This window comes from Streptomyces sp. JNUCC 63, assembly GCF_054366325.1.
Genome location: NZ_CM135963.1, coordinates 4497929 through 4553680 on the forward strand (window position 1 = coordinate 4497929; position 55752 = coordinate 4553680).

A 55752-nucleotide genomic window follows, 5' to 3' on the forward strand; every position below is an offset into this window, starting at 1 on the left:
CGTGCCCGTCGGCGGCGTCGGCGCGCCGTCCGGGTTGGAAGAGTTCGGGCGTGAAAGCCGCAGGCACGCCGGGGCCGTCGTCGGTGACGTCGATGTGTACGGCCCCCTGTGCCCGATGCGCGCGGACGGTGACGCCGGAGTGCGCGTACCGGGTGGCGTTGGCCAGCAGCGGACTGACGATCCGTTCGAGCAGGGCGGGTGCGATCCCCGCCTTCAGGTCCGGATCGGCCGCCTCCACGACGGTCTTCACCTGTTGGGGGGTTTCGAGGTACTCGGTCAGGCGGCGCAGAACGGGCACGACATCGGCGGTGCCGGGGGCCGTCGACGGGTTTACGGCGTTTTCGCGGGCGTCGTGCAGCAACGTGTCGCAGATCGTGCGCATGGACTGCGCCGCCTCGGCGATCACCTCGTGAGTGGCCCGGGTCTCGGCGGCGGAGCGCGGCCGGGACCGCCACCAGTCGAGCTCGATGATGACGCGGCTGAGCGGGGTGCGCAGCTCGTGGGACAGCTCGCCGGTCAGCTGCCGCTCGTGGCGCAGCACCGCGCGTATGCGGTCCAGCAGTGCGTCGAGCGAGGCGCCGAGGCGGGCCAGCTCGGCGGGGTGTTCCGCGGAGCCGAAGCGCTCGGCGGAAGCGACCGCACGCCACTGGGTGGCCTGGTCGGTCATCGTCCGCACCGGGCGCAGGGCTCTGCCGACGGCCAGGCGTGTCAGTGCGTAGGTGCAGCCGAGCATGACGGCGTCCAGCACCAGTGACCCCATGAGCAGGGTGTTCGCCGAACTCCGGTAGGGGGCGAGGTCGAGGGCCGCGACCACGGTGGCGACGGCGTGGTGGCCGGGTACGGGCTGGGAGCACAGGCGGACGTCCTGGTGGCCGTCGGCGTGGACGGTCGTGCAGGCACGCTTCACCTCGGCGGCGAGCCGTACTGCGGCTTGAGTCAGGGGGCTGCGGACCGTGGTGGAGGGCGGCTCTTCGAGCAGCCGTGCCCCGGCGTAGATCCACACGTTCGCGTCGAGGAGCTGGTCGTCGGCGGTTTCCACGATGCGTACCCGGGGGCCGCTGGTGTCGACGGTCGTGGCGACGGCGGCTGCCCGGGTTTGCAGCTCGTCGTCCGCCTGGTGCTGCAGGTGCCGGTCCGTCACGGCGTTGAAGGCCACGGTCAGGACGGTCATCAGGAGCGCGGCGGTGGTCAGGGCCACGAGCGAGAGCCGGCCGCGCAGGGTACGCGGAGCCAGGCGGCGCAGAAGCCGGTTCATGACAGCCGGTGTCCGATCCCGCGGGCCGTACCGATGGTCAGGACGCTGCCGGCCGTCCGCAGCTTGCGGCGCAACCGGGTCAGATACTGGTCCAGGGTGTTGTCACTGACCTGTGCGCCTTCCGGCCAGGCCGCCCTGACCAGGTCACGACGGCGAACGAGCCGGCCGCCCGCGGCGACGAGGACGGCCAGCAGCCGGAATTCGGTCGGGGACATGGCTACGGGGACGCCCCGCACGGTCACGCTGTGCCCGACCGCGTCCAGGACCAGCTCCCCGGCCGTGGTTGCGGGCGGGGGAGCGGCGCGTTTGAGTGCCGCCCGCAGCCGGGCGGCGAGCTCGGCGAGGTGGAATGGTTTGGGCAGGTAGTCGTCACCTCCGGCGGAGAACCCGGACAGCCGGTCGGTGAGCTGGTGTCGGGCGGTGAGGAAGACGACGGGGGCGCAAAACCCGTTGGCGCGCATCGCCTGGCACACGTCCCGTCCGTCCGCGTCGGGCAGCCCGATGTCGAGGACGGCGGCGGCGATGTCCGCCGAGACCAGTCGCAGGGCGGTGGCACCGTCGGCGGCGCAGACGGGGTCGAACTCCTCGTCGGACAGGCCACGGCGCAGTACGTCACGCAGTGCGTGGTCGTCTTCGACGATCAGGATTTTGCGGCGCATGGTCCTCCGTTCGCCGGAGCCCTCTCCCTGCGGACGGCCCGGCGTGCGCCACGGCTGACTACAGGCTCGTAGACGGTCCACTGCACTGTAGACGACGGGCGGGCGGCAAGGCCGCTCGAGGCCACCCGTGGTCACGGAGCGGGCCGACGTCGTAACCCCGCCGGTCGCAGGTGTCGAGAATGCGGGGCAGGGCCCCGAGAGCGGAGCGCCAGGCGCGGGGGCCGAGGTGCAGCCGGAGTCGTGCAGGAGGATCGTGCCGCCGCCGTTCAGGTCGTGGACGACCGTGCGGTGGACGGACTGCGGGGCGGCCCGGGAGGTCCAGTCCTCGCCCCAACAGGTCCACAACACCGGGGTGAGGAGCAGCCGGCGGGCGGCCAGGTGGGCGGCGGCCGACATCACCCCGCAGGGGGCCGGAAGAGCGTCGGAGTCCGTCCGGTGAGGTCGCCGACTGAGGCGAGACCGTCGTAGGTGGCCCAGGGCCCGCGCAGGAGCAGCGGGCGGTGGAGCCAGCCGTGGACGGCGATCTCGCGCACCAGGCCGGGACTCCGGTTCGTCTCGCGGCCGGGGAGGAAGAAGGTGGCGCACCTGTCGCTCGGCCGGCACCTTCGGGAAGAGCGGTGTAGACAGTGGGGCGGGGCCGCCGTCGAGCGTGAGGGCGACGTGGCCGGCGCTGCCCCGGCCGGCCAGGCGGGGCATGACACGGTTGCGCAGCGGCCCGAAGGTGGAGGCGACGGGTGCGGGCCGCCCGTCGTCCACAGTCAGGGCGTCCAGGTGTGCTGTCCGGGGACGTCGGTGACAGGCGACACGCCCGACGCGGGCCAGAGGTGGACCGACACCCGCCTCGACGCCGGACTCATCACGGTCGCCAAGCAACTCGTGGTGAACGGATGGGAGGTCTACGAGGACGACCCCAAGACCGATGTCGGCGCCCGCACCATCGCGCTGGACACCGACACGGTCCAGGCCCTCAAGCGGCACCGTGCCCAGCAGGACAAGGACCGCGAGGAGTGGGGGAGTGCCTGGGGAGAGACCGGCAGGGTCTTCACCTGGGAGAACGGAGATTTCCTCCACCCCGCCAACGTCACAAGGCGCTTCATAGAGCTGTACGAGGAGATCGGCCTCCCGCCGATCCGCCTCCACGACCTCCGCCACGGCGCCGCGACCCTGGCCCATGCGACCGGTGCCGACCTGAAGGACATCCAGGAGGTGCTCGGCCACTCCTCGATCACCATCAGGTCGGACACGTACACGAGCCTGCTCCCAGAGGTGGATCTGGCGATCGCTGAGGCCGCAGCCCGGCTTGTACCGCGCGCTTGTGCCACCTCGGAGAACGCCACCTCCGACGCGGAGCCTCAGCCATACGGCGGAGCAAAGCCTGGCCCAGAGTCTGTGCCGGATGATGTTGATCCGTTGGGCGATATTCGGGAGATCAACTCCCCGTCCGCTCACGCACCGCTCACGCAAACGGCCCCGGACGAGGAGTCCGAGGCCGACTAGAGCGCCTCCCTGGGGGAGAAACCCCGGGTCAGAGCGGTAACGCGTTGTGCCCCCGGCAGGATTCGAACCTGCGACACCCGCTTTAGGAGTTCGATCCGGGCGCCGCGTCCGGCGTGGCGGGGCGGCTCCGGCCGGTGGGGGAGTTGCCGTCCGGGCCCGCCCGTTTCCGCTGCTGTCCACCGCCGTTGATGTCAGCCATGGATGTCAGGCGGCGCAAGCTTGCCCAACCCTTGTGACCTGCCCGGGGGACGATGCGCACCGCGCGGTAGTCGTACCCGTCCTGCTTGAACCCCGGCGCTTCCCACTCAAGAGTGACCTGCTGGCCGGCCTCCAGGCTGCGGAACCCTTCCATCTCGATCGCCGCGTACCAGCCCCAGCAACCGCCCGGTGTCTCGGGGCAGTCGAGCACGCCCCATCCCTCCTCGTCATGCCATTCACGCACGATCGCAGTCACCATGCGCGGAACAATAGGCGAGGACTCAGCCTGACGCCCTCGATGCGAACTACGGGCACGAAGGCCGCTGAGGTCTCCAGGACTGGTCCGGGAGATTCCAAAGATCATCATTGGTCGGCTCTGGTTGCCACGGTTGCTGTACCTCGCTGCTGTACGACTCGCGGCTCGGGCTCGACGCGCCATGTGACCGCCGGCCAGGTCCCAGCGCCAGCAACCTGCAAGCACTACGCAAGATTTTTGGATGGATACGCAGGAAATTGCCGTACCTACGCGCTACTTGATCTTAAGTAATCGAAGCCGGCCTTGAAATGATCAGTATGAGTAAGTGAATTGCTGGTGTGGTTCTGGCGTAGTAGCTTCACATCCACGCGCTGAGGGCGAATCAGTTCCCAAGGGGGGGACTCCGTTGGCGCGCCCAAGGAGGCAACCGTGCCTAAGATCCACATTCCGGTGATCGGTTACATGCAGGGTGGGCGTCAGATGATGACCACCGCGATGAGTGCGCCTGACCTGGTGACGATGGTGACGAAGCCGGCCGCGTGGAATCCGGTCAAGACGGACGCTCACGGTAACCGTCCTCGCGACACCAACCACCTCAAGGGAATCGTGAAGTACCTGGAGGATGAGGAGCACTTTGTCCTCGGCGCCGCGGTGCTCTACCTCAACTCGAAAGAGGCCACGTTCACGCCGCACGCGATCCCTGGCGTCACGACCGAGTATGACGCAGCTCAGGTCGGCCTTCTCTCGGTCGACATCGGCGCCAAGTTCGACATCGGCGATGGTCAACACCGCATCGGCGCGTACGAGGACATCGTGCAGAGCCGTGACGACGATGACCCGATCATTGAGCGGCTCAAGGACTCGGGTCAGCCTCTGATCATCGTCATCGAAGACGACCACAAGCGCCGGGCGCAGGACTTTGCCGACCTTCAGCGCAACGTCAAGGCGCCGACTCAGTCGCTCGGTCAGTCCATGGACCGCCGTCAGCCGATCAACCGGGAGCTCAGCGACCTGTTCGACACCATCCCCGTATTCGAGGATCGGGTCGAGTACCTCAAGGACAACCCCGGGAAGCTCTCGGCGAAGTTGTTCTCCTTCAAGACTGTCCGCTACGTCTCCGGGCTGCTGCTGGTTGGCAACAAGTACCGCACGCCCACGACGATGGACAAGGCGGTCAATGGCCGCTTCGAGGGAGACGGCGCGGCGGACGCACGCGCGGAATTGATCGCCTTCTGGACCGCCCTGGGTGAAATGGCGAGGTTCGCTGATGTAATCGAGGGCGAGGTGAAGGGATCGGAGCTTCGGGACGCAACCTACCTCCTCTCGGCCGGGGTGCTCTACGCCATCGCCTACGCCGTCTACTTGGTCAAGAGTGCAGCCTCGATCGTGGCTGACGTCACCACTGACCCGGACGTTAAGGACAAGATTGAGAACATCATCCCTCTGGCCGTCAGGGCTTTGGAGGACGCCGATTTCGCGCGCATCGGTGACGAGAAGATCAAGGAAGCCACCCCGGACAAGCAGCTGACCGAGGACGACAGCATCTTCGTCGGCAACCTCATCGAGCCCGCGACCGGGAAGCTGGCGGCCGGCCGTACCGCATGGGAAGGCGCTGGGATGAAGCTGGCGCGCGTCATCCTGGACAACGAGGAGCTGTCCTTCCTGACGAAGTAGCCACAGCGATGGTGCCCGCTCTTGCTCGACATGCCTGAGCGGGCACCATGGCGTGCTGCGTTGCCTGTCTAGCCTAAGCTGCTGACCTGCGTCGATGCGCGCGGCATTCCTTACTCCTCGACCCAGTCCTCCGCCACGGCGCGGATGAAAGCTACTAGGTCGGTTTCTTGGGGAGGGATTCGTGTGGGGTGCCGGGCGGCGAAGACGAAGTAGTAGTGCTCCACTCTTGCACGGAGCTCGTCGCCCTGCGGTTCTGTGGTGATCAAAGCTAGGGTGACCTGTCCGGGTTCTCCGTACGCTCGAACGGGGCGTCCTCGGCCGTCATAACCCTCGAAGAACTCATCTACGGATGAGAACAGCTCGTTGGCCACGGCTGGGTCGTGCACGACGAACAGGCGTCCGCTCTCGTCGAAGTGAAGCACCGGGTCTGCCGGATCCGTCATCGCTGACCCTCCGATGCAGTCAAACGCTCTGCCACGTTGCCACGCTGCTGCGCAATGACGGCGCCGCGGAGTCGTGACTCTCGGCGGTCTTCGATGACGGCCCTCAACTCAGCGGGGGTAGGCCAGGGTGCGCGGCGATGGATCATGCGATGGCAGTTCGCACAGATGAGGGCTAGGTCGCTGAGCCTGGTCTTTCCTTCGCCGGCCTCGTGCAGGGGCACGACGTGGTGACATTCGACGTAACCGGCTCCGCGCTCGCCGTAGACCTCCTCGAAGTCGAATCCGCATGCCTCACATGCGAGGGTGCCTCCCCTCCGAAGGACCGAATCGATCTTCTTCTTACGCAAACCCCTGTTCCGCTCGCGTGCCCTGTGTCGGCGCAGGAGCAGTCGTCCTTCGGGCGCGCTGAAGTCGTCGTCAAGCTCCTCGCCGTCCGTCTGGGCAAGGTCCTGAAGCTCGCCGGTGCTGATGCCCTCTCGGATGAGACGTGCTACCTCGGTCATCTGGTCCGGGCGCGCAAGGAACTCGTGCAGGACTTCAACATCGAGGGCACCGCCCTTCGTGGGCTTGCCGCGGTAGTCAGGGTGCCGGGTGGCGATATCGAACGTCTTGCGGGCCACGCCGTTGGGGTTGCGGAACGTCTCGTTGCGGTCCGCGTCCGCGTGAATGGGCAGAAGCTGGAGCAGGGCCGACAGCTCGATGACCCGGCTGTCCTGCGCGTCCAGTCCCTTCCAGTCATTCGTCATGACGAGGTCGCACGCGAGAATAATCTCGTCGCGCGCCCAGTCGGGATTCTGGACGGCCTTGACCTGGAAGCCGAGGCGCTTCAACCAGGCGGCTGCGTGATCCTTCCCGCCGCTGAACTCACCGGGCGCCAGGGCTCGTCCCTGATCCCATTTGTGTGCCACTCCGGCGATCGCCTTCGAGTCGTACTCCTGCCCCTCGTGCACAAGGACGTACGAACGAGCCTTGCCGAAGTGGTACGTCTCCAGGAACGCCTCGCGGCCCAACTCGTCGTGCGCGGCGATGGCCTTGAGTACTGACTCCCGTGTGATTGCCCCTCTTTGCATGGCCGAAGGCTACGGCCGGCCACTGACACGCGTTGGCGGCGGAAGGCCAACAGTGTTGGTCATGGCTAGAGGGGCACGGGAGCGACTGGGAGCTGTTCGCTGTAGGGCCACGTGAAGGTGCGGTCGGGTTCGAGGTGGGCCTCTCCCCAGTGGATGACGTGGATGCCGCCCTCTACGTCGGCCGTGAAGAACACGCAGACGAGCTTCGTGGAGGCCCCGAGTTCCTCGAACGCTTCGTGCAGCTCTAGGTACTCCTCCGTCGTCAGGTCGTCGTCGAGCTCGAACAGGCCCTCTGGCGACTGCGGCCCGTGCGCTCGGAACAGCCGACGGCGCGTAGGGGAAGCGTTGGAGGGCAGCCGAGCACGATCGAGCGGCTTCGGCCGGTCCGCGTACCTGTAAGGAAAGAGTGCGTGCTCGTTGATCACCGCGTACTCGTACCCGCGTACGTCGCGCACGGCCTCGCCCAGCTCCCGCACCATGTCCGCCAGGTTCTCGCGCACGGCCTGCGCGAGTGTGACCCCGTAGGGACTCCGCTTCTTCAGCCCGGCCGTGAGGTGCGTCGCATGAGCCTTCGCGTGCGCCTTAGCCAGTTGCACCGGAACCGCCGCAGCAAGCCTGCTGGCCTGCTGACCGAACCGCTCCACTGCCCAAGTCGAAGGCTTGCCCCAGTCTCCACCTGCCCCAGCCATGCAGTCCCTCCCCCGATCGTCCGCCTATCAACTGTGTGACAGGTGCATCAAGTACTCACAAGGGAGCGATCCGGCCAGTGGGCACAAGGGCATACACGGTGGCCCGGTTCAGCCGACGCTGACCGAGGGCATAGAGCCTGGAACGGCAAAGGAAAAGCTCGTTGGCTCAGCATGGAACAGGTGGTAGACACTTCCCGCGCCGCTGACCCCCGCCAGAAGAACTGACATGTACCTAGAGGTCATACCGACCACCCCCTTCACTAGCGTCTTGAACCGTTGACGAACCCTCTGCGGGAGAACGTGCCAAATAAATTCAGAGACGTGTAGGACTACGAAGAAGACGGAGGTAGCGACGGCCGGCGTTGCACCGGCTGCCTGTTCCCAAGCTCAACCAACGAGCTCTCCCGCTATAGTACATAGGAGCAGCCCGACCCAAACCCCCAACGCCCACCCGGGCGGCATCCAGGCTCAGATGTTGCACTTAATGCGGAGCAAAGATGAACGGTATCAACTCTCGCCAGAATTCCGAAAGATCAATCAATCTCATCAAGGCATTTTCTGCCGCATACGCCCACATTAAGCGATATGAGGCCGCACGCTATTTCGGCTCCTTTATGATTGCTGCGGCGTCAATTTTTATGGCCGTAATACAGAAAACCTCTCCCATCCTCGTCGCTATCGGCGTGGGTTGGGCGCTCACGTCATCAATCGCGCTTGCGCAGTTGGCTAGAAGATGGGCAACAGAGGGAGCGACCATTCAAGAACACTTTGACACGTATCTATACGACATGGAGTGGAAGTCCGGGCGAAGTAAGGTCGAGCCAGAGAGGATTCACATCCTAAGCCTGCGTTTCCGTGGCTCTGAAGAACGACTCAGAGATTGGTACCCGGATGTCTCCGAGCTTCTCACTCCGTTTGGCATCCTCATCTGTCAGAGATCGAACGTAGCCTGGGACATCCAGCTCAGGCGACGCTGGAAAGCTGCCGTGGAATTCTTCTTGGTAGCCTGGTGCCTAGCAGGACTCGCGGTAGGAATTGCTCAGGAGTTGACCGTGCTTGAGATGATTCTCCGATGGTTTGCACCCTCGTCCGGATTGATCCTGCTCGCCTGGGAGACAGTCCGCACTCAGCAGGCCATCATCTCCGAACGCTCAGAGCTTTGCTCCAGAATCTCGGCAGAACTCGACTGGATATCACCCAGCATCGGGAGGACAGCGGCCAACCGACTAAAGTCGGCATGCCGAGAGATTCAGGACGGCATCTATGCCACCCGGGCACAGATGGCGGCCGTGCCCAAGTTCTTTTACGATCACTTCAGGGCAAACGACCAAGAAGCTATGCAAACAGCTGCAGAGGAGATCTCCGGCGGCAACTCTAGTAACTGATTCGAAGATCCACTAAGAAGCCGGAAAGTAATCCCCGAAGAGCAAGCGCCACTGGTCGATAGCCTTCGGAATGTTACCCAATCCGAGGTATTCTTCAGCCCTTCTAGCTCGCCCCAAAGCTGTTTTAAGTCTTGACTCAGCCGCGCTAAACTGTTCCTCCGTGCTGAGATAGTACGCCACGTCGGTTCCGTAACCAGCAGGGTCTGCCACTTCTCGCCGAATGGTCGGCAGTGCCTTATCGAAGAAGAAGCGAACTGCTGACCAGTCATTAGAGATCGTAACGTTCTGAAAGAGCTGCCAAGCCAGCACTTCCAGATGAAACGATCGGAAGTTGCGGTTGATTGATCTGTTCCACGCCTTAATCATCTTGATCACACGGACAAGATCGCCTCCATGATTGGCGTTCTGCTTCGAGCTGTACGCCTCGTGCACCTTGGGATCCGTCGAAATAAACTTCCCCAGCCCGCCTGCCGGGATTAGAAACCCTCCACCTTTCCTATTGAATGCTGGAACGACATCAACCATGAAATCCTTGAAGGTGATGGTGATCGCTTGACCGTTCCGGCTCACCTTCGGCGTCGTGTAGGTCTTCAGCAATGCATTTCTCGTCATATCCAGAACAGCACTCGCACCCCGCGCATGATACTTCGGGTTCAGCACAGTGAAGATATCCACGTCTGCTTGCTTCAGTGGACTGATCAGAGTGTGTCGCGCGTAAGATCCAGTTAGGAAGTCGTTCTCAACTTCGAGGTGCCGTGAAACTGCGGCACGCACATTCTTCTGACGGTTGGCCACGGTGGAAGCTTGAATATCCGTCAGTTCGAGGCGAGACCTAAAGTCGGCAAACAAGGCTGCGGCCGTGCGAGGCATGGACACTCCTGTGAGGATAGACCCAGTAATTCGAAGCAAGACTGCTAAACGTGGGTCAACCGGGCATTAGAACGGAAGGATATGCGGCGCTGTTCGCGACTCAGTGGGGCCTTATTGACCGAGCCGAGCACACGGCGCCTGACCTTGGACACTGGTTTGGTAGATCGCGCATGCAGGTGCGGCCTGAGCTGATGGGGCACTGACCCGCCAGTGCTGAAAGAGCACTGCCTGCAATTTCCCTTGGTCCCCCTGCGCACCCACCTGATCGGGTGCGCAGGGGGACCAAGAGTTATGCGTCGCTGCGCTCGATGAGGGAGGTGATCTCCTTGCGGATGCTCATCACCGTTCGCTCGCCCTCGTCAAGGAAGTGAATGTACTCGTCCTTGGCCACATAGGAGTCCGCGTGCACTTGATGCTCTGGACCCTGCGGCACAGGCACGTGAGTCAGCCCTTCGGCGGGTACGGGTCGTTGCCGGGGCTTACGGTGCGCTGGTCCCGGACTCGACCGTCTGTGCCGTGGATGCGGAGCTCCCCGCCGCCGTCGTGCGCGAGGATCTGAGATCCGCGCTGAATGGCCTCGGCCTGGGTGCCGGCGACCGCACTGGCGCGGTCAGATCCGGGCTTGGTGACGGCCCACGTTCCGTCGTCGCGACGTACGACGTCGCGGGAGTTCGCCTGTCCGGACATTAAATCTCCGTTTCCGAGGCGGACTGCCCGCCTCCCCTCCTTGGAGCCAAGGCGGGGAGGTTGTAAGGTCCCAGGGCGCGACCAACGCACAAGGCCTCACGCGGCAGCCCGACCTCAAGTCGGTCCCCGTGTGGGGCCTGCTTGGGTTTGCCGAGCTAAGTGAAGCACCTCAGACGGACCATCAGCAACTACCCAACTTGACGCCACACCACTACCAATTGTGCTACCCGAAGGTAGCAACCACCAGATGTAGTGGTTGAGTTGGCTCTAAGGCGAACCTGTCAGGATACCGGGTGCCACTGACAACAGCCGGAGTTGTGCGTCGAGGTCGGCGGAACGACTTTGGCCGGGAGCTGCTTTGGCGCGAGTGATCATGGCCCCGTAAGCTTCCGGCGCGTCGGGCAGTCTGTGGACCTGCCCGTTAAAGCACGACGTTGGGGCCATGATCTTCGAGGCTCGCGCCAAAGTGGCTGGCTAAAGTCGTGGAGCCGACCGGCCTCAGCCACAGAGGGTTTTCCTGCCTCCGCCCGCATGCACGTAGCGCGCCGCCGGGCGCGGCCAGCCGGGGCGAAGACAGGAGGCAGGCCGCGCCGCAGAGGCGGCGCGCGCCCGCGCCGTGCGCGGGCCTTGATGAACGTAGGGAAAGTCTTACCGCACTCATGATCGGCATCCGCTCGATCGTGGCCTGTCGGCTCACTACTCGACTCGGCTACCGTTCCATCCATGCCTTCTGCACTGGACACGCCCCAGGGAGCGGCCGAACTCGCTGAGTCCCTGCTTCCTCCGCTCGGGAATCGCTGGCTGCACACTCAGGCGGTGGCCGCTCGGGCTCGCGAGGCTGCTGCGGCTGTGTCCGAGGCGGACGGGGATCTCCTCGTCGCTGCGGCGTGGCTGCATGACATCGGCTATGCATCCGAGCTGCGTGACACCGGATTCCATCCCCTCGACGGTGCCCGTCATCTCGAATCGCTGGGTGCGCCGGCGCGCCTGGTGCGGCTGGTCGCCCACCACTCCGGGGCCGTGTACGAGGCGGAACAGCGGGGGCTGTCGGCCGAGCTGGCCGTCTACGAGCGGGAAGACTCCCCGGTCCTGGACGCCCTGATCTTCGCTGACATGACGACCGGCCCCGCCGGGCAGTCCTTCGACTTCGATACCCGGATCGACGAGATCCTGGTCCGCTACGAACCGGGCACCGAGGTTCACAACGCGATCAGCAAGGCACGGCCGTACCTCCAGGGCGCTGTCGAGCGGACTCGCGACCGCATGGCACATCAGCCGATGTAGGGCTCTGACCGGTCGGCCAAGCCGTGCTCGATCCGCATGCGCATGGATGGGTGGATGTTCAGCTTGTCCAGCTTGCTCGGGTCCACGAACGCCACTTCCTTGCTCTCGCTGCTCGTCCGCAGCTCGCCGCCGATGATGCGGGCGTGGAAGCAGATGGAGAACTGCTGGCGGACTTCGCCGTCGCCGTACGCCATGACGTGCCCGGGGTTCGTGTAGATGCCGACGAGGCCGGTCACCTCCACGTCGAAGCCGGTCTCTTCCTTCGTCTCGCGTACGGCTGCGTCGGGCGCTGACTCGCCCAGGTCGACACCGCCACCGGGCAGGGCCCAGAGGTCGTTGTCGGTCTTGTGAATCAGCAGGACCTCTCCGGCCTCGTTGCGGGCAACGGCGGTCACGGAGGGGACGAGGCTGTTCGCCTTCGGGGCGTTGGGATCGTTGAAGTAGTCGACACGGGCCATGTGTTCAGCGTCGCACGTCCGCGGCCTGCTATGCCGTCCGGCCCCGCTCCCACGCGTAGTCGAAGCTCCGCATGTAGTGCCGGAAGGTCCGCGCTCCGGGGAGGTACCGGAAGTGCATCACCGGGTTCTGACCGGCGGGAGCTCCGAGAACGTGCGGGTTCACCAAAACGTCCTCGTCGAACCGGTAGATCGAGTTGTAGAGGATCGTGTCGTGCAGCCGGACTTCGACGCCAGGTGTCGACATGGCGGGCTCGAGGTAGCGGCGGGTGATCCGGGCACGTGCGGCCAGGTCGCCGCCGATGCCCTCCTCTTCGCCGCGCTGGCGGACTGCCTCGGAGTCGGGGTCGCCGAGCAGGATGCGAATCTGGGCGCCGGCCTTCGCCTTCTCGGCCAACTGGTCAGGCATATCAGGGTGGTTGTCGAAGAGGAACAGTCCGGCGTACACGAGGATGTCGAGCTGATCCGTGGCCTTCTCGATGAGGGATGACCAGAGCGGAGCGGGCACCGCGCCACGGTGTGGGTAGTAGGTGATCAGCTCGGAGGCGCTGGCCTTCTCGGCGTGCTTCTCCACTGACGGCCAGAGATAGACCTCGTCGACTCCGAGGAAGTTCGCTGCCTTCCAGCGGTGTCCGCGGTGAGGGGTGCGGCTGGTGGTGATCCACCGCTCGACGCTCTTGGGGTCCACTCCGACGTGCTCGGCAACGGACTGGATCGTCTCGCCCTTCGCTGAAATTGCCGCGCGCAGACGCTCGTTCGCCATGACGTGCCCTCCCTCGGGACGCTGGGGACGTTTTGACGATAGCTCAGACGTCCCTAAACGTCCATGCGGGCGGTGATGCGTCCACCTCCTCTCACGGTCTCCTGATCTCACCGACGGGATGTCGGTCAACAACTCACCTCAGCAGGAGACAAGACGATGCGTCAGATACCCGTGGACACCTCCAACGCCACCGTGATGGTCGCCAAGGCCCCGCAGCCCAAGGTCAAGGACCGCCGTACCGGTGAGATCGCCACCGACAAGGACGGCGTCACGCTGATGACCGTGGAGGTCATGTTCTCCACGCCCGACGAGGTCGAGATCCTCAAGCTCACCGTCCCGCAGCCCGGCGTCTCCGAGGACCTGACCATGGGCACCCCCGTCGCGCTGACCGGCTTGGTTGCCTCGGCGTGGGAGAACGAGTTCAACGGCCAGAAGCGGCACGGGATCGCCTTCCGCGCGGTCGCGGTGACCTCACTCGCCGCCGGCGCCTCGAACTCGAAGGCGGCCTGAGCCATGACGTGGCTGATCGTCGCCCTGGTGCTGGTCGCCGCCGCTGCGGGTCTCCTGCGGTGGCGGCGCCCCGCCTGGTACTGGCTGACCTTCGGGGTCACCCTCGCCGTGCTGCGGGTTCTGGTCCGCTACGGCTCGGTCATGGACGCCTGCGGCCTGACGGTCCCGGCCCCCCGCTGGCGCCTCACCCTGGCCAGGGCGACCAACCGGCCCGTTCCCGGCCCTCGTGCCCCGCGCATCCTGCGTGTACGACCGACCCGTACCGGCCTCGTCTTACGGCTCAAGCTCCGCCCCGGTCAGGACGCCTTCGACGTGGCGGCCTCCTGTGACCGGCTGCGGCACTCGTTCGCCCTGTACGGCGTCACCTCCCGTGAGCTGCGCTCCGGTGTGGTCGAGATCCGGATGACCGGCTACGACGTGCTCAAGCGGGTGCAGATGCCCGCCCGGGTCGACACCCGGCCGATGCGGGTCCCGGTCGCCCTGCGCGAGGACGGGGCCGTGCATTACCGCGACTACCGGGCCGTGCCGCACGCGCTCACCCTCGGGGCCACGGAGTCCGGCAAGTCCGTCTATCAGCGCAACCTGGTGGCCGCGCTCGCCCCGCAACGGGTCGCCCTGGTCGGCATCGACTGCAAGCAAGGGGTGGAGCTGTTCCCGCTGGCCCGCCGGTTCTCCGCGCTCGCCGACAACCCGGACACCGCGCTGGAGCTGCTGGAGGCGCTGGTGTCCCACATGGAGGAGGTGTATCAGCTCATCCGGGCCGAGCAGCGGATCAGTGTCGCGGTGCCGGACGCGGAGATCGCCGCCGACATCTGGGACCTGCCCGCAGAGGTGCGGCCGGTGCCGGTGGTGGTCCTGGTCGACGAGGTCGCCGAACTCGCGCTGTTCGCCGGCAAGGAGGAGGAGAAGCGCCGGGACCGGATCATCACCGCCCTGGTCCGCCTGGCCCAGCTCGGCCGTGCGGCCGGCATCTACCTGGAGATCTGCGGGCAGCGCTTCGGCTCCGAACTCGGTAAGGGCATCACCATGCTCCGCGCCCAGCTCACCGGCCGCACCGCCCACCGCGTCAACGACGAGACCTCCGCGAATATGGCCTTCGGCGACATCGCCCCGGACGCCGTGCTGGCCGCCATCCAAATCCCCACCGATACCCCGGGCGTCGCCGTCACCGGTGACTCGTCCGGTGGTTGGGCTCGGATCCGTGCCCCGCACACCTCGCTGCGGCAGGCCGTGAACACCTGCAACCGGCACGCCGACCTGACCCCGGACCTGCCCGCGCTCGCCCCGTTCCGGCCCGCCCTCGGCACCCTCGCCCCGGTCCCGGCCCCGGCGGTCGAGTCTGCCCCGGCCGCCGCCTGAGCCGGAAGGAGAAGCTTTCATGCCCCGCTCTGCCCTGCGCGTGGATGCCGTGCTCGTACAGGCCGTCATTGCCGGTGCCCTGTCCTTCGCCCACCTGCACGACCTGGCCGCCGCCGCCGGACAGGACGGCTGGAAAGCCTGGGCCTACCCGGTCAGCGTTGACCTGCTCCTGGTCGCCGCCTGGCGTCGCCTCCGCACGGACGGCCCGTCCCGACTGGCCTGGTGCTGGTTCGTCATCGCCCTGGTCGCCTCCCTTGGCGCGAACGTCGCCACCGCCGGACTCCTCAACCTGAACAACGTCCCGGCCTGGCTGCGCATCCTCGTCGCCGCCTGGCCCGCCCTGGCCTTTATGGGCGGCACCCTACTCGCCCACTCACCCGCGGGCCCCTCCTCGGCCCCGCCGGCACCCGATGCGCCGGATCCGGACCCCGTGCCCGAGGTGGAACCGGAGCCGTTCGCCGTTTTCGATCCGGCCCCGGAGGCGGACCCGGTGCCGGTGGCTGCCGCCGACGACACCCCGGCCCTCCCGGTCGCCGACCCGGCTGCCGCCCCGCCGCCTGCTGTGCCGGTTCCGGCCGCGCTGGTCGACCACGCCCGCAAGGTTGCCGACGACCACCACGCCCGCACCGGCTCCGCGATCGACACCGACACCCTGCGCGCCCGCCTCGGCGTCCCGCCGCACCTGGCCGACGCCATCGCCACCCAACTCACCTGAACCGGACGGAAGGAAGACCGATGACCCATGACCCGGCCGACCTGACCGCCGCCGACTACCTCGATGGCGCCCGCGAGATGACCGCCGCCAACCGGCCCTACCTCGCCCACCTGCTCGCCGAGGAAGCCGCCCAGCGGACCACCGACCCGGCCACCGCCGCCGGTATCCGCGCCTCCTTTCCCGACCCGGCCACGACCCGAGAGGGGACCGACTGACATGCCCGCCCGCGACTTCTTCCACTCCGTGATGCGGATCGGCCCGGTGCAGATCGGCACCCACCGCGACCGCAACGGCCAGACCAAGCACGCCGCCGTGTGCAGCGCCGACGGCTGCGGCTGGTCCGCCGACTACACCAGCGCCTCCGCCGCCCAGCTCGCCGCCCGCACCCACCGCTGCAAGGTCCGCTAGGAGGCCAACGTCATGGACGTCCCGCTCTGGTTCGCCCTGCTCTGCGTCGGAGTCCTCGGCGTCAAGCTCATCCGCCCGCCGCTGTGGCTGGTCCTGGTGCTCCTCCTCGGCGGCTACCTCCTCGCCGACAGCCTCCTCGCCCCCGTCATCGACACCGCCGTCAAGTAACCCACGAAAGGAGAAACGCTCATGCTCCGGCCCAAGCTCCCGACCATGCCCCAGCCCACCGGCACCGTCACCCCGCCTGCCGTCGTCGAGCCGACCACCATCACCCCGGGCACCCCGGCCCCGCCGCCGGTCCCCGTCGCCCCGGCCCCGGTGCCGACCCGGCCCACGATCCAGCTCACGCCCGGTACCGCGCTCGCCCTGGTCGGCGGCGGCACCGCCGTCGTCCTGGTCGTCGGCGCCGTCCTGGTCTCCATGCTCCTTGCGGTCGCCGTCACCGCCGCCTCGGTCGCCGTCTGCGCCCTGGTCGTCCGCTCGCTCGCCTCCACCCAGCATCGCCGCTGACCGGCCGCCGGGTGGCGCACAAGCCGCCAAGCACGCTGCCGCCCGGGGCCGTTCCCTCCAACCGCAATCGCCAAGGGAGAAGCCATGGACCTGCAGATAGCCGTCAGTCTGGTGCCGTTAGTCGGCTGGGCCGTGCACGGCGGCATCCTCACCCGCCGTCTCGCCTCGGCCCGCCGCGACCCGCTCACCGGCCTGCACACCCGTGCCGGATGGACCGCTCGCGCCGAACACTGCATCCGCCGGCACCCGAGTGCCGCCGTCCTCCTGGTCGACCTCGACCACTTCAAGACCCTCAACGACGCCCACGGCCACGCCGCCGGGGACGCCGCCCTCGTCGCCACCGCCGACCGGCTGCGCGCCTGGTGCGGCCGTAACGGCACCGCCGGACGCCTGGGCGGGGATGAGTTCGTCGCCGTCGTCCGGGACCTGGCCGCCGCCGACCTCGACGCGCTGACCACCATCCTGCACCGGCCGCTGCGCCACGACGGGGTGTCGCTGCCGCTGGCCGCCTCGGTCGGCGCCTGCCCGATCGCCGAGCTGCCGGTGCGCACCTTGCCCGATGCGCTCGCCGCCGCTGATGCGGCCATGTACGCGGCCAAGGGCCGTGGCCGCCGGGGCTCGCACACCTCTTGCTGACCGGCCGCCGGGTGGCGCACAAGCCGCCAAGCACGCCGCCACCCGGGGCCGTTCCTTCCAACCGCAATCGAAAGGAACCACCATCATGACCCAGCACACCCCGCCCGCGCCGAGGATCTGCCCGGCCTGCGACGGCTTCGCCTCCGTCGCCGTCACCCTCGGCGGCCGCGACCTGCGCGGTCACCTGCACACGATCACCGTCGACTGCCCGGCCTGCCACGGCACCGGCACCGCCCCCGCCCGCCGCCGGGAGGGCGCCCGTGCCTGAGACGCTGCTCGACCCGACCACCCTCGGCGACCTGCTGAGGGTGGCCTCGGCCCCCGACTACCACCGCTGGCACGAGCAGATCCGCCGCACCGGCGGCTGCGCCGACCCCATCCACCTGACCGGCTGGGTCCTGCACAAGGACAAGACCACCGGCGCCACCCTGCACCACTACAGCACCGAGAACGAGCCGGGCGGACGGCTCCGCGTCGCCTGCGGCAACCGCCGCGCCTCCCGCTGCCCCGCCTGCGCCTGGACGTACGCGGGCGACACCTACCACCTCATCCGCGCGGGCCTGGCCGGAGACGACCGCCGCGACATCCCCGCCACCGTCCGCGACCACCCGCGCGTCTTCGCCACCCTCACCGCCCCCTCGTTCGGCCCGGTCCACAACCGGCCCGACCATGGCGCCTGCCGCTGCGGCACCCGCCACGCCCCGGACGCCCCGGAACTGGGCACCGCCCTCGACCCGGCCACGTACGACTACGCGGGTGCAGTGCTGTTCAACAACCACGCCGGGCAGCTCTGGCAGCGCTTCACCAACCGGCTCCGCCGCGAGATCGCCGCCCGCGCCGGCATCACCCAACGCGAGCTGAAGGAATCGGCCCGGCTGTCGTACGGCAAGGTCGCCGAGTTCCAAAAGCGGGGCGCCGTCCACTTCCATGCCGTGATCCGCATCGACGGACCCGACGGCCCGGACACCCCGCCGCCCTCCTGGGCCACCGTCGGCCTCCTCGCCGACGCGATCCGTGCCGCCGCCGCGCACTCCTACACCTCGGTCTCCGTCCCGGCCGCCGACGACCAACCCGCCCGCACGTTCCGCTGGGGCACCCAGCTCGACGTCCGGCCGGTGAAGGCGTTCGGGGACGGCTCCGACATCACCGAGCAGGCCGTCGCCTCCTACGTCGCCAAGTACGCCACCAAGGCTGCCGAGAACACCGGCACCCTCGACCGGCGCATCGGTGAACTCGCCGAACTCGACCGCCACGGCGTGCCTGACCACACCCGGCGCCTGATCGAAGCCTGCAAGGTGCTCGACCCGCTGTACCCGGACCGCCGCCTGTGGGCCTGGGCGCACATGCTCGGCTTCCGCGGCCACTTCTCCTCCAAGTCCCGCCGCTACTCCACCACCCTCGGTGCCCTGCGCCAGGCCCGCGCCGACTACCGCGCCGCCCAGGAACACGCCGCCCTCGGCCTGGACGACGCCGAGCCGGACACCGTCCTCGTCCTGGCCGACTGGCAGTACGCAGGCCACGGCCACACCCCCGGCGAATCCGCCCTCGCCGCCACCATCGCCCGCGACCTCCAGCTCAACCGCGAAACCGCCCGCGAAGCCCTACGCGACCAACTCGCCCAGGAAGGAGCCGCAGCATGACCACCGCAACCGCTGAGCTGCTGACCGTGCCGGAAGTCATGGCACGGCTCAAGCTCGGCCGCTCCACGGTCTACGACCTGATCCGCTCTCGCCGTCTGGTCTCCATCACCGTCGGCCGTTCTCGCCGCATTCCCGCTGACGCCCTGAGTGACTTCATCGCCCGTGAGATCGAGGAGGCATCCTGATGGCCAGTCAGCGCAAGCGCAACCCCAACGGGGCGGGCACTATCACCAAGCGCAAGGACGGCCGTTTCCAGTGCGCGGTCTACGTCATCCAGCCGGACGGCACCCGCGCCCGCAAGTTCGCCTACGGCAAGACCTGGGCCGAGTGCGATGCCAAGCGTCGTGAACTGCTCGACAAGGTCGACCAGGGCGTGCCCGTGCCGACTCGATCGGCCAAGCTCGCCGAGTGGCTGCCGTACTGGGTGGAGAACGTCATCAAGCCCCGGCGGAAGCTCAGCACGTACGACAAGTACGAGACGCACGTCCGGCTCTACCTGGTGCCCCTGCTTGGCGCCAAGAGGCTCGAATCCCTCGGCGTCGCCGACGTGCGCCGTTTCCTCGTCCGCCTGGAGGAGAAGACCACTGCGGCGACGGCCAAGGAGGCGCACCGGGTGCTGCGTTCGGCGCTGTCCTCCGCGTGCCGCGAGGAACTGATCACCCGCAACGTCGCCAAGCTCGTCGAGCCTCCTCGGACCGACAACCGCGAGCTGACGCCCTGGAGCCTGGACGAAACGCTCGACTTCCTGGCCGCCTCACGCAAGGACCCGCTGTATGCGGCCTTCGTGCTCGCCATCGCCATGGGCCTCCGCCGGGGCGAGATCGTCGGGCTCCGCTGGTCGGATGTCGACCTCGACCACCGCGTCCTCTACGTCCGTCAGCAGACGCAGCGCCGCCGTGGCGTCCTGTACGACGACGATCCCAAGAGCCGCCGTCGCCGTGCCGTCCCGCTGCCTGCCCTCTGCATCGCGCCCCTGCGCTGGCACCGGATGCGGCAGGCGGCGGCTCGGGCGAAAGCGGGCGAGACCTGGCAGGCGTCCGCTTACGTCTTCACCACCCGCACCGGCCGCCCGGTCGAGCCGCGCAACCTGTACCGCTCCTTCACCCGCATCGCCCAGTCCGCCGGCCTCCGCGTGATCCGACTGCACGACGCCCGGCACGGCACCGCGACTCTCCTTACGGCGGCCGGAGTCGCGCCCCGCGTCGTGATGGAGATCCTTGGGCACTCCCAGATCAGCATCACCATGGACGTCTACACCCACGTCGTCCAGGACACCCAGCGCGAGGCTATGAGTCACATGGACCGGCTGCTGCGGAGGCGTCCCGGTCGTCAGTGACCGCCCTCGTTGATGTCAGAAGTGGATGTCAAAGGCCCCGGACCATGATCGGTCCGGGGCCTTTTCGCTGGTGCCCCCGGCAGGATTCGAACCTGCGACACCCGCTTTAGGAGTTTTCCTTGGGCAGGCCTGTGACCTGCGGAAACGTCAGCCATCAGGTCTCTGGCCTGGGAAAACGCCCCTCTGTAGTTCTCGCGTGTTCACGAGGTTTCCCGGCCTCATGTGTGCTGAATCCGTTCCGACGGGGTCTGCCCGAAGGGACGGCAGCCAGCTCTACCTGTCGACAAGTGCGAGACGTTCTTCCAGTCGTGCAGCGAATGGGAGGGGCGGGGTGCTGACCTGGGGCTTCGTGGCGAGAATGGTGTTGACCTGCGAAAATTCCCCTCCGTAGTTCTCACGGGTCAACACCGTTTTCCAGGCTCATGTGCCCTGGACGTGCCCTCTGGACCTCTCACCAGAGAGCACCCTGCTCAGCCGACGGACCAGGAAGGGGCGGTGTCGCTACCGCGCTCACCCGGGTCTTGGTGTTGATGGCACGAGGTTCCGTCGTCACGGCGCCCGACTCACGTAGCTGTCGGACGGCCGTGATCACTTGGGCGGGCCGGTAGACGGTCTCCAAGAGGGTGTAGCGCTGGAGCTCCGGGACAGTTCGCCCGTTGGGTGCTTCGGATATGAAGTCGTGCAGGATCCGTCGTAGCGGAGCCGTATCCGGTTCGAATACGAGATCCAGCATCTGCTGTTCGGTGTCCCTGGGGTCGCGGTAGCGGACGCCGTAGGAAGGGTCTACCTTCCACATGGCGTCCTTCATCTTCTCCAGTCCCCGCTCGTGCTGGGTGCCGAAGATCAGGTAGAGCTTCCTGCCGCCCTCGTCGACCATCTCGAAGTACAGCGTGTGCGTGAAGCCGGCCTGGCGCAGCGTGGCCCGGTATTGCTCGCGCAGGAACGTGAACTTTTGCGAGGAAGGCTGCCGGAATACGTCTTGCCACTCCTGGCTGCCGAAGGCTTCGTCACCGAGTTGCCGGTGGCCGTCGTGTCTCTCGGCGAACCGAGTGAGGAAGGCGGGTTCGAAGGTCGCCATGACTTCCGTGCTTCGGTAGCGACCGAGTTCATGCAGGAGCGAGTACGGGATGTCGGGCCCACCGAAGCTGTCCAGGAGGACGAAGAGGGGCTTGCCCAGCCTGCCGGTGCTCTGCAGCTTCCTCAGGAGGGCCGGGTGGAAGTCTCCCTGTCCGATGTCGACCGACAGACGTGCAGTGATGTCGCCCGCGTGCCTCGATTGAGCGAGGGCCATCTGGCGCTGCAATTCTTCTACCCGTCGGTGGTCTTCCTCCATGAGGATCAGACGCATGCGCTTCGGGAAACGGTGCAGAGCGCGGGCGAAGACCTCGTAGGCGACGACGGGAGATCCGGGCTCGCCCTGCTTGTAGACGCCAGCGCCCGCGAACCCTTCCGCGTAGGTGATCACGTCGCTCCGCGACAGCAGAATCGGCGCCCACGCTTCCAAGTACCGCTTGAGTAAGTCGTGTTTGGCGGCCGTGTGCGGATCGCGTTCCCACACGACATCTTTCGGTACGGCCATGACCGCTCCCCCTGCTCCGATACGGCTCTGCCGGGGAGAGGGTCACACACCGTTGCTATATGCCACCAGAGCGCGTACGGCGTCCCTTGAAGATTGGCCGTTACTGCACTGCTGCCACGCGCAGCCGGGGCGGCATCTGGTCCCACGTGATGCCGGCGAGCTCACGGCCTCCGGACTTGGGGGTGCGGCCACCCCACTGCTTGAAGAAGAACGGCACGTCGGCGTTGTTGCAGGTATCGCGGATCTCGACCAACCATTCCTCTTGCACGGGGCGGTGTTGGGGGCCGGACTCTCCACCTGCGATCACCCAGCCGATGCCGTCCAGACGCAAACCTGTCAGAGGGCCGAGCAGTGGTTCGCAGGACAAGAACCGTACTGCGGCGGGCACCTGCCGCAGCTCGTCGATGCGATCCAGGTGATCCGCGTTCTCGACGGAGACGCCCATCCAGAGGTTGGGAGGCCAGTCGAGTTGGCCTGCTAGTCGCCGGAGCCTGCGAGCCCTCTTCGTCAGTAGTTGATAGGTGTGCTGTGGGGTATCGGCGATTACCTGGAAGACCTGCCGTACGAAGTCCAAGGGGACCTTGGCGTGGAACAGGTCGCTCATGGAGTTGACGAACACCATGCGGGGGGCCTTCCACTGGCGCGGGATGGTCAGCGTGTCCGGATGGAGGGTGAGGCCGAAGCCGGGCCCGGATGTCCTGGGGTCCCCGTCGATCTGGTACTTCGCCACTCCCATGGCCTTGAGGCGTCTGGATAACGTCAGGGCGTAGCAGTTGTCGCACCCGGGGGAGATGCGATCGCAGCCTGTGGTGGGATTCCAGGTCGCCTCAGTCCACTCGATGGTGCTGCGATCGCCCATGGGTCCCCTCCCGTAGCAGTTGGGCAAGGGCCACCAGCGCTTGCCCACTCAGCGCTTCGACTGCGCTGCCTAACGAGCGACGTACCGAACTGGCACGCGACCGTGCCCATCTTTCAGGTCGAACGTACGTTCTGTGAAGGGGGTGTTTCATGAGGGCTGGCTGCAGCGGTCAGGCAGTCGTAGCAGGGCGCGGCTCGCCGTGGAAGACCTGACGGGTGTGCCAGTCGCGGTGAGCGGCAGCAACAGGGCGCGCGCCGGGCTGTGGGCCGACGAGTGGACGGCCCGCGAGGGCTATGACGTGCGCGCGGGCGGCTGCGCTGTGGCCGACGAAGCGCTGTGAGACCAGGATGCGGTGGCCGTCTCCCACACCGAGGACACCTTTGTCGAAGAGCTTGTGGTGCAGCGAGCACAGGCACAGCCCGTTCTCGATGTCGTCGGGGCCGCCGAACGCCCACCAGCGCACGTGGGCGGCCTCCAGCCCGACTGGCACCGCGCCGATCCTGCCGTCGTAACCGCAGAAGGCGCACCGGTACTCGTAGGCGGTCAGTACCAGCTCCCGCATCCGCGGGTCCCGCCGCCTGCGTGCCGTCGAGAGCTGCTCGGTCTCCGCCGGCTCCAGTTCCAGGCCGACGGCTTCGCACAGTTCGCTGTGGAGGGAGGGTGGGAAGTGCAGGTCGAGCAGCAATCGTGCGATTCTGCCGAGCAGTTGCGGTTCACGTCGCAGCGCCGCTCTCAAGTCCGGCGCGAGTCGTCCGGTGGCGCCCGTCTCCCGTAGGTCCCGAACCCCACTTCCGGGGCTGCCAGGCCCGCGATCGGTGCGCACTTCCCATACGCCGTCGCTGACCAGGTGATGGAAGGGGTAGGCGGGCGTCGTCTTGTTGGGCGGGCCGTACTCGGTCAGCAGGCGCTGCAGGTCCTGCTCCACCGCGGTGTATTGCAGATCGCCGTCGGCGTCCTCCTGGAACCGGCCGAGAGCGTACAGGAGCAGCAGCGGCTTGTGCGGAGCGCGAGTCCCACTCCTGGTCCACTGCCTCAGCTTCGCGATCCGTTCCAGCCAGTCCATGGCGGCTGATCGTAGACGGGCCTTCTCAGGCACATGGCATGGGCGGGGTTGGAAAGCCCCACCTCTGCCCGCAGCCGCACGCGTGCCATATGCGTACCGCGAGTACGAAGGCCCTCCCGACCGTCGGACGGAAGGGCCTCTGACCAGGCGCTTCTCTGTGCCCCGGCAGGATGCGAACCTGCGACACCCGCTTTGGGAGTTTTCCCCGGTCAAGGCCCTGACCTGGGTAAACGTTGCCTTGAGTGCGTCCGGCCTGGGAAAACACGCTTCGGTGGTTCTCGCGTGTTCGCAGGGTTTCCCGACCTCATGTGTGCCGGTCGACCGTCCGGCCCGGCACATAGACAACGTGTTGGCCGTGGTCGGCGAGCAGGGACAGCAGCAGGGCGGGTGCGGTGCCGGTGAGGTCCACCGCCCAGCGGACCTCGCCGGCTAGGGCGAGGACCTCGCTCATGCCGGCCAGGATCGCGGTTTCGTCGTTGCCGACTTTCCGGCTCCAGACGGTGGCCCCGGTGTCGTCGACAGCGACCCACCCAGTGGTGGGCCTTGCTGGCGTCGATACCGACCCATAGACGGAGCGCCTGGGTGGCCATGTGCGTCTCCTCGGTCCTCGGACGACGTGCCGTTCCGGTCCGATGACACCCCGCCGGCAGCTCCGTAAACAGCGACCCGTGCGCACATCTCAATCAGCGGCCTGGGCGTCCCGAAGAGCGAGGCGGCCACTCCGCCGGAGCCACTTGGGCGAGCGACTTTAGAGCCACACCCCACAGAGCCACACCCCACAGAGCCACACCTCACTCTTCCGGACCGCCAACCAACTTGCGGAGCGGGATTGACCGCTCAAACGAGCGGATCTCTGGGCAGGCACTCGATGCCTGCCCAGAGGCTGCGGAGACTGCTGCGGGGATCACCTGTCCGGCGCTTTCTCGTCCCGCTCCAAGGATCGGGTCGCGGTGCGCACAATCTCGTGGTCCTCGCCCAACTCGCTGGCTGCCGTCTCCCGCACCGCTGTCCACTCCTCCCGGGCTCGGTCCCTGCGCCCCAGTGCGGCGAGGGCATCGCCGAGCCGCTGCCGGGATACGAGCGTTGCGGGGTGGGCCCCGCCGAGCACCCGGCTGCGAGCCCCGGTCACGGCCTCCAGCACGTCAAGGGCCTCCTGATGCTTCTCGGCCCTCAGTAGCGACGCCCCGTACGCATGTCCCGTGGCCATGCTCAGCGTCGCGTCCGCCCCCGTGACCCGGCACCGTACGGTCCACGCCTTGCGCAGCTGTTCGGCGGCCTCCTCGTGCGCGCCGCTCCTGGTGAGAAGCCTGGCCAGTCTGCGCCGGGTCTTCACCGTCTCGAGGCTGTCCTCCGGCAGGGTGCGTTCCTCGATCGCCAACAGTTCCAGATAAACGGCGATGGCCTCGTCCGTCCGGTCCAGCGAGTCGAGTACGTTCGCCAGGAAGTACCGGGTCACGCCCGTGAAACTATCGTCCGGACCGAGGTGCTCGCTCATGTCCGCCAGCACCGCCCGCAGAATCTCTTCGGCCTCCGTGAACCGTCCGGCCTTGTGCAGGATCAGACCGAGACCTTGGCGGAAAGTGAGGGCGGTGCGATGCACGGGCCCATCCAGATCCGTCACCTGCGCGAGCACCCGCCGCTGAAGCGCGACCGCCTCGTCGTACTCCGCCAGGTCTGCGTGGATCATGGCCCGCAGTGCGCGGAACCTGAGCGTCTCGTTGTGCAGCTCCCCCAGTGTCGTAACGAGGCGCGGCTCCACCGCTTCCACCTCGTCCCGGGCCTCGGCGAATCGGTCCAGCCTGCACAGCACGTTTACCAGGTTACGGTGCGTCCGGTAGGTCGGCGGCTGGTCGGCTCCGTAGTATCGCTCACTAGCCATGATCGTCGCCCTGCGGAACGGCTCCGCCTCCTCGTACCGTTCGCAGCCGTCCAGAAGGTCGGCCAGGGTGCCCAGGGCCAGGAGCTCGCCGCTGCCTTTCTGCTCACCGGACAGCTCCAGCTCCTCGAGTCCGGACCGCAGCTCGCTCTCCGCCTCGGCATAACGTCCCTGGGACCTGATCGTCGCAGCCAGCCAGCCCCGGGTAAAGAGCCTCGCATCCATGCTGTACTCCAACGGCCCTGCTTCCAGCGGGACCACCGAGCGCAGCAGCGTCTCTGCTTCGCGGAACCGCTTCATGTGGTGAAGGGCGTATGCCTGGTACAGCATGACGCTGGCACGTTGCGCCGTGTCTGCCTCAGATCCGAGCCGTTCGAGGGCCTCCAGCAGGGCGTCGCCCTCCGCTTCTGCCTCGGGCAGCCGTCCGGCGTCGTAGAGCAGTTCGTGCAAATACTGGCGGGCGTTCAGTGTGTACGCATGATCGGCGCCGTGCACCTCACGCGAGATGCCGATGACCGCCCGCAGGTGTCCGACACCCTCCTTGGTCTCACCCAGGCGGCTGAGCGCGATGGCCAGGTTGCCGCGCATGTTGCGGCTCACCAGGTCAATCCCCGGCGTCAGTTCCTCCAGCAGTTCTCTCAGCAAGGCGACGAGTTCGTCCCGGTAGCCCTGCTGACGGGTCGCCACAAGACGCTCCCCGAGCAGCGACACCTCGGTGATGCCGCTCCATCCGTATCCGGACTGCCACCGCTGGGCCAGGTCGACGATCTGCCGCGCCTGCTTGCCCACCAGGACCGGCACGGCGGGATCGGCGATCAGGCGCCGGGCGAAATCCACCAGGGCAGGTGCCACGCGCTCCATCACGAAGACCTCTGCCGGGCCTTCCGGCCTCTCCGGCACGGGCTCCTCCACATCTTCGCCCGCGGACTCCGGTTCCGGGCAAGGAGGCGGCTGGGGCACGGGTGCCGACGCGGGGCCATCCCACAGCCCAAGCCGTCGCAGCAACTGCGGCGAGGCCGCGGCGAACGGCCCGGCCCGGTCGGGCAGGTCGGGGGAGGCACCCGGCCCCTCCCCCGACAGCCGGGCACGGAACTCCGGGCCGGACCCGCCACGTCGCAGGAGGTATTCGCTGACCTGCGCGGCTGTGTCCAGAGCCACCGATGTGCGCACCGTGTCCAGCAGGAGGTCCGCCACGCCGGGCACGAATTCGTACTCCACACTGTCCGCTGCCTGGGTCCGTGCGGCCGGCCCGGAGCGGCGCAGCAGACCCCCGAGGAACACCTCGGCGAGCTGAGCCTGATGGAACTGCCCCTCCCCGGTCCGGTACGCCTCGTGCACCAGGCGCATGACCGGCAGGGTGAGCGGCTTGACGGAGGCCAGGGCGCCGGCCAGTTGCCGGCTTTCCGGTGAAGCCGCCTCCCGGAAGCGGCGGAGGCGCTCCTCCGGCTCCGGAGCGTCGGCGGCGCCGGTACCCGCGCGGGAGTCGGCAAGGGAGTCGGTGTCGGAGTCGGGGACGCCGTCAGGGATCAGCAGCACGGGCAGCGCAGCCCGGCTGTGGCCGGTGCTGAGGAGCGAGACCCAGGGCTCGAGCCGGCTCTTGGTGAGCTCCAGGACCGGGACGGGCGTACCGCTGTAGGACACCAGCTCGCTCGGCAGTACGGGATGGCTGACCCGGAGGGCGCGGCCTGCGGCGGCGGGCTCCCGGGACTGGACGACGAGCCGCTCGACTGGTCTGCCCGCCGACGGCCACATCCGCTCCGGCAGAGTCTGGAGCACCGTCACCGGGGCACACCGGGCCCAGCGGCGCAGTAGTCCTTTGACCGTGCCGTTGCTCCAACCCGGGCCCACCATGTCGGAGAGCACCATGATCACGGTTGGGCGGACCGGATCGATGCGTAAATCGGCCCTCGGTACAGCACCGGAGCGCAGGGGCCGTGCCCTCAGGAGGGGGCCGGGCGCGCCCGAGCTGTCGAGCCAGTAGGTACGGATGTCGCGAAAGGCACCCAGTCCCTCCAGCAGGGCCCGCACCTCGGCGGCGTACTGCTGCCACAGCACCATCGAGGGCCCGTCGTCGACGATGAGGGCTGCGTTCAGCCAGCGTTCCGGCTCGGGTCGCAGCACGGGCTCGTGCAGAGCTGTCTCGGCCATCCATTCGGCGGTCGCGTCCTCGTCGAAGGCGAGGGCCGTGCGGGAGGGAACCGTCCGGCGCAGGGGCCGCATGGCCCGGCTCAGCGCCCGAGGGGACGCCAGGGACCGAGCTCCGTGCACCCCGACCGCGCGGGCGGGTCCGCCATCCCCGGCTCCGGGTGCCGTGGGTGCGTACAGGCCGCGGGGCCGCGCGGGTTCGCGCCGGTCCGCCGGGGCTTCGTTGTCGGTGGCGCCATGGCCGTGGGACCGTTCCTTCGGCTCCTCCGCTTCCGGAACGGGCGCCTGGCACACCTCCGTGGGCCGTTTCGATTGTGGCTGGTCTTCCGGGGCACCGGCTCGCCGGACCGTGGCGATCCAGAGGACGTCGAGGAGCTCTTCGGTGGCCAGGTCCACACCCGCGCTGCCCAGAAGTGCGGTGAGCCGGTCGAACATCAGGAGTCCGCGTCGCCGAGCGAGCGGAAGACCGTCTCACGGACCTTGTCGAAGTCCGTCGCGGCACCCGAGACCCGCAGGTGAACAGCGTTAAGTAGCTGGTCGGTCGCCAGGTCGTGCGCCTCCGAGTCGCGCAGCCGCAGGAACTCCTCAATCAGCGCCTCCGCACGCGCCGCCGCGTCCGTGCCGAGGTGCATCCCCACGATCGACCGCAGTTGCTCGGCGTTGGGCTGCTTGAGATCCAGTCGGACGCAGCGGCGCAGGAAGGCGGGTGGGAAATCACGTTCGCCGTTACTCGTGATCACCACAACCGGGAAGGTCTTGCATGTCACCCGGCCGTCTCTGACGCCGACCCGTTCGTCGCCCGGGCCGGTGATGCGTACCTGTGCCGTCGGGGACTTGAGACGTGCGAGCTCGGGGATTTCGTACGTTCCCTCCTCGAACACCGTGAGCAGGTCGTTCGGCAGGTCCACGTCGCCCTTGTCCAGTTCGTCGATGAGCAGGACCCGGGGAATGTGGCGGGGCAGCAGGGCCGTACCGAGCGGGCCGAGTCTGAGATAGTCACCGATGTCCGGCTCGGTGGCGACGGCCGACGCGGCGGCATGCGGATCGGGGCGCCCGGTCAGAGAGGCGTCCCGGAGCCTGCCCACGGCGTCGTAGCGGTACAGCCCTTCTGCGAGGGTGGACCGGCTGTTGATCGGCCAGTGCAGGACGTCGCCCAGGCAGAGCTGGCGTGCGATGGCACGGGCGAGGCTCGACTTGCCGGTGCCGGGGCGCCCGGTGACGAGTAGCGGCCGGTGCAGGTGCAGGGCGGTGTTGACGATGTCCTGGTCGGTCTCGGAGATGACGTAGCGCCGACGCGGTCTCTGCTCCTCGGGAGACTCGCCGGTCGCGTCACCGCCGGTGAACACCCTCCACGGAGGCGGTGCCGGCCAGTCGGTGACCGGTTGCGGCTCGGCGTCCCCGCGAAAGAGCCGCCAGTCCGTGTTCATCAGTTTCCTCTTCTCATGGTGCCGACAGGTCGAGGCGTCGTGGCAGCGGTCGTCCTGGATCGTCCCAGAGCAGTGCCAGCCGGCTGCCGGAGTGCTGTTCGTCGACATCGCATTCGGCACGAAGCCTACGCAGCCTTCCCGGCAGTGCGCGAAGTGAACCGCCGTCCAGGAGTGACCTCAACTCCTTTTCGCTGCTTCCGGGTTCGTTCCCTCCACGCCAGACCATCACGGGTACGCCACCGAACAGACAGGCGGTGAAGACGGCATTGCGGTGGGTCTCGGCAGCGGGTACCACTGTGCCCGGCGCGTCCTCACGCGCGCTCACGCTTCCGTGTACGGCCTTCACTGTGGTCAGGTTCGCCGACAGCCAGTGCAGATCGTCCACCTGCGCGGTGGCGACCCGCTTCCACCGGTGCTGCCACAGGTGTTCCTGCTCGGGGCGGCGGTACTCGGTGCACCGCAGGACGACGGGGAAGTCCGTGCCGATGGACCGCTCGACGGGATCGCCGGCCCCGATCCGCCAGCGGTGGACGTCCAGTTCGAGATCCGCGGCATCCACGAAGAATTCGACCAGTGTCCGGTGGACCCGGCCGTGCCGGGTCAGAACAGCGTCCACGGTCCGCTGCAGGTCGGCCAGTGGCATGGGTAAGTCCTGCGTCTCGACGGACTCCACGCCCGCTGGGGTGCGCGTCCAGACCTGGCAGGTCCGCCGCCCCGACAGGTCGACCGGCCGGGACAGTCTGATCTGCACCCGGTCCTCGGTGTCGAGCTGGTCGTCCGTGTCCGGCCGGGCATGAGCGGCGCGCTCCGTCAGTTCGGCACGCCGGTTGATCAGAGCGGAGAGCATGTTCTCGCCGAGCCTGGTGGCGCAGTTCAGCGACCATTCCCTGAGCTGTTCGGTGCGGGAGCCGGCCACCGTCGCCGCGGCGACGCGCTCGACGGCCCCCAGCAGGCGGGGAAGCTGCCGCTCGTCGACCTTCAGCTCCTCCAAGTGGTCGGCCAGCTCCTTGGGTTCGGTGTTGGGGAGCACGACCCCGACCGCTTCCTCGCGGGCCGCGTCCGCGAACGCCCTGGCGAAGTCGTCCGGTGCGGAGGCGAGCAGTCCGATCAGCTCGTCGTATTCGCTGCACAGCAGCCACCGGCCCCGGGCCAGCTGTACGGAGCTGCGCCGCATCGTCTCGGCCTCGGCCTCGCTCACCCCGTCCGAGGCCAGCAGGTGGATCAGGGTCACGGTGCCGTGGGGCCGAGTCAAGGACCAGTCGACGATCGTCCGGGCGTCGAGTTCGTCCGGTGCGCAGGGCAGGCCGGAGTCCAGTTCCTCACAGAGCCCGGCGGCGACACGTGCGGCGGAGGCCGGATGGGCGGTGAGCGCGGCTTCGACGCGGAGTGTCAGCTTGTCCCGATCGATGATCTGACGTCTGGTCAGCTCGCTTGGGGAGGGTGGATAGAAGTGGTGGGATTCGTTGTCGCGCCAGTCCTTGAGGTAGACCGTGGGCATCTGCCCGGCGCCGGCGACGGTCCGCAGCCGGTCGAATTCTGCCGAGACCTCGGTCCACACCTGGGTGAGGTCGGGAACGGCGGCCGCGTCCCTTCGGGAGGCGGCCTCCAGACGGTCCATCAGGCAAGAGGTGAACACCCCTGCCCCCGCGCGGTTCTTCGCCGCCTCGCCGGGCCGGGAGGCTCGCATCAGAAAGATGTCGCGGGACCGGTGGATCTCCGGGTACGCGGCGATCGTCTCTGGTGCCTGCGCCTGCGCATGCTCGCGCGGCGACAGCGCCGAACGGCAGGCGTCGATGACGACTGTCACCCGGCCGAGCCCCGCAGCAGGCAGATGTGGCGTACGGAGCAAGGAGACGAGATTGTCGGCGTCCAGGCCCAACGGGTCACCGGTGCGGGATTCGGGATACAGCAGACTCCAGCGGTTGTCGCCCGCCTGAACTCCGTGCCCTGCCCAGTAAACCCACAGCCAGTCGACATCGATGTGGCGCAGTTCGTCCTGGAAGACCCGCCGGACGTGAGCCCGGTCCGCGGTGCTGCGTCGAGCCTGTGTGAAGCCGGCCAGCAGCCCTTCGTTCTCCGCGAGGGGCGAGGCCAGCAAGTGCATCTGGTGCCCGGGCACTCCGCGCTCCAGCAGCCAGCGCATCATGCGCGCGGCGTCGTTCGCCGGCCCCGAGAGCTCCCAGTCGGCGCCGCCCGCGTATGCCTCAACGGCCACGATCACGGCGTGGGTGCGCCCCCAGTCGTGCGGTGGGGACATCACGGCAGCTCGGCCCCTATGCGCTCGTAGAACGAATCGTGTGCGAAGTAGCCCGTGTGCGCCCTAGGGAAGGGCTGGCGCAGGTCGACGCGGGCGTCAGTGACCCGGCCGGGGAAGATCCGCTCGGCAACGAATCCGAGCAGGTCCCGGCGGTCGTACACGTTGAGCCAGCGAGGGAAGGCGGCGGGCAGCTCGTCGCCTCGCCGCAGCCCTGTGAGCGCGTCGATCTCGTACAGGAAGGGCGCCTGTGAACCCACGGTGACGAGCAGATCCACGCCGTGGGACGGCTCCATGGCCAGCAGATCGAAGGAAGCGATGCCTCCGAGGCTGTGGGCGAGCAGCACCACGGGGCCGTCGTCCTGTTCCCGAGTGAGCGCGACGACGTCAGCGATCCGTGCCCGCAGCTCTGCGCCGCGCCCCTGGTAGCGGAGGATGTCACCGCTCTCGGGGAGGATTCCCCGGGTCATCCGCCGACGGCCAGCTTGGACCGCGGGTGAGACGGTCCACAGGAACGGGTCGCCCAGCAGCCTGGCGCCAACCCATTTCCCGGCTTCCTTGACCCCGCGGTCGGTCCCGCCGAGCCGGTCGGTGAGCAGGGCGACCAGCATGTCGCGGTCGGCACCATCGACGGGCAGCGGTTCCTCCGCGTCCTGGGCCGCCTCGGCCATTCTGGTGGCCAAGGCGATCACGGCGCGCGCGGCAACGGCTTCGGAATCGTGCCCGGGGGTTGTCCCGGAGAGCCGCATCGAGACCTCAGCGGCGATCTCCTCAGCGGCCTCGGTGACGTACGGGGCGAGCTCCGCGGCGAACACTCGGGCGCTGTCGCCGACTCTCGGCCCGCCCTCCGCCAAGGCTCCTTCGGTGAGGGTGCGAAGCCGGTCTGCGAGTGCGTCCCACGGGTCGGTGCGGCCTGGTGCGAATCCGCCGTCGTCGTCCTCCCCTGCGCTGTCGGCGAGGAGTTCAATCTCGGCGACCGGGTCCCGTTCGAGGAGCGCCCAGACGGCCAGCGGGTCATCGGTATCGGCGGTGGGCAGTGCCCGGTCCTGGTCCTGTTCGGGGAAGCAGGCGCCGTCAAACGCGAGGTGCGCCCCGTAGGGGTCGCCCCAGTAGCAGGGGACGAGCCGGATGTCCGGCCGTAAGCGTTTCAGTCCCCTCGCAACGCGGTTGTACGACTTCCGGTACGAGTCCTCCCGCACCCCCGTGCCGTGCACAAAGACAACGCTCGTCACCCGATCCCCCACCTGTGTCCCGAGGCCCGCATTCTAACCGGCGGGGGCACGGGACAGCTCCCTCTATCGCCCAGGAATTGGGCCCTCATCCCCCCGAGGTGTCCAGCTCCGCGTCCGCGCTCACGCCCGCGCAGTCGTACGGGTCCTTCAGTCAGCCGTCCGGCAGTAACCCAACCGGTTCATGGGGCACCATTTTGAGGTCGTTATCTGCGGTCCTCCTTGAAGGCCAGTCCGCGAAAGGCGTTGCGGACATCAGTCAGTGGCTCACGATCGCGGGTGTAGTAGAGCTTGTTCGTCAGGAGCGCTGCCCAGCGGCCCACAGCGGGCGAGATCCACATACCTGTGCCGGTGAAGCCGTAGTGGACCCAGACGTCCTCGTCGGCGGTGGTGCCAGGGGCAGAGTGCCAGAACAGGCCACGAGCGGGCTGGAGCTCAGCGGTCTGGATGGTTAGGGAGCAGGTGGTCCACTCACAACCGAAACCGGCACGGAACTGGAATGTGTTCGGGGCAAGCATGTAGCGCAGGAAGGTGGCGAGGTCGTCGAGAACGGTGAAGGCGCCGGCGATGCCGCAGACGCCGCCCAGGAGGCGTGCGGAGAAATCGTGGACGGTTCCCTTGAGGTGGGTGTCGGTGTCCTGGTCGAGTTCGGTCGGGGCACAGCGGGCCACGATCTCATCGGACAGTGGGCCGAAGCAGGTGTTCTCCATTCCCAATGGTTGCCAGATGCGGACGCTGGCCAGCTCGTCCAAGGTCTGGCCGGAGAGGTGTTCGGCGAGGTAGCCGAGGATGAGGGCGGCCCGGTCGGTGTACTCGACAGCCTCGCCGGGAGGCCGGTGGAGCTGCTCGTGCAGCACGCCACGGCGGATGTCGTCCCTGTCGGTGCCGTAGAGGTTCTTCAGCTGGGCCCGCAGGGGAAGGCCGGCTGTGTGCGTCAACAGCTGCCGGGCGGTCACGGTGCCGAGCGGATGGCCGGTGACCTCGGGCCAGAAGCCGCCGAGCGGCTGGTCGAGGTCGAGGGCGCCGTCCTCCCACAGAGCGCCGATGGACGACCACACGGCCAGGATCTTGGTGAGACTGGCGGCGTCGAAGACGGTGTCTGCACGCATCGGCACGTCCGGCTCGTCGGGGTCGAGGACGCCGGTGGCGCCTTGGATGCGGGTGTCGTTGGCGTCGCCGACGGCCCATACAGCCCCGGGGTACACCTTGTCGCGTACGCCCTCGTCCAACAGGGCTTCGATGCGGTCGCTGTCGTACGTCATGGTCTCCCTCTTCGCCGGGGTATCCCGCCGGTCAGCGTAGTGACGTTCACCGGGCGGGCCGGGCAGCGGCGTGGCGGGCTGCACGGAAGGCAGTTCAGGTGAGCCGGCGGCCGAGGTCGGTCAGGGACTGTGCGGTCGCCGAGAGCGGATAGCGCGCCGCGTTCGCGTGGCCCGCCTGCCGTAGGGCGGACAACAGGCCGGGAGAGGTGCGCAGACGGTCGAGGTCACGGGCCAGGGCAGCGGAGTGGGCGAAGTCGGTGGCCACACCGGTGGCGGCGAGGGCTTCGCTGAGGCCTGGTACGGGTTGGTAGAGGACGGGCAGTCCGCAGGCTTGGGCCTCCAGGGCGACCAGGCCCATGGCCTCCAGCGTGGTGGACGGCACGACCAGTACGTCGTGTTCGGCGAACGCTCTCCACAGTTGTGGGCGATGGAGCCAGCCGAGGTAGCGGGCCCGCACGCCTGCCCGTTGCAGCAGTGGGGCCAGGGTGTGGAACTGGATTCTGGGGGCGGCGATGCTGAGCTCGATGCCTGGTATGGGGGCCAGGCTCTTGATCAGGGATTCGGCGCCCTTCTCGGCGGTCAGGCGTCCTGCGTACAGCAGTCGTAGGTGGCTGGTGGAGGTGCGGGTGGGCCGGGCCGGCGGGTCGGTGAGGAGATGGTCGGGGATCCCCCAGGGGATGTGAGTGAGCTTGCGCCGATCGATCTGCGGGGCGAGCTTGAGGAGGTGGTCGGCCATCGCTCCTGTAGGGACGACGATCGCGTCCGCCGCCCTGGCGGTCTCGCGCAGGACCTGGAGCTGGTCGCGATGGGCCTCGGCGAAGATCAGGTCTGTGCCGTGAACCAAGGCGATCCGGGGGTGCCGGGGCAGGGTCCGGATCAGGGCGGGGGTGGCCCCGAAGGCGAGGTGCTGGAGGTGCAGGACGCCGATCTGGGCTGGGTCGATCGCTGTTGCGAGGGCCCTTCGCAGCGCTGTGACGTAGCGGCCGAAGGCCGGGCCTTCCAGGCACTTTCCGGCCACGGGCAACAGGTCGAGCCCAGCGGGGATGTGGTGGGTGGGACTGGATCGGCCCAGCATGAACGCGTGAGCAGGGATGAGCGGGCGGTCGCCGGTGTAGAGGTCGAGGAAGAGCTCGACGCTGCCGCCGGGGCTTCCGGCGGGCAGGTCAAGGAAGGTGGCCGCCAGCGACCCGGCGGCCTCGTGGACGCTCACTGGACTCCTCCGTGGATCTCTTCGTAGATCCGGGAGATGTCGATGCCGTCCGTTGCCGCGTACTTGGCGGGTTGTTGCTGGTAGCTGGCCGGAGAGCCGAAGGCGGTGACGAAGACGAGCTTGCCGAAGGTCATCCCCGGATAGACACGCACGGGCCGGGCGACGCGGATCTCCAGGGTCCAGCGGATGGCGTGGCCCTGGTGGCCGAGCGGGGCCGAGACGTGGACCCAGATGCCCAGGGCGCCGACGGTGCGGTCACCGTTGAGTATCTGCGCGTACGTCTCTGAACCGGTCCTCTCCAGCGTGACGCCGAGGTAGAGCACCCTGGGCTGTAACACCAGGCCGGTGGCGGGGATGAGCCGCTCGGTGAACGCGGTGGGGGTGGCGGCGTCGAGGTCGCCGTCGCAGACGCGGATCGTGTCGCCAAGGCGCCAGTCATAGGCGTTCGGGGAGATGCGGGTGGGATCGTACGGGTCGATGGTGATCTCGCCGGCCTGGACGGCGGCGGCGATGCCGGGGCCTGTGAGGATCACGAAGCCACCGCCCGAAGTTCTGCGACGTCGCGCCAGTAGGCCGACGGCTGAGGGCCCGTGGCGGCCTGGTACTTGCCGCGGTAGAGGTCGATGGGGCCGGTGGAGACGAAGAACATGATCTGCCCGATCTTCATGCCTGCGTACACCCGCAGCGGGCGGGTCGGGGTGAGCATCAGCGTCCACTGGCCATGGAAGCCAATGTCGCCGATGGGGGCGGTGATCTCGACGAACAGGCCGAGCCGGCCGACGGAGGAGCGGCCGAAGAGCAGCGGGACGAAGGTGTCGGAGCCGACCTCTTCGAGGGTGTGGCCGAGGTAGAGCTCGTCGGGCTGGAGGACGTACCCGTCCGGGCCGATGGTGGTCTCGTTGGTGGGGTTGGGGCAGTGGGCGTCCAAAACCTCGCTCGTGTAGGTGATCAGGGTGGGGCCGAGACGGACGTTGTAGCTGTTGGGGTTGACCTGGTCGGCGATGAAGGGGGCGATGCGGAGTCGGCCGTCGTGGGCGGCTGCCTCGATCTCGGGGCCGGTGAGGATCATTGCGTGTCTCCAACCGCGGTGTCGGGAGCGGTGAGGACGTGCTGGATGGCCTGGTCCAGGCGCAGGCCGGCTTCATAGGTGCGTCCGCCGAGGTAGGTGCTGGCGAGGTAGTCGGTGGTCAGCACGGTGGTGATGGCGTCCGGCAGGGGATCGGGGGCGGTGACGAGTGGGCCGGTCTGGGCGGTCAGACGGGAGAGCAGGGCACGGAGGTTGCGGCGATCCGGCTCCGGAACGTGGGCGTGCACCAACTGGTTGGCGAACGGCTCGATGGAGAGCAGGTCGCCCAGCGTGAGCGTGTCGCCGAGTGGGACGGTGCGCAGCGCGGTCTCGTTGAGGATGACTGCGTCTGCGCCGAGTGCTGTGCGCAGGCGGGCGGTGAGGGCGAAGAGCAGGCCGCGCCGGTCGAGGGTCTGTTGGCGGTAGGTTGTCCGGACCTGCCCCAGGACCTTGTGCAGTTGGTCTCCGACTTCGTCGATGTGTGCTTTCACGTATGTGAGTTCGGTGGGTACGGAGCCAGAGGTGCGGTCCGGAAAGCGAGTGGTGCCAGCACCCCATCCCGAACCGACAGGCGTGGCGATCGCATAGCCGTCGGCGAGTTCGCGGCCTTTGACGACGAGGGTGTCTCCCACGCGGAAGGGGCCGTATTGGTTGCTGTGGCAGTGCCCGGCGAAGATCACGTCGAGGAACGGGCAGGCCGCCGCCAGTTTGAGGTCCTCGTCGAACCCGGAATGGCTGAGCAGGACCCAGCCATCCACCTCGTGGTGGTGGGCGAGCATCAGCTCGCGCAGGGATTGAACGGGATCGGTGACGCGGTGGTTGGCTCGCTGTGCAGCGGGGATCGAGTGGAAAGCCTGCTGCCCGATCACGGCGGTTACACCGACGCGCCGGTCACCGATGTTGGCGATGCGTAGGCGGCGGAAGAGCGCGTCACCGGTCTCGACATGGACTGCGTTGGCGCAGACGGTGAGTTGGTGGAGTTCGGGTTCGAAGTGGTGGGGCCAGCCGTGGTTGCCGGGTGCCAGCACGTCGTACAGCTTGAGCAGGATCTCGCGCTCGATCGTGCCGTGGGCGAGGGCGTAATAGCCGGAGCCTTCGAAGAAGTCGCCGCAGTCCACGACGAGCGATGTGGGGCGGAGGGCGTGGAGGTGGGTCAGGAAGGGCGCGGCGTTGTCCAGGGTGGAGTGGACGTCGGTGGTGGCCACGATCTGGCGCAGGGCGCGGATGTCGGTCATGGGGTGACCTCGCAGATGTCGGCGCCCAGGGTGTGGAGCTTGCCGGGCAGGTCGGCGTGGCCTCGGCGGAGCTGGTCGAGGCCGCCGAGGGTGGTGACGCCTTGGGCGGTGAGGCCGGCGACCATGAGGGCGGAGCCGGTGCGGATGTCGGTGGCCTCCACGCCCGTTCCGGTCAGTCTCTGGGGACCGGTCAGGCGGCACTCGGTGGGGGAGATCTCCTCGACGACCGCGCCGAGGCGGGCCAGCTGGGGCAGCAGATTGCTGTGGCGGCCGGGGTTGATGGCGTCGGCGAACAGGTGGGTGCCAGGCAGGCCGAGGGCCACTGCCATGAGCGGTGGTTCGAAGTCGGCGTCCAGGCCGCCGGGGCTGAGCGAGGCGATGGCCCGCAAGGGGCGGCTGGCCATACGGCCCTCTTGGGCGTTCACAGTGAGAGTGTTCGCCTTGCTGCTGGCGAAGATCCCCAGCCGGTGCAGGGCCGCCACGAGAGGGCCCATGCCGTCGGCTTGCGCGCCTTCGATGCGCGCACTTCCGCCGGTGACGGCGACTGCGCAGGCCAGCGTCCCTGCTTCGACCTTGTCTCCCGGTACCACCCATGCGGCGTCGTTCGGTGCCGAGGGCGGCGGCGAGAGAGCGAGCAGGCGTTCGCTGGCCCGGGTCTCCCAGCCCGCTGTATGCAGAGCCTCCAGCACACACAGCACTTCCGGCGAGAGATTGGGCTCGCCCAGCCGCAGAGGCCGCCCGGTCGTGACGGTGCGGAGCATGGCGGCCACCGTCGCTCCACGCGAGCGGAACGGCAGGACCAGGGAGACGGTGCCGGTGCGGGGCGCGGTGGCTTCGACGCGGTATCCAGTGTCGTCCACACCGCTCCGGTCGCCGAATGCCTCGTACACCCTGAAGTGCAGGTCCATCCCGCGCGCGCCGATCCGGCAGCCTCCCGGCCACGGCAGCCGGGCTTCGCCGTGTCGGGCGAGCAGGGCTGGCACCAGGTAGTACGAGGCGCGGATGCGGGCGGCCTGCGGCAGATCGGGGTGCGTGTGCCGGCTCTCGGTCGGCAGGATTACAGCAGTGGCTGGCTCCCCGACGGGCTGTGCGACGTGCCAGCCTGCCTGCTGCAGCAGCGAAAGCATGAGGTGGACGTCCGTGTTGGCCGGGATGTTGCTCAGCCTCACCGGACAGCCGATGGCTGCAGCGGCGGCCAGCAGCGGGAGGGCGGCGTTCTTGGATCCGTCGACGGTCACAGTGCCGGTGAGCGGTGGGCCGGGTCGTACGGCGATCACCTCGGCTGCCACGTCTGGGGCGCGGGTTGTCGTCATCATCAACTCCTTTGCAGGGGAAGGGAGAAGGCGACCTCTTGGTCCGGGCTGGTGGGCAGATCGATCTCGGCCCAGCAGCGCTTTCCGATCGCCGTCGGCTCAGCGCCGTACCGGTCGGTGAGAACGGCGACGAGGAACAGGCCCCGACCGCTCTCGCTGTACGGGTCCGGGAGACCTGGCTGGGGTAGCAGCGGGCAGGCGTCGCAGACCTCGATCCGCAATGCGTCCTCGTCGAGGCGGACGGACAGGGAGACCGGGTCGGCGCCGGCGTACCGGACCGCATTCGTGACGAACTCACTGATCACAAGCTCGGCGGTGTGCACCACCCCGGTGGTGAGCCCCGCATCCCAGCCCTCTATCTCGTCCACGGCCTGGTGCCGGGCGGCGGTGACCGCAGTCGGTGTGGCGGGTACGGAGAGAGTGAACTGGTGCGCTTTCACGAGTTGCCTCCTGGATCGGTGCGGCTGCTCCACGCAACCGCTCCGAAGGCAGGCGGGGCCACGCTGTGTGCTGGGGCTGCATCACTTATGCAGGAGCTGCATCGCGGGCAATCACCGCTCGGCTACGCTCCGTTGAGCAGGCAGGATCGGCGACGGCAGGAGGGGCCGTGGCACAGATGGCCGACGCACAGAGTGAAGCGAGGCGGATCGGCGAAGTGATCCGTCAGGCACGCGTGTTACAGCGGCGCTCGCAGAAGGACGTCGCCGTCGCACTGGGGTATCACCAGTCGAAGGTGAGCCGCCTGGAGAGCGGCAGGGGCACGGAGGACGTACGCGTGCTGCGCGAGATCGCGCAGGTACTGGATATTCCACCGCAACGCCTCGGCCTCGCCGCCGCCCCCGATGCCAGCCCCGCCGACCCCGGAACAGAGGACATGCACCGCCGTACCTTCCTTGCCGCGAGCGTCGCCGCGCTCGCGGCTCCACCGTCGTCCACCGCAGCACATCACGACCTGATTCAGGTCCTGCTGCCGGGTACGAGTCCCGCCGCCACCGGGCATTCCTCGGGCATCGACGAGCTGCGGGAGCGGGCACGGGCCGTACGCCGGATGTTCTGCATGTGCGACTACGCGGAGCTGGAGCAGACCCTGCCGGGTCTGATCGCCGACCTGCGCCAGGCCGCTGGCGGCTCATCCGGCTCGGCGGAGGCGTCCGGGTTGCTCGCGACCGCCTACCAGACGTCGGTGAGCCTGTTGCTGAAGCGAGCTGACCAGGGCAACGCCTGGCTCGCGGCCGGTCGGGCCATGGCCGAGGCGGAACGGTCCGGAGACCCTGTCGTCCTCGCTGCCAGTGTTCGCGTGCACGCCCACGTTCTCGTGCGGGAGAAGCACACCGCCCAGGCGGTGAACATGGTCCGCCACACCGTCGACCAGCTCACCGGTTCCTACGACCAGCGCTCGCCCCGGTACCTGGCAGCGGTCGGCCTGCTGTTGCTCCGCGGGGCGACTGCCGCCAGCAGGAACGGCGACCGCGACACCACCCAGGACTTCCTCACCGAGGCCCAGGAGGTGGCTCGCTACGTCGCCTTCGACCGGCCGGACGCCTGGGCGAACTTCAGCCCCACCAACGTCGCCCTGCACGAGGTCAGCGCAGCCGTCTCCTTCGGCGACGCCGGCATCGCTCTGCAAACCGCACGGCCCCTCATGCGGCGGCACATTCCCGTGCCCGAGCGCCGGGCCGCGCTCTGGGTGGAGGCCGCCCGCGCCTACAGTCAGCAGGGCAGACTCGCCGACGGCTACCAGGCCCTGCGCATCGCCGAGAGCTGCGCGGCACAGGACGTCCGCCGCCCGGCCGTACGCGAACTGGTCGCCGACATGGCAGCCCGCGACCGCCGCCGGGCACTGCCCGAGCTGCACCACTTCAGCCGCCAACTGGGAGTGCCCGCGTGAGTGATCAGCACGGCAAGCCGTTCCTCCAGATCGTGGTCTGCGCGGCCGGGGTCGCCGCCGACGTCGGCCGGCTGATCACCGCCGCACAGGAGCGGCGCTGGGACGTCGGCGTCATCACCACCCCACAAGGACTCGGCTTCCTTGACGCGGAGGCGGTCGAGGCCCAGACCGGCCGCCCCATCCGCTCGGCCTGGCGATCACCGGGTGAACCACGCCCGACTCGGCCCGCGGATGCGATCGCGGTCGCCCCGGCCACCTTCAACACGGTCAACAAGTGGGCCGCCGGGATCTCCGACAATCTCGCCCTGGGGATCCTGTGCGAAGCGCCCGCCATGAACGTCCCGGTTGCCGTGCTGCCCTACCTGAACTCCGCCCAGGCCGCCCACCCCGCATACCACCAGAGCCTGGACCGGCTGCGAGAGATGGGCGTCCTGATCGGCTCGTACGAGCCTCACCGGCCGAAGGCCGGCGGCGGGGCCGACCGCTACCGCTGGGAGGAAGTGCTGGAGCTGCTTGCCCCCAGGCTGTCCGTGGGGTCGTGATCAGCGCCGCGGTGTGCGTGGCGACTGCGGGGCCGGGACGGCGGCTGCCGCGTGGACCGGAGCGTTGGAGCGCTGTGCTGCGCTGCGGGCCTGTGCTGCGTGGGCTCGTGCACTGGGCGCCGGCCTTGCGCTGAGGCGCCGCATACGCCAGGCCAGGGTTCTTGCGAGGGAGCGGGCGTCATCCAGGGCACGCTGGTCGGCGGCTTGCCGGAGGAGCTGTTCCGAGTCGTGGCCAGCTGATTCGGCCTCGGCGAGGACAGCGATGAGGGCATCGAAGGCGGGGTCGTCAATGACCCGCTCAGCGTGCTCCGGCACGGCCTGACGCACGCAGCGGACGTGCCGCTCCACGGCATGCTGGGGCGGTCGACGCTGGGCGAGAGCAGCCAGTGGTGCGGCTGCTGCCTCCTCGTACGCGGCCTGGAGATGGAGCAGGGTCTGGTGGGCGGCGGCGACTTGCTGGTCGTGGTGGCGGAGCCGGTGCCAGCGGGCGGCGGCGATGACGACGAGGATCGCGGTGTCCAGGAACATCGCCAGGACGGCTCCGTCTCTGGAGGCGGGCTCGTGGAGCATCGCGCGGACGGCACTGCGCAGGGCGCGAGCGTGATGATGTTCGGCCCGGATGCGGGAGCGGGTGGCGCGTTCAAACGTGGTTGCTGCCTCTCGGAGTTGGGGACGGAGAGCTCGTGGCGCGAGGAGGGGGAGGGCGTCGAGGGCTTCACCGAAGGCGGCGAGGTGGGCCTGGGAGGCTTTGTCGTCGGCCTGGTCGAGGTGGCGGGGGATGCGCTCCGTGGAAGCGGTGGCCTGGTGCCAGGGGTTGGACCTGCGTCGGCCCGGCTGCCCAGCGGAGTGCGGGTCGATGCTCTCCAGGCGCTTCTGGATTTTGGGGAGGGACAGGTCTGGGGCGAGTTCGGAACCGGAGAACCAGACGGGCTTCTTGTCGGCGGTGATGGTGTCTTTGGCAGCGACCTTGTAGCCACGTATATCGCCGGAGGGGAAGTGCACGACCTCGACGAGGACGCCGTCGGTGTGGCTGAGCAGGTGGACGAACTCCTCGATGCTGGAGGCGGCGGCCACAGCCGTGCGCACTGTGGTGCGCAGCCGTTCGCGGGCGGTCGTCTCCTGTCCATTGCGGCGAGCCTTCTCCTGCTCGGCGCGGGTGGGGCGCTTGGCGGCGGTGCGGTCACCGCGCACGACCTGGAGCAGGCCGTACTCCTTCTCGATCGCTGCCAGTTCGCGGTCGGCGGTGAGGTAGTCGTTCCAGTGGCGTGCGGTGCGCAGATCCGCCCGAACCTTGGTGGCGGCGATGTGGATGTGGTCCGGAGCGTGCCGGACGGCGACCCACCGACAGCCGTCCGCGTCGCCATCCGGCGCGATGCCCGTGGCCGCGACCACCCTGCGGGCGATGTCGGCCCACTCCTCGTCGCTGAGGTGGCGGTCGGTCTCGGCGGCCCGGATCGAGCAGTGCCACACGTGCTTCTCGGGGGCACGGCCCAGTCGCTTGGCTTGCTTGACGTGCAGGTCGAGATCGGCCACGAGGAGCTTCTTGGTGGCGTCGAAGTCGTCGGTGCGGCCGGGGTCGGGGGCGAAGCCGTCCCAGGAGGCGACCAGGTGCGGGTCGGTGTGGTCCTTGGCCTTCTTGGTGTCGAAAAGGTAGCGGATCAGTCCGGCGGTGTCCTTGCCGCTGCTGATCTTCGCGATCATCGGGCTGCCTTCTTGGTGACGGCCTGGTTCGCGGCTGTGGCGATGTGGCGGATCGTGGCGCCGACCGTTGTCAGGGTGCGTTCGGCCTGGGCCAGGACAGTGGTATCCCCAGGGTGTGGATGGCCGCCGGAGTTGAGCTTCTTGGCGATCTGGTTGATGTTGTGGCCGATCTTGGCGACCTCGCCACGGAGGGCGGTCAGCTCGTCGATGTAGTCGTCGAGCGGGGTGCGCTGGCCGGGAAGGGCGAGGTCGCCGTGGACGTGGGCCATGACGACGGCGCCGACGTAGTGGGCGCCGGCGATGTTCAGCGACCGGGCCATGCGGAGGATGTCCTTCTTCTCGTCGATGCTGTAGCGGGCGTCGACACGCTCCTTGCGCTGGCCGTTCGGGTCGGGCTTGCGGCGGCGGGCGACACGGTGCAGCGCGGCGGCTTCGGCGGCACGCAGCAGCGTTACGGCGGTGGTGTCGACGGACTCTTCCCTCTCGGGCGCCCCCTGGTGCCCGAGATCCTTCGCCACCCCCGGGGCGGAGGCATCGCCGTTGGATCCGACCTTGGACGGTCCAGCGGCATACCTTGCTGCCCGGTGGGTGGGACTCGTATCGGTGTGCCTGTCGGGCATGGTGGTGCCTCCGATCGCGTGCGGCAGTGGTCTGTGGTGCGTCCGTTGCATCCGTCGCGTGGCTGGTCACACCCGGTACGGACGCGGATGCTGGTACGGAGAGGTCCGTCCCGGCAGCGACGTCCGTCCCCGCGTTGACCTGCGCGGGGACGGACGCGACGGAGCTGGACGGATGCCTGGCCGGGTGGGTCAGCGGGCGCGTGCGGGCCGGGCAGGGCCGCCTGGCGGACCGATGGGCAGGCTTCCCGTGGGAGTCGCGGAGGCCGTGCGTCGTGGCTGGTGCCCGGGCGCGGGCTCGGTGGGTTCTGGACAGTAGCGGGCCCAGGCGTCGAGGAATCTGTTCCGCGTGTACGCCTTGGCCTGACGGCCGTTGTCGAAGCGGTGGTTGGCGGAGCTGATGCCGAAGTCCCGCAGTAGGTTGCCGAGGTGGTAGGCGTTGAGGCCGTTGGTGCCGTACTCGGCCCATGGGGCCTCGGCGTCCTGGACGAGCGCGGCGAGCACGTCCTGGGTGCGCAGGACCTCTGTGCCTTCCGTGTCGAAGACGCGGCGGATGTCCCGCAGCAACCGTGTCTTGAGGGTGGTCTGCTCGTCCTGGAGGACTTCGCTGCGGGTCATGGCCAGGCAGGCTGCCCGGGCCTGGTCCGGCCAGTGGCTGCCAGCCAGGTCGGCCACGGTCACCAAGGGCTCCCAGGTGTCCGCGGTCCGGTCCTCGACCGGCATCTGTGGCACCAGCCCGGCTGCCGTCCCCCGCAGCGGGGTCAACCAGGCAGCCAGTCGGTCGCGCACGGCGTTCAGTTCGGGGACCGAGTAGCGCGAGCGGAACGGTGTGATTTGCTCACTGGGCTTGCGCTTCTGCATACGCAGCACCACGGCGCGATCCATGATCGTGTCGGGCAGGTCGCCAATGCCGGCCAGGGCAGCCATGGCGAAGGTGGGGAACGAGGTCGGCTTCTGCTCCGGTCCGGAGATCCGCCAGGCGGGACGGTTACGCTGGTGGCCGGCGTTCAGCAGGCCGCGCAGGTCCTCCTTGTCGCCGGCCTTCGGGCCGAAGATGGTGTCCGCCTCGTCCACCAGCAGCGTGGGTGGGTTCTTCCCGATGACGCGGAAGACCACGGCAGGAGAGGTGTTCACCGTCATCATCGGCCTGTGCACCGTCTCGTGGAGCACGTCAAGCAGACGGGACTTGCCGCACCCCTTCGTTGGTCCCACCACGGCGAGCCGTGGTGCGTGCTGGAGAACGGACTGGATGTGCGTGGCCGCCACCCACAAGGTCACCGCAGTCAGCGCTTCCTCGCTCGGCAGTACCACGTACCGGCCAATCGCCGCCCGCAACTCGTCCAGAACCGCGGCCCCGTCTCCCGACGCACAGGGACCGGTCCCCTCTCGATTCCCGGTCCCCGAGCCGTCGACGGGGGGCACAGTCCCCGCCCGCTCGGTCCCCGATCCGGGTTCCCCGGTCCCCGGCCTAGCGGCGGTCCCCGGCGAAGGCCGGGGACCGGGGACCGTCGCCTCAGCACTGTGGAGACCGGTCCCCGCGGCGGTCCCCTGGGGACCGTCGTCTCGGTCCCCGGTCCCCGGGCCGCCTACCAGTGAGTTTCCGCTGTCTGGTGCTTTCCGGTCCCCGAGTTGCGGGGACCACGGACGGGGACGGTCCCCGCCGTCGGGGGACCGGGGACCGAACTCATCTCGGGGACCGTGCTCCGTCCCCGCGTCCTCGGTGCGACGGTCCCCACGTTGATCCGCAGCAGAAGAACGGCCGGTCCCCACCTCCGGGGACAGTGTCTCCGTCTGGGGTGTACGGGCCGGGGACGTTCCCTGCCCCGGGACGGCGACCGCGGGCCAGGCGATCTGGGGACCGGTGTTCGTGGTGGGGGACGTAGAGTCCTCCATAGGCGTTCCTCTCCCGGTGGGGCAGGAGGGCAAGGTCCTGCCCCACCGAGTCGTCGTTCAAGGACAGGCGATCAGTCGAGGGATCTGCGGCCCTCGGCGTTGACGTGCCGAGGGCCGTTCTGTCGCCGCGCGGTCATGCCGTCAGGCCGTACGGCGACTGCCGGTCGAGCCAGGCGTCTACATCACGCCAGCGGTAGCGCAGATGCCGGCCGACCTTCAGTGGCGCCGGGCCGGTGCCCCGGTACTTCCACTGGTACAGCGTCTTCACCGGCACCCCGAGATAGGCCGCCACATCGGCGGGAGACGCGAGCGCGCCGCGTTCACGGGCAGGGGATCGATCCAGGCGGTCGGGCAAAAAGCTCTCCTATTCGAGCAGGTTTCACAGAGCGGCTACGGTCGAATTCGCCCAGACCTCCGGCGTGGGTGTCAGGGCCCGATAACTGTAAAGGCGGATCGCCGGTCGACCAAAAGAGATGTGTCGTTTTCCGACCCCTCCGAAGGTGCCGCCGCGGCGGCCCGGCGACATCGGCAAACGCGCAGGCAGGAGTGGGTTCGAGCGCTATCGTCGCTCAGCCTGGCCCGGAGGGGCGGGGAACATAGCATGGAAATCGGGGCGCGCAAAATAGCCGCCCATGGGCTGATGAGAGACGTGGATCTGCGACTTCTATAAAGTTTAAGAACCAACTCTTGCCAAGCTCGCTCAAGCCAAGCTACAGCTATGTGTCATGGCTGCTGACCGCATGCAAATGGAACCGCCAGAAAGCCGTCCCGTTCTCGGCGTGGAGGAAGGAGCCTGATGGCGCGCGTCTGGATAGAGGACCGCAACGGGCACGCGGCGTACGCGCAAGCCGTGGCGGCGGCCAGGAAGGCGGGCCGTACGCCGCCCGGCCGCTACCGCGTGCGCTGGTACGGTCCCGACGGCAAGCCGAAGATGAAGACCGTGGCCCGCAAGGCCGACGCCGAGGCCGAGCGGACCAGGCTGGAGTCCCGGCTCACCGACGGCTCCTATCGGGACCCGGCCGCCGGGCGCGTGAAGTTCGCCGAGGTCGCCGACTCCTGGCTGGCCGCCCAGATCCACCTCAAGCGCTCGACGCGCAATCGCTATCGGGGGGTTCTCGATGTCCATGTGATCCCGCGGTGGGGAACGACGTCCCTGGACCTCATCCACTTCGAGGACGTCGCCGAGTGGCTGGGCGACATGCTGTCCGGCGAGGTGACCGGTGGCAGGAAGCTCAGCCCTCGCTCGGTGCGGAAGGCGTACGTCGTCCTCAGCCGGGTCCTCGGCTACGCGGTCCAGTCCCGCCGTCTGGCCGTCAACCCGGCCGTCGGAGTGCCCCTCCCGAAGGCAGCCCCCGCCGACCACGTCTACCTCGACGACCTACAGGTGGACGCACTCGCCGACGCGGCGGGCGCCTACCGGGTGTTCATCCTGCTGCTGGCCTACACGGGTCTGCGCTGGGGCGAGGCGTCCGCGCTGAAGGTGGGACGCGTCGACCTCGACGCCTGCCGTGCCCACATCGTCGAGGCGTACGTCGAGGACAACGGCAAGCTCTACCTCGACACCCCCAAGAACCACGAACGCCGGTCCGTACCGATCCCGAGATTCCTGGCGGAGGAGTTGAAGTCCCACGTCGAGGGGCGGGACGAGGGCGAGCTCCTGTTCACCGCCCCGCAGGGCGGGCCGCTGCGGGCCCGCAACTTCCGCCAGCGGCTCTTCGCGCCGGCGGTCGTGAAAGCCGGACTGGGGCACCTCAAGGTCACCCCGCACAAACTGCGCCACACGGCCGCCTCGCTCGCCATCGCCAGCGGTGCGGACGTCAACGTCGTCCAGACGATGCTGGGCCACAAGTCGGCGACGCTGACCCTGGACACGTACGGGCACCTTTTCCCGGACCGTCTCGACGAGGTCTCGAAGAAGATGCACAAGCGGCGTGCCAAGCAGTTGGCCAAGGCGAAGACCAGGCTGGAGAAGGCCGAGCGGAAGGCCCGCCAGGCCGCCGAGGCAGTGGCCGCCCTGGAGGAGGACTCGGCGTGATGTGGGTTTGATCCGTGCCGAGAAACGGCAACAGAGGGGGCCGCCGTCACTGGTATTGAGCCTGGATCCACCGCGCGGTAGTCGGTCTGTGGGCGACGGAATGAGAAGAGGTGCCCGCTGAGCTGGGGTGATGGGAGTTCCTACGCCCTCATCGGTCCCACGAAGCAAGGCACCTCGTAAGTGAAAGTCTCCCACAGCCCGGCGACGCTGTTCGCCGCGTTCGACGACCCGGACCTGATCGCGCATGCCGGGCTGGTCCCGACGATCCGGCTGGCCGAGCGGTGCGGGCTGCCCGCCTTGGTGGCCTAGAAGGTGAAGCTCACCGGCGCGGCCAACGGCGCCGGGACGGCAGCCGGCGCGAAGGCCCTGTCCATCGTGGGCGGCATGGTCGCCGGGGCGGACAGGAGCGAGGAGCTGGATGTGCTGCGCCACGGTGGCCTGCCCCGCGTGTTCGGCGGGGTGCGGGTTCCGTCCACGCTGGGCACGTTCCTGCGCGCCTTCACCTGGGGAAACGTGCGTCAACTCGAGTCCGCTGTACGGGCGTTCACCTGCGCGCTGGCCGCGCACACCGGTGTGGTTCCCAAGCGGGACGAGGTGGTGTTCGTGGACATCGACTCCAAGGTCAAGCAGGTCTACGGGCCCGCCAAGCAGGTCGCCTCCTTCGGCTACACCAGGCAGCGCGGCCTGCACTTCCAGATCGTCACCGTCAAGACGTCGACCTGCGCACCCGTGATCGTCGCCACGCGGCTGCGCAAGGGCTCGGCGGGCTCCGGCAGGGGAGCGGCGAGTCTGCTGCGTGAGGCCCTGGCCACGGTGCGGGCGATGGGCGTCACCGCCCGGATCGTCGTCCGCGCGGACTCGGCGTTCTTCTCCCACAAGGCCGTGGCGGTCTGCCGCGCGGCCGCCGCCTCCTCTCTGGCGGTCGCGGTCACGAAGACGATCCGCGACGCGATCGCCCGCATCGCCGAGGACGCCTGGACGCCGATCAAGTACGCCGCCGCTGTCTGGGACCCTGAGGAGGAACGCTGGGTCTCCGATGCCGAGATCGACCGGGACCGCGCGATGCGGTCCCGGTCAAGATCTCAGCTCGCGGAGCCCGTGACCTGCACCGGTAGGCTCTTGAAGCCACCGACGAAGTTGGTTCGCACCATGGTCGGCTCGCCGACGATCTCAAGGCGCTTCATCTGCGGGATTAGCTCCTCGAACAGGACCCGCATTTCAAGCTTGGCAAGGTGCATCCCGACGCAAGTATGGATGCCGGAGCCGAAAGCGAGGTGTCGAGTGGTACGCCTGATGTCGAAGGTGTCCGGGTTCTGAAAAACTTCCTCATCGCGGTTGCCGGAGGCCCACAGGACCATCACTCGGTCCCCCTTCTTTACCGGCGCGCCACCAAGCTCGATGTCCTCCTTGGCGGTACGCAGAAAATGTTTGGCTGGCGTGGCCCACCGGAAGCTCTCCTCTACAAGGCCTGGGATCAGGCTCAAGTCACTGCGGACTTCGTCGAGCAGGTCAGGGTGAAGCGCCAGTTGGTGGAGACCATGCAGAATCGAGGAGGTAGTCGTGTCGTGGCCGCCGGCAGCGACTGCGATATACCAGCCGTTGGCGTAGCCGTCGCTGATCGGTTCGCCGTCGATCCGGCTGTTCGCGATGAGGGTCGCCAAGTCATCGGCCGGCTTGGCCCGACGCTTGGCGCTGAGTTCGTTGAAGTAGGAGTTGAAGGCCATCGCCGACTCCATGAAGGCGGCTGCGGCGGTCTCCGGGTCGGCATTGCCGCGCGCGTTGAGTTCCTCGTCCGATGCGCCAAAGAACTCTTGAGTCAGTTTGAGCATCAGCGGCTCGTCCTCCTCGGGCACGCCGAGGAGAGTCATGATCACATGGAGCGGATACTTCGAGAGCTGTTCGACGAGGTTCAACTCGCCGTCGATCGTTAGAAGCCGCTTGACGGCGGCGCGAGCATGCTCGCGGATCTGTAGTTCAAGGCGGGCGATGTGCCGGGGTGTGAATTGAGGACCGACTACATTCCGAACCTTGGTGTGCTCGGGCGGGTCCATGTGGGTAAGGTCGTCGATAGGGCGGGACCCGCCGGTCAACGAGTACATGAAGGCATCTGAATCCTGTGTGTTGTAGGTATTCTGATGCTGAGTGACCGAGAATACATCCGTTCGCCGCTCGACGGTGACTATGTCTGCGTACTTGCTTACCAACCAGACCGGGTCGTATCCGTCGAGTCGGGCGAGTCCTACCGGCCGATTGGCGCGAAGCCACGCATAGGCCGGATAGACGATCCCTTCGACGTCGAGATAGGAGTCCGGCAGGACCGCTGCCTTTGCGATCTCGTCCGGGATCAGATGGGTGCCGGTGGCATCAGCGGTGGCGGTCATGAACGTGCCTCTCTGTGTGTTGTGATGGGCGGGGAGGAACAGGCGAACTAGAGGTCGAGCACGAGGCGGCGGCCTTTGCACCGGCTGACGCACACCATCATCCGGTCGCCGGCCTCCTGCTCGTGAGGCATGAGGTAGTCGTCGCGATGGTCAGGCTCGCCCTCGAGAACCCGGGCCTCGCACTCCCCGCAGTAGCCCTCTTCGCATGAGTGCGGAACATCGGGAAGCACCTGCCGGACAGCGTCGAGGATCGTGGTTCCTGGGCCCACGTGAACCGTTTGACCCGAGCGAGCCAAGGTCACCTCGAAGGCGTCACCAGTCGTGTCCACGGGCCCCGCCGCGCAGAACCGCTCGAGCCGCAGAGGGGGCAGGTACGCGTGGCGCGCGTGCTCGGTAGCGACCGCGTCGATCATGCCGGTCGGGCCGCACGTGTACACCAAGGTTCCGGGGCGGGCAGCGCCCATCAGCGCCGAAAGGTCAGGTCGACCACGCTCATCCTCGGGCCACAGATCTACGCGGTCCCCGTACCGGGACAGAACGTCGCGGAACGCCATGGTGGCGCGACGCCGACCGCCGTACACCAGATGCCAGTTCGCCCCTGCTCGATCCACGGCGGCGACCATCGGCAGGATCGGAGTAATGCCGATCCCCCCGGCGAGGAAGAGATACGACTCAGCAGGCTCGAGCGGGAAGTTGTTGCGCGGAACTCGAACCCCCAGCCGGGCACCGACCTGGGCAACAGCATGCAACTCACGCGAACCGCCACGTCCATCGACCTCCTCCAGCACCGCGATGGTGTAGCTGCGGCGGTCGGCGGGGCTGCCGCAGAGGGAGTACTGCCGCGACAGCCCGGATGGCAACTGCACGTCGATGTGAGCGCCGGGCTCCCATGCGGGGAGCTCGCTGCCGTCATCGGCCTCGAATGTGATGGAGATGATTCCGTCGACCTCCGTGGCGACCCGGGTGATCACAAGGGCCGGATGTTCCGTGGACAACGGTTCCATGGTTGCTCCTCTCCATCTGCTGCATCAGGGTCTGTGCCGCGGCGTGTGATGCCGAGGGGCTGGCCCAGGCGCGGCCTCATCCAGGTCGGTCACTTCGCTCCTTGCTGATGTCACGGTCCCAGGACCGGCCGGTGCGCTCAGCCCTGAGGGGACCAACAAAGTGTCAGGCAAGTAAGCATGAATAATCTAGCCCTCGTTCATATATTGTCCAAGGATCTTCGCCAGTCCCGACCTGCCCCGTCGACGCGAGCGGCCAACGTCCGGCCGGAATCGTGAGGTGAAACGCCTACCGACTGTGAATCCAGGATTATATATTTGATCTATAGACTATCTATCACGCGAGTGTTAACGTGCGGGCCACTTCGTCGTCCGCGCGGACTCGGCGTTCTTCTCCCACAAGGCCGTGGCGGTCTGCCGCGCGGCCGCCGCCTCCTCTCTGGCGGTCGCGGTCACGAAGACGATCCGCGACGCGATCGCCCGCATCGCCGAGGACGCCTGGACGCCGATCAAGTACGCCGCCGCTGTCTGGGACCCCGAGAAGGAACGCTGGGTCTCCGACGCCGAGATCGACGAAGTCCCGTTCACCGCGTTCACCAGCAAGAAGAAGCGGTTCCACGCCACCGCCCGGCTGATCGTGCGCCGCGTGAAGCGGCTGAATGCAAGGAGCGTGCCCGCCGGGCAGGCCGAGCTGTTCGGCCTCTGGCGCCACCACGTCATCTTCACCGGCAGCCCGTTCGTCCTCGTCCAGGCCGAATCCATGCACCGCGAACACGCCGTTATCGAGCAGGTCTTCGCCGACCTGGAGGACTCCGCGCTCGCCCATCTGCCGTCGGGGAAGTTCACCGCGAACTCCCCCAGAGGGGATACCCCCAGCCTGGCTCACCCCGGCCGCCACCGCCTACAACCTCACCCGGGCCGTCGGCCACCTCGCCTCCGTCTTCCACGCAAGAGCCCGGACCGGCACCATCCGCCGCCACCTGATCAACGGCCCTGCCCGGATCGCCACCGGCGCCCGCCGCCTCACCCTCCACCTGCCCCGGCACTGGCGTCGGCAGGACGCCGACCTGTGGACGGCGACCGGGCAGCGCATGGCCACCTGACCTGTGCGACCGCCCTGCCCACCCACGACCCGAAAGGCCTCGGAGACCCCGCAGCGGACGGCCACCCGGCGATCACCGCTGCCCACACCCAAAAGATCACCCTGAACCCGCCCGACACCCGTGATCAGAATTCACGCGGTGGATTCAGGTTGAACCGGTGGGGGCGGCCTTCCGGTCTTTCCGGGTCAGAGCAGCCTCGGTCGTCGGCCATCCCGCCAGGCCCGGTCCATCGCGGCTGCGGTCTCGTCCTCGGCCAGCGCCTCGATGTGCTCAGGCACTGACCGCTCGTCGAGCACGAAGAGCCGGCCACCGACGAGGCGAGTGGCGGTCTTCCAGCCCAGACGCTGCCCGGCCTCGCGCGCCGCCTGCCGAACGTCCTTGAGGCCGCCCATCTCCGCGAGGTCGTCGCTGCCCAGGACCAGCTGCCCGAGATACCCCTCGTACTGCGGCTTCAGAGCGGCCCGCATCAACGACTCCAGCCGGTCGACCAACTTCTCGTACCGGCGCCGGGACAGCTCGTTCTTCGCGGGCATCTCGCACAGCTCCCCACCTCTGCCCGCAGCCGCATGTGTGCCATATGTGTGCTGCGAGTACGAAGGCCCTCCCGTCCGTCGGACGGAAGGGCCTCTGACCAGGTGTTTCTCTGTGCCCCCGGCAGGATTCGAACCTGCGACACCCGCTTTAGGAGAGCGGTGCTCTATCCCCTGAGCTACGAAGGCGGATCGTGACCCTGGGGGTCACAGGCGTCAGCGTACCGGATTGAGGGCGGGCGGGGTCAGGTAAGGGGGACGTGGGTGAAGCGGGAGGCCATGTGGAGGTCTGCTTCGATCGACTCGGCTGCCTGTCGCAGGGCGGGGAGGAGGTGGTCGATGCACTCCTCGCGGGTGTGGCCGGCCGCGTGCATGGCGATGTTCGCCGCGGCGATCGCTGTGCCCGTGCGGTCTCGGATGGGGACCGCCATCGAGCGCAGACCCTGTTCCAGTTCCTCGTCCATCAGGGCGTAGGCCTGGGCCCCCGCGTCCAGCAGCGCTTGGCCCAGGGCCGTCGCGTGGGCCGGAACGCGGGTGCCCACCGTGATGTCGACGCTCATGATGCGGCTCGCCGCCGCGCGGGCGGTGTACTGGATCTCCTCGCCGGACGGGGTCAGGACCGCCAGCGACGTCGACTCGTTGACGCGGGAGGCCAGGTCCTCCAGGTGCGGTTGGGCGATCCGGGGGAGTGAGGTGCGGGAGAGGGGCGGGAAGCCCAGGGACAGGACCCGCGGGGTGAGGGTGAACGTGCGGGTGTCGGGGGACTGGGTCACCAGGCCCAGGTGCTCGTAGGTGATCAGTGCCCTGCGGGCCGTCGCCCTGGCCAGGCCCGTCGCCTTCGCCACCTCCGCCAGGGTCAGGGCCGGTCTGCCCTCGTCGAAGGCCGTCAGGACCGTCAGGCCGCGGGCCAGGGATTCGATGAAGTCACGGCCCAGTTCCTGTTTCGACGTGGCCGTCCACGTAGCCAGGCCGGAGGGGGGTGCGGGCGGCGCGGGGGGTGGGGTGTCGCGCAGGTCGCCTTCCATGGTCGTGACCGTTTCCCGCAGGCGGGGCAGCAGCGTCGTACGCAGGTCCTGCGCGGTGTGGCGGCTGGTGTGGCTCACCACGTTCGCCACGCAGGCGATCCGTTCCGTGGCCGGGTCCCGTACGGGGACCGAGACCGCCACCAGACCCGGCTCGATCAGCTGGTCGTCCAACGACCAGCCCTCCCGGCCCGCTTGAGCGGTCCGCTCCGCGAAGTCGTCCGCCGGCAGTGGCGGTCTCGGTGGTACTGCCGGAAAGTCCCTGTCCTCCGGGTCGGCCGAGCGGCGCTTGTGCCAGCGACGCCAGTCCTCGTCCGTCCACTCCGTCGCGAACAGCGCGCCCGGCGCGGTGCGTTCGGCGGGGAGCAGGTCGCCGATGCGGAAGCTCAGGGACATGGCGCGGCGGCGGGTCGCCTGGTGGATGAAGCGGATGCCGTCCCGGTCGCCGACCGCCAGGGACACCGACTCGTCCAGTTCGTCGGCGAGCGCGTCGGCGCGCGCGGCGAGCAGGGCGGGTAGACGGAGGGCGGCCAGGTAGGCGTTGCCCAACTCCATCAGGCGGGGGGTGAGGACGACGTCCCGGTCGTCGAGGCGGACGTAGCCCATGCGTGCGAGCGTCGCCGTGATGCGGTCCACCGTCGAGCGGGCGAGGCCCGTGGCGCGCTCCAGGGCGCTCGGGCTCAGTGTCCCCCCGGCCTGCGTGAGCTGCCGCAGCACCGCTACGCCCCGCATCAGCGGGGCGACCGCCTCGGCGGGGGCGGCGCCGGCGGCCTCAGCGGCGTTCGTCGTCGTGTTCGCGGGCGTCACGGGCGTGGCGGGCATCGGTTCGGTTCTCCCGTACGGGACGGTGGATGTAGCAGGCCTACGGTAGTCCCGTCCCCTCGCGCGGCTCGCGGGCCGTCACCGCCGCATCACTGCCTCGTCACCCGCACCCGGTAGTTCCCCTCCAGATCCGCCGACGTCACGTCGATGCGTATGTGTGCCTTGGGGTCCTTGAACGTCTGGCCCGGTGCGAAGGTCGCGTCGGAGAGTTCCGTCTGGATGTTGGGGCTGCGCGTGCAGCCGTCGGAGTTGGGGTGGGCGTCGTAGACCGTGATCGGGCCGTGGCCGGTGTCGACCTCCGCGTCGACCTTGTACATCAGGATGCCCGGCCGGCACACCGCCTCGTCGTTGCCCCCGCGGGTGCGCAGTTCGAGGGCGTAGCCGGTACGTCCGTCGAGGGGGACGAAGACGAGTTTGGGGCCGCCCGCGCGCGTCAGCGGGGTGAGGGTGTACTCGGCGGAGCCGCGCTTGGCCGCGCAGCTCACCTGGCTCGCGTCCAGCCAGCCCAGTTTCCACTTGTGCCAGCCGAGGAAGTCGTTGTTGGCGCCCCAGTCCTCGCTCATGATGTCCCAGTGGCCGACAGCGCCCCCGCCCTCCTGGGTGTAGAGGTCGGGCAGGCCGAAGACGTGGCCGTTCTCGTGGGGCAGGACGCGGTAGCCGGTGGTGTCGTAGGAACCGGAGCCGTCGTCCTGGCGGGAGTAGATGAAGGAGACGTTGGCGATGGCGACGCCGTTGGCGACGGGTGCCTCCGTGTTGCCGGCGAAGGTCACCGACAGGACCGTGTCCAGGGCGGAGGGGCCCGCGTTCGGGGTCATCAGCACGTTGACCAGGTCGTAGTCCCGGAAGTCCACTTCCGGGCCGGCGGCCGCCGCTATGTCCTTGATCAGTTGACGGTAGCCGGGGTCGAACGGGGCGCCGCGCTCCACACCGTACTTCCCGAACGGTTTCGGCATGCGCAGCCACTCGCGTATCGGGGTCTCCGGACGGTAGTCCAGGCGGCCGTAGGAGGCGGCGCGGAACCACTCCCGGGTCTGTGGGAAGAACTCGTGGAAGCGGTCGAGCGCGCTGCCCACGCCGGGCGCGTCGGAGAAGTCGACCATCAGGGTCAGGGCGTGCACGGTGCCGGTGGAGCGTGCGTAGCCGCCGTTGGTGGGGACGCCCTCCGACATCTGTACGGTGGTGGCGCCGCTGATCATGCAGGGGGCGAGAGCGGGGGAGAGGGGCAGGCCGGCCGGTCCGGGCCCGGTCCCCGTGACGCCCGCCGTGAGGTGCCCGGTCCCCGCGGAGGTGCTGACCGCGAGGGTCAGCACCGTGACGGAGGCGAGGGCGGCCGCACGGCGCTTGCGTATCGGGTGGCGGGGCGGCTGCGGCTGCATACATGGACCCTTCGCGCCAGGCAG

54 protein-coding genes, 2 tRNA genes and 3 pseudogenes (1 of these 59 running past the window's edge) are annotated in these 55752 nt (G+C 68.3%); 21 read left to right on the forward strand and 38 right to left on the reverse strand.

The window, feature by feature from the left end; translation table 11 throughout:
* The 3 genes from ACX25U_RS20730 to ACX25U_RS20740 all read right to left on the reverse strand — a co-directional run.
* A protein-coding gene (locus ACX25U_RS20730) for a sensor histidine kinase (protein WP_454382201.1) crosses the window boundary here: on the reverse strand, positions 1 to 1255 show its 5' portion. 122 nt of this gene lie to the left of the window's left edge; the window shows 1255 of its 1377 coding nt (coding positions 1–1255); the start codon lies at positions 1253 to 1255; its stop codon lies beyond the left edge, outside the window.
* Entirely contained in the window at positions 1252 to 1914 is a 663-nt protein-coding gene (locus tag ACX25U_RS20735; protein ID WP_454382203.1) for a response regulator transcription factor, read from the reverse strand. The genes ACX25U_RS20730 and ACX25U_RS20735 overlap by 4 nt, the downstream gene beginning before the upstream one ends.
* 395 nt (positions 1915 to 2309) lie before the next feature.
* Entirely contained in the window at positions 2310 to 2447 is a 138-nt protein-coding gene (locus ACX25U_RS20740; RefSeq protein ID WP_454382205.1) for a hypothetical protein, read from the reverse strand.
* Between the two features lie 43 nt (positions 2448 to 2490).
* Here ACX25U_RS20740 and ACX25U_RS20745 point away from each other — a divergent pair, with 43 nt between their 5' ends.
* On the forward strand, positions 2491 to 3411 hold the full coding sequence (locus ACX25U_RS20745; RefSeq protein ID WP_454382206.1) for a site-specific integrase: 921 nt from the start codon (positions 2491 to 2493) through the stop codon (positions 3409 to 3411).
* 47 nt (positions 3412 to 3458) lie between these two features.
* On the opposite strand, the gene ACX25U_RS20750 is transcribed toward ACX25U_RS20745, so the two are convergent.
* Together ACX25U_RS20750 and ACX25U_RS20755 are read right to left on the reverse strand one after the other, a co-directional pair.
* A tRNA-OTHER gene (locus tag ACX25U_RS20750) sits at positions 3459 to 3534 on the reverse strand.
* Between the two features lie 118 nt (positions 3535 to 3652).
* Positions 3653 to 3868: pseudogene (locus ACX25U_RS20755) on the reverse strand (S1 domain-containing protein); the annotation flags it as partial.
* 426 nt (positions 3869 to 4294) lie between these two features.
* Between ACX25U_RS20755 and ACX25U_RS20760 the strand changes: the two are divergent.
* On the forward strand, positions 4295 to 5539 hold the full coding sequence (locus ACX25U_RS20760; RefSeq protein WP_454382207.1) for a DNA sulfur modification protein DndB: 1245 nt from the start codon (positions 4295 to 4297) through the stop codon (positions 5537 to 5539).
* 110 nt (positions 5540 to 5649) lie between these two features.
* On the opposite strand, the gene ACX25U_RS20765 is transcribed toward ACX25U_RS20760, so the two are convergent.
* From ACX25U_RS20765 to ACX25U_RS20775, 3 genes are all read right to left on the reverse strand, one after another.
* Entirely contained in the window at positions 5650 to 5982 is a 333-nt protein-coding gene (locus ACX25U_RS20765; RefSeq protein WP_454382208.1) for a hypothetical protein, read from the reverse strand.
* A complete protein-coding gene (locus ACX25U_RS20770) occupies positions 5979 to 7052 on the reverse strand; it encodes an HNH endonuclease (RefSeq protein ID WP_454382209.1) in 1074 nt (357 codons plus the stop codon). The genes ACX25U_RS20765 and ACX25U_RS20770 overlap by 4 nt, the downstream gene beginning before the upstream one ends.
* Before the next feature lie 65 nt (positions 7053 to 7117).
* Positions 7118 to 7741, reverse strand: a complete 624-nt coding sequence (locus tag ACX25U_RS20775) for a hypothetical protein (RefSeq protein WP_454382210.1) — start codon at positions 7739 to 7741, stop codon at positions 7118 to 7120.
* 497 nt (positions 7742 to 8238) lie between these two features.
* Between ACX25U_RS20775 and ACX25U_RS20780 the strand changes: the two genes are divergently transcribed.
* On the forward strand, positions 8239 to 9126 hold the full coding sequence (locus tag ACX25U_RS20780) for an S-4TM family putative pore-forming effector (RefSeq protein ID WP_454382211.1): 888 nt from the start codon (positions 8239 to 8241) through the stop codon (positions 9124 to 9126).
* A gap of 12 nt (positions 9127 to 9138) precedes the next feature.
* On the opposite strand, the gene ACX25U_RS20785 is transcribed toward ACX25U_RS20780, so the two are convergent.
* Both ACX25U_RS20785 and ACX25U_RS20790 read right to left on the reverse strand, forming a co-directional pair.
* Positions 9139 to 9996, reverse strand: a complete 858-nt coding sequence (locus ACX25U_RS20785; protein WP_454382212.1) for a CBASS oligonucleotide cyclase — start codon at positions 9994 to 9996, stop codon at positions 9139 to 9141.
* Positions 9997 to 10440: 444 nt separating this feature from the next.
* Positions 10441 to 10683 carry a DUF2188 domain-containing protein gene (locus tag ACX25U_RS20790; protein WP_454382213.1) on the reverse strand — a complete coding sequence of 81 codons (243 nt, stop codon included), beginning with the start codon at positions 10681 to 10683 and terminating at the stop codon, positions 10441 to 10443.
* A 723-nt stretch (positions 10684 to 11406) separates the two neighbouring features.
* Here ACX25U_RS20790 and ACX25U_RS20795 point away from each other — a divergent pair.
* Positions 11407 to 11967, forward strand: a complete 561-nt coding sequence (locus ACX25U_RS20795) for an HDIG domain-containing metalloprotein (RefSeq protein WP_454382214.1) — start codon at positions 11407 to 11409, stop codon at positions 11965 to 11967.
* Here ACX25U_RS20795 and ACX25U_RS20800 read toward each other — a convergent pair.
* Positions 11955 to 12425 carry an NUDIX hydrolase gene (locus ACX25U_RS20800; RefSeq protein ID WP_454382215.1) on the reverse strand — a complete coding sequence of 157 codons (471 nt, stop codon included), beginning with the start codon at positions 12423 to 12425 and terminating at the stop codon, positions 11955 to 11957. The genes ACX25U_RS20795 and ACX25U_RS20800 overlap by 13 nt on opposite strands.
* Before the next feature lie 28 nt (positions 12426 to 12453).
* A complete protein-coding gene (locus ACX25U_RS20805; protein WP_454382216.1) occupies positions 12454 to 13185 on the reverse strand; it encodes an XRE family transcriptional regulator in 732 nt (243 codons plus the stop codon).
* Positions 13186 to 13341: 156 nt separating this feature from the next.
* On the opposite strand from ACX25U_RS20805, the gene ACX25U_RS20810 reads away from it, so the two are divergent.
* From ACX25U_RS20810 to ACX25U_RS20865, 12 genes are all read left to right on the forward strand, one after another.
* On the forward strand, positions 13342 to 13695 hold the full coding sequence (locus ACX25U_RS20810) for an SCO3933 family regulatory protein (protein WP_454382217.1): 354 nt from the start codon (positions 13342 to 13344) through the stop codon (positions 13693 to 13695).
* A gap of 3 nt (positions 13696 to 13698) precedes the next feature.
* The gene (locus tag ACX25U_RS20815; RefSeq protein ID WP_454382218.1) at positions 13699 to 15054 is read left to right on the forward strand and encodes an FtsK/SpoIIIE domain-containing protein; all 1356 of its coding nucleotides are present in this window, start codon (positions 13699 to 13701) and stop codon (positions 15052 to 15054) included.
* 19 nt (positions 15055 to 15073) lie between these two features.
* Positions 15074 to 15769 (forward strand): DUF2637 domain-containing protein, encoded by a 696-nt coding sequence (locus tag ACX25U_RS20820; RefSeq protein WP_454382220.1) that lies wholly within the window; start codon positions 15074 to 15076, stop codon positions 15767 to 15769.
* A 20-nt stretch (positions 15770 to 15789) separates the two neighbouring features.
* Positions 15790 to 15984 (forward strand): hypothetical protein, encoded by a 195-nt coding sequence (locus tag ACX25U_RS20825; protein WP_454382222.1) that lies wholly within the window; start codon positions 15790 to 15792, stop codon positions 15982 to 15984.
* A 1-nt stretch (position 15985) separates the two neighbouring features.
* The gene (locus tag ACX25U_RS20830) at positions 15986 to 16177 is read left to right on the forward strand and encodes a mobile element transfer protein (protein WP_454382224.1); all 192 of its coding nucleotides are present in this window, start codon (positions 15986 to 15988) and stop codon (positions 16175 to 16177) included.
* A 12-nt stretch (positions 16178 to 16189) separates the two neighbouring features.
* Positions 16190 to 16345 carry a hypothetical protein gene (locus tag ACX25U_RS20835; protein WP_004987943.1) on the forward strand — a complete coding sequence of 52 codons (156 nt, stop codon included), beginning with the start codon at positions 16190 to 16192 and terminating at the stop codon, positions 16343 to 16345.
* A 21-nt stretch (positions 16346 to 16366) separates the two neighbouring features.
* Positions 16367 to 16687, forward strand: coding sequence for a SpdD-like protein (locus ACX25U_RS20840; protein ID WP_454382225.1), 321 nt, complete (start codon positions 16367 to 16369; stop codon positions 16685 to 16687).
* Positions 16688 to 16771: 84 nt separating this feature from the next.
* Entirely contained in the window at positions 16772 to 17323 is a 552-nt protein-coding gene (locus ACX25U_RS20845) for a GGDEF domain-containing protein (protein ID WP_454382226.1), read from the forward strand.
* Positions 17324 to 17408: 85 nt separating this feature from the next.
* Positions 17409 to 17591, forward strand: a complete 183-nt coding sequence (locus tag ACX25U_RS20850) for a hypothetical protein (RefSeq protein WP_454382227.1) — start codon at positions 17409 to 17411, stop codon at positions 17589 to 17591.
* Positions 17584 to 18963 carry a replication initiator protein RepSA gene (gene repSA, locus ACX25U_RS20855; protein ID WP_454382228.1) on the forward strand — a complete coding sequence of 460 codons (1380 nt, stop codon included), beginning with the start codon at positions 17584 to 17586 and terminating at the stop codon, positions 18961 to 18963. Before ACX25U_RS20850 ends, repSA begins: the two co-directional genes overlap by 8 nt.
* Positions 18960 to 19148 carry a helix-turn-helix domain-containing protein gene (locus ACX25U_RS20860; protein WP_454382229.1) on the forward strand — a complete coding sequence of 63 codons (189 nt, stop codon included), beginning with the start codon at positions 18960 to 18962 and terminating at the stop codon, positions 19146 to 19148. Before repSA ends, ACX25U_RS20860 begins: the two co-directional genes overlap by 4 nt.
* Complete coding sequence (locus ACX25U_RS20865; protein ID WP_454382230.1) at positions 19148 to 20299, forward strand: tyrosine-type recombinase/integrase; 1152 nt, start codon at positions 19148 to 19150, stop codon at positions 20297 to 20299. The genes ACX25U_RS20860 and ACX25U_RS20865 overlap by 1 nt, the downstream gene beginning before the upstream one ends.
* Before the next feature lie 451 nt (positions 20300 to 20750).
* Here the strand turns inward: ACX25U_RS20865 and ACX25U_RS20870 are convergent, their stop codons facing one another.
* The 15 genes and pseudogenes from ACX25U_RS20870 to ACX25U_RS20940 form a co-directional block, all read right to left on the reverse strand.
* Positions 20751 to 21878 carry a three-Cys-motif partner protein TcmP gene (locus tag ACX25U_RS20870; RefSeq protein ID WP_454382231.1) on the reverse strand — a complete coding sequence of 376 codons (1128 nt, stop codon included), beginning with the start codon at positions 21876 to 21878 and terminating at the stop codon, positions 20751 to 20753.
* 100 nt (positions 21879 to 21978) lie between these two features.
* Entirely contained in the window at positions 21979 to 22737 is a 759-nt protein-coding gene (locus ACX25U_RS20875; RefSeq protein ID WP_454382232.1) for a DUF5131 family protein, read from the reverse strand.
* Between the two features lie 169 nt (positions 22738 to 22906).
* Positions 22907 to 23800: a phosphorothioated DNA-binding restriction endonuclease gene (locus tag ACX25U_RS20880; RefSeq protein ID WP_454382233.1), complete on the reverse strand. Its 894-nt coding sequence runs from the start codon at positions 23798 to 23800 to the stop codon at positions 22907 to 22909.
* Positions 23801 to 24113: 313 nt separating this feature from the next.
* A pseudogene (locus ACX25U_RS20885) lies at positions 24114 to 24390 on the reverse strand (IS110 family transposase); the annotation flags it as partial.
* 314 nt (positions 24391 to 24704) lie between these two features.
* Entirely contained in the window at positions 24705 to 28256 is a 3552-nt protein-coding gene (locus ACX25U_RS20890) for an SAV_2336 N-terminal domain-related protein (RefSeq protein WP_454382234.1), read from the reverse strand.
* A complete protein-coding gene (locus ACX25U_RS20895) occupies positions 28256 to 29248 on the reverse strand; it encodes an AAA family ATPase (protein ID WP_454382235.1) in 993 nt (330 codons plus the stop codon). The genes ACX25U_RS20890 and ACX25U_RS20895 overlap by 1 nt, the downstream gene beginning before the upstream one ends.
* Positions 29249 to 29261: 13 nt before the next feature.
* Complete coding sequence (locus tag ACX25U_RS20900; RefSeq protein WP_454382236.1) at positions 29262 to 31505, reverse strand: VMAP-C domain-containing protein; 2244 nt, start codon at positions 31503 to 31505, stop codon at positions 29262 to 29264.
* Positions 31505 to 32734, reverse strand: a complete 1230-nt coding sequence (locus ACX25U_RS20905) for a hypothetical protein (protein WP_454382237.1) — start codon at positions 32732 to 32734, stop codon at positions 31505 to 31507. Before ACX25U_RS20905 ends, ACX25U_RS20900 begins: the two co-directional genes overlap by 1 nt.
* 203 nt (positions 32735 to 32937) lie before the next feature.
* Entirely contained in the window at positions 32938 to 33993 is a 1056-nt protein-coding gene (locus ACX25U_RS20910) for a serine hydrolase domain-containing protein (protein ID WP_454382238.1), read from the reverse strand.
* A 94-nt stretch (positions 33994 to 34087) separates the two neighbouring features.
* Positions 34088 to 35203, reverse strand: a complete 1116-nt coding sequence (locus ACX25U_RS20915) for a glycosyltransferase family 4 protein (protein ID WP_454382239.1) — start codon at positions 35201 to 35203, stop codon at positions 34088 to 34090.
* Positions 35200 to 35736 carry a dCTP deaminase gene (locus tag ACX25U_RS20920; protein WP_454382240.1) on the reverse strand — a complete coding sequence of 179 codons (537 nt, stop codon included), beginning with the start codon at positions 35734 to 35736 and terminating at the stop codon, positions 35200 to 35202. Before ACX25U_RS20920 ends, ACX25U_RS20915 begins: the two co-directional genes overlap by 4 nt.
* Positions 35733 to 36272, reverse strand: a complete 540-nt coding sequence (dcd, locus tag ACX25U_RS20925) for a dCTP deaminase (RefSeq protein ID WP_454382241.1) — start codon at positions 36270 to 36272, stop codon at positions 35733 to 35735. The genes ACX25U_RS20920 and dcd overlap by 4 nt, the downstream gene beginning before the upstream one ends.
* Positions 36269 to 37504, reverse strand: coding sequence for a bifunctional metallophosphatase/5'-nucleotidase (locus tag ACX25U_RS20930; protein ID WP_454382242.1), 1236 nt, complete (start codon positions 37502 to 37504; stop codon positions 36269 to 36271). Before ACX25U_RS20930 ends, dcd begins: the two co-directional genes overlap by 4 nt.
* Positions 37501 to 38817, reverse strand: a complete 1317-nt coding sequence (locus tag ACX25U_RS20935; RefSeq protein ID WP_454394401.1) for a UDP-N-acetylglucosamine 1-carboxyvinyltransferase — start codon at positions 38815 to 38817, stop codon at positions 37501 to 37503. Before ACX25U_RS20935 ends, ACX25U_RS20930 begins: the two co-directional genes overlap by 4 nt.
* Before the next feature lie 2 nt (positions 38818 to 38819).
* Positions 38820 to 39257: an ATP-binding protein gene (locus ACX25U_RS20940; protein ID WP_454382243.1), complete on the reverse strand. Its 438-nt coding sequence runs from the start codon at positions 39255 to 39257 to the stop codon at positions 38820 to 38822.
* Between the two features lie 176 nt (positions 39258 to 39433).
* Between ACX25U_RS20940 and ACX25U_RS20945 the strand changes: the two genes are divergently transcribed.
* Entirely contained in the window at positions 39434 to 40705 is a 1272-nt protein-coding gene (locus tag ACX25U_RS20945) for a helix-turn-helix domain-containing protein (protein WP_454394403.1), read from the forward strand.
* Entirely contained in the window at positions 40702 to 41247 is a 546-nt protein-coding gene (locus ACX25U_RS20950) for a flavoprotein (RefSeq protein WP_454382244.1), read from the forward strand. Before ACX25U_RS20945 ends, ACX25U_RS20950 begins: the two co-directional genes overlap by 4 nt.
* On the opposite strand, the gene ACX25U_RS20955 is transcribed toward ACX25U_RS20950, so the two are convergent.
* The 4 genes from ACX25U_RS20955 to ACX25U_RS20970 form a co-directional block, all read right to left on the reverse strand.
* Complete coding sequence (locus tag ACX25U_RS20955) at positions 41248 to 42948, reverse strand: relaxase/mobilization nuclease domain-containing protein (RefSeq protein WP_454382245.1); 1701 nt, start codon at positions 42946 to 42948, stop codon at positions 41248 to 41250.
* Positions 42945 to 43568: a MobC family plasmid mobilization relaxosome protein gene (locus ACX25U_RS20960; protein ID WP_454382246.1), complete on the reverse strand. Its 624-nt coding sequence runs from the start codon at positions 43566 to 43568 to the stop codon at positions 42945 to 42947. Before ACX25U_RS20960 ends, ACX25U_RS20955 begins: the two co-directional genes overlap by 4 nt.
* A gap of 189 nt (positions 43569 to 43757) precedes the next feature.
* A complete protein-coding gene (locus ACX25U_RS20965) occupies positions 43758 to 44987 on the reverse strand; it encodes a DUF3631 domain-containing protein (protein ID WP_454382247.1) in 1230 nt (409 codons plus the stop codon).
* 604 nt (positions 44988 to 45591) lie between these two features.
* Entirely contained in the window at positions 45592 to 45813 is a 222-nt protein-coding gene (locus ACX25U_RS20970) for a helix-turn-helix transcriptional regulator (protein ID WP_454382249.1), read from the reverse strand.
* A gap of 441 nt (positions 45814 to 46254) precedes the next feature.
* Between ACX25U_RS20970 and ACX25U_RS20975 the strand changes: the two genes are divergently transcribed.
* From ACX25U_RS20975 to ACX25U_RS20985, 3 genes and pseudogenes are all read left to right on the forward strand, one after another.
* Positions 46255 to 47493 carry a tyrosine-type recombinase/integrase gene (locus tag ACX25U_RS20975; protein WP_454382251.1) on the forward strand — a complete coding sequence of 413 codons (1239 nt, stop codon included), beginning with the start codon at positions 46255 to 46257 and terminating at the stop codon, positions 47491 to 47493.
* A 180-nt stretch (positions 47494 to 47673) separates the two neighbouring features.
* Positions 47674 to 47802 (forward strand): hypothetical protein, encoded by a 129-nt coding sequence (locus ACX25U_RS20980; RefSeq protein WP_454382252.1) that lies wholly within the window; start codon positions 47674 to 47676, stop codon positions 47800 to 47802.
* A gap of 75 nt (positions 47803 to 47877) precedes the next feature.
* A pseudogene (locus ACX25U_RS20985) lies at positions 47878 to 48471 on the forward strand (transposase); the annotation flags it as partial.
* 104 nt (positions 48472 to 48575) lie between these two features.
* On the opposite strand, the gene ACX25U_RS20990 reads toward ACX25U_RS20985, so the two are convergent.
* The 7 genes from ACX25U_RS20990 to ACX25U_RS21020 form a co-directional block, all read right to left on the reverse strand.
* Positions 48576 to 49874 carry a cytochrome P450 gene (locus tag ACX25U_RS20990; protein WP_454382254.1) on the reverse strand — a complete coding sequence of 433 codons (1299 nt, stop codon included), beginning with the start codon at positions 49872 to 49874 and terminating at the stop codon, positions 48576 to 48578.
* A 47-nt stretch (positions 49875 to 49921) separates the two neighbouring features.
* Positions 49922 to 50869 (reverse strand): PDR/VanB family oxidoreductase, encoded by a 948-nt coding sequence (locus ACX25U_RS20995; RefSeq protein ID WP_454394405.1) that lies wholly within the window; start codon positions 50867 to 50869, stop codon positions 49922 to 49924.
* 343 nt (positions 50870 to 51212) lie between these two features.
* On the reverse strand, positions 51213 to 51701 hold the full coding sequence (locus tag ACX25U_RS21000; RefSeq protein WP_454382255.1) for a hypothetical protein: 489 nt from the start codon (positions 51699 to 51701) through the stop codon (positions 51213 to 51215).
* A gap of 462 nt (positions 51702 to 52163) precedes the next feature.
* Positions 52164 to 52511, reverse strand: a complete 348-nt coding sequence (locus ACX25U_RS21005) for a hypothetical protein (RefSeq protein WP_454382256.1) — start codon at positions 52509 to 52511, stop codon at positions 52164 to 52166.
* Positions 52512 to 52624: 113 nt separating this feature from the next.
* A tRNA-Arg gene (locus tag ACX25U_RS21010) sits at positions 52625 to 52697 on the reverse strand.
* 56 nt (positions 52698 to 52753) lie between these two features.
* On the reverse strand, positions 52754 to 54352 hold the full coding sequence (locus ACX25U_RS21015; protein WP_454382258.1) for an IclR family transcriptional regulator domain-containing protein: 1599 nt from the start codon (positions 54350 to 54352) through the stop codon (positions 52754 to 52756).
* A gap of 89 nt (positions 54353 to 54441) precedes the next feature.
* Positions 54442 to 55728 carry a M6 family metalloprotease domain-containing protein gene (locus tag ACX25U_RS21020; RefSeq protein WP_454382259.1) on the reverse strand — a complete coding sequence of 429 codons (1287 nt, stop codon included), beginning with the start codon at positions 55726 to 55728 and terminating at the stop codon, positions 54442 to 54444.
* Positions 55729 to 55752 lie beyond the last annotated feature (24 nt).

Coding starts and splice junctions, on each gene's coding strand:
- ACX25U_RS20735 (WP_454382203.1), bottom strand. CDS start 1,914: ATGCGCCGCAAAATCCTGATCGTCGAAGACGACCACGCACTGCGTGAC.
- ACX25U_RS20765 (WP_454382208.1), bottom strand. CDS start 5,982: ATGACGGATCCGGCAGACCCGGTGCTTCACTTCGACGAGAGCGGACGC.
- ACX25U_RS20770 (WP_454382209.1), bottom strand. CDS start 7,052: ATGCAAAGAGGGGCAATCACACGGGAGTCAGTACTCAAGGCCATCGCC.
- ACX25U_RS20775 (WP_454382210.1), bottom strand. CDS start 7,741: ATGGCTGGGGCAGGTGGAGACTGGGGCAAGCCTTCGACTTGGGCAGTG.
- ACX25U_RS20780 (WP_454382211.1), top strand. CDS start 8,239: ATGAACGGTATCAACTCTCGCCAGAATTCCGAAAGATCAATCAATCTC.
- ACX25U_RS20785 (WP_454382212.1), bottom strand. CDS start 9,996: ATGCCTCGCACGGCCGCAGCCTTGTTTGCCGACTTTAGGTCTCGCCTC.
- ACX25U_RS20790 (WP_454382213.1), bottom strand. CDS start 10,683: ATGTCCGGACAGGCGAACTCCCGCGACGTCGTACGTCGCGACGACGGA.
- ACX25U_RS20795 (WP_454382214.1), top strand. CDS start 11,407: ATGCCTTCTGCACTGGACACGCCCCAGGGAGCGGCCGAACTCGCTGAG.
- ACX25U_RS20800 (WP_454382215.1), bottom strand. CDS start 12,425: ATGGCCCGTGTCGACTACTTCAACGATCCCAACGCCCCGAAGGCGAAC.
- ACX25U_RS20805 (WP_454382216.1), bottom strand. CDS start 13,185: ATGGCGAACGAGCGTCTGCGCGCGGCAATTTCAGCGAAGGGCGAGACG.
- ACX25U_RS20810 (WP_454382217.1), top strand. CDS start 13,342: ATGCGTCAGATACCCGTGGACACCTCCAACGCCACCGTGATGGTCGCC.
- ACX25U_RS20815 (WP_454382218.1), top strand. CDS start 13,699: ATGACGTGGCTGATCGTCGCCCTGGTGCTGGTCGCCGCCGCTGCGGGT.
- ACX25U_RS20820 (WP_454382220.1), top strand. CDS start 15,074: ATGCCCCGCTCTGCCCTGCGCGTGGATGCCGTGCTCGTACAGGCCGTC.
- ACX25U_RS20825 (WP_454382222.1), top strand. CDS start 15,790: ATGACCCATGACCCGGCCGACCTGACCGCCGCCGACTACCTCGATGGC.
- ACX25U_RS20830 (WP_454382224.1), top strand. CDS start 15,986: ATGCCCGCCCGCGACTTCTTCCACTCCGTGATGCGGATCGGCCCGGTG.
- ACX25U_RS20835 (WP_004987943.1), top strand. CDS start 16,190: ATGGACGTCCCGCTCTGGTTCGCCCTGCTCTGCGTCGGAGTCCTCGGC.
- ACX25U_RS20840 (WP_454382225.1), top strand. CDS start 16,367: ATGCTCCGGCCCAAGCTCCCGACCATGCCCCAGCCCACCGGCACCGTC.
- ACX25U_RS20845 (WP_454382226.1), top strand. CDS start 16,772: ATGGACCTGCAGATAGCCGTCAGTCTGGTGCCGTTAGTCGGCTGGGCC.
- ACX25U_RS20850 (WP_454382227.1), top strand. CDS start 17,409: ATGACCCAGCACACCCCGCCCGCGCCGAGGATCTGCCCGGCCTGCGAC.
- ACX25U_RS20860 (WP_454382229.1), top strand. CDS start 18,960: ATGACCACCGCAACCGCTGAGCTGCTGACCGTGCCGGAAGTCATGGCA.
- ACX25U_RS20865 (WP_454382230.1), top strand. CDS start 19,148: ATGGCCAGTCAGCGCAAGCGCAACCCCAACGGGGCGGGCACTATCACC.
- ACX25U_RS20870 (WP_454382231.1), bottom strand. CDS start 21,878: ATGGCCGTACCGAAAGATGTCGTGTGGGAACGCGATCCGCACACGGCC.
- ACX25U_RS20875 (WP_454382232.1), bottom strand. CDS start 22,737: ATGGGCGATCGCAGCACCATCGAGTGGACTGAGGCGACCTGGAATCCC.
- ACX25U_RS20880 (WP_454382233.1), bottom strand. CDS start 23,800: ATGGACTGGCTGGAACGGATCGCGAAGCTGAGGCAGTGGACCAGGAGT.
- ACX25U_RS20890 (WP_454382234.1), bottom strand. CDS start 28,256: ATGTTCGACCGGCTCACCGCACTTCTGGGCAGCGCGGGTGTGGACCTG.
- ACX25U_RS20895 (WP_454382235.1), bottom strand. CDS start 29,248: ATGAACACGGACTGGCGGCTCTTTCGCGGGGACGCCGAGCCGCAACCG.
- ACX25U_RS20900 (WP_454382236.1), bottom strand. CDS start 31,505: ATGTCCCCACCGCACGACTGGGGGCGCACCCACGCCGTGATCGTGGCC.
- ACX25U_RS20910 (WP_454382238.1), bottom strand. CDS start 33,993: ATGACGTACGACAGCGACCGCATCGAAGCCCTGTTGGACGAGGGCGTA.
- dcd (WP_454382241.1), bottom strand. CDS start 36,272: ATGATCCTCACCGGCCCCGAGATCGAGGCAGCCGCCCACGACGGCCGA.
- ACX25U_RS20930 (WP_454382242.1), bottom strand. CDS start 37,504: ATGACCGACATCCGCGCCCTGCGCCAGATCGTGGCCACCACCGACGTC.
- ACX25U_RS20935 (WP_454394401.1), bottom strand. CDS start 38,817: ATGACGACAACCCGCGCCCCAGACGTGGCAGCCGAGGTGATCGCCGTA.
- ACX25U_RS20945 (WP_454394403.1), top strand. CDS start 39,434: ATGGCCGACGCACAGAGTGAAGCGAGGCGGATCGGCGAAGTGATCCGT.
- ACX25U_RS20955 (WP_454382245.1), bottom strand. CDS start 42,948: ATGATCGCGAAGATCAGCAGCGGCAAGGACACCGCCGGACTGATCCGC.
- ACX25U_RS20960 (WP_454382246.1), bottom strand. CDS start 43,568: ATGCCCGACAGGCACACCGATACGAGTCCCACCCACCGGGCAGCAAGG.
- ACX25U_RS20975 (WP_454382251.1), top strand. CDS start 46,255: ATGGCGCGCGTCTGGATAGAGGACCGCAACGGGCACGCGGCGTACGCG.
- ACX25U_RS20990 (WP_454382254.1), bottom strand. CDS start 49,874: ATGACCGCCACCGCTGATGCCACCGGCACCCATCTGATCCCGGACGAG.
- ACX25U_RS21000 (WP_454382255.1), bottom strand. CDS start 51,701: ATGGGCGAGCGCGGAGTCCTCCAGGTCGGCGAAGACCTGCTCGATAAC.
- ACX25U_RS21005 (WP_454382256.1), bottom strand. CDS start 52,511: ATGCCCGCGAAGAACGAGCTGTCCCGGCGCCGGTACGAGAAGTTGGTC.
- ACX25U_RS21015 (WP_454382258.1), bottom strand. CDS start 54,352: ATGCCCGCCACGCCCGTGACGCCCGCGAACACGACGACGAACGCCGCT.
- ACX25U_RS21020 (WP_454382259.1), bottom strand. CDS start 55,728: ATGCAGCCGCAGCCGCCCCGCCACCCGATACGCAAGCGCCGTGCGGCC.